Source organism: Streptacidiphilus sp. MAP5-3 (assembly GCF_041262505.1).
In the GTDB taxonomy this organism is placed as follows: Bacteria; Actinomycetota; Actinomycetes; order Streptomycetales; family Streptomycetaceae; genus Streptacidiphilus.
Map to the genome: position 1 here is coordinate 1 of NZ_JBGCCL010000034.1, position 55,099 is coordinate 55,099.

Annotated in this window: 53 protein-coding genes, 3 pseudogenes and 1 riboswitch (1 of these 57 cut by a window edge); of the genes and pseudogenes, 38 read left to right on the plus strand and 18 right to left on the minus strand. The window is 70.7% G+C overall.

The features are described from left to right. Positions 1–184 precede the first annotated feature (184 nt). Complete coding sequence (locus tag ABH928_RS31860) at positions 185–403, minus strand: hypothetical protein (protein WP_370072145.1); 219 nt, start codon at positions 401–403, stop codon at positions 185–187. An 867-nt stretch (positions 404–1,270) separates the two neighbouring features. Here ABH928_RS31860 and ABH928_RS31865 point away from each other — a divergent pair. Further along, a complete protein-coding gene (locus ABH928_RS31865; RefSeq protein WP_370072146.1) occupies positions 1,271–2,254 on the plus strand; it encodes a hypothetical protein in 984 nt (327 codons plus the stop codon). Positions 2,255–2,671: 417 nt separating this feature from the next. Here ABH928_RS31865 and ABH928_RS31870 read toward each other — a convergent pair whose 3' ends face one another. Continuing rightward, positions 2,672–3,208, minus strand: a complete 537-nt coding sequence (locus ABH928_RS31870; protein WP_370072147.1) for a DUF3291 domain-containing protein — start codon at positions 3,206–3,208, stop codon at positions 2,672–2,674. Positions 3,209–3,480: 272 nt separating this feature from the next. Here ABH928_RS31870 and ABH928_RS31875 point away from each other — a divergent pair. Further along, a pseudogene (locus ABH928_RS31875) lies at positions 3,481–3,855 on the plus strand (protein kinase); the annotation flags it as partial. Positions 3,856–3,986: 131 nt separating this feature from the next. On the opposite strand, the gene ABH928_RS31880 reads toward ABH928_RS31875, so the two are convergent. Further along, positions 3,987–4,412 (minus strand): hypothetical protein, encoded by a 426-nt coding sequence (locus ABH928_RS31880; protein WP_370072148.1) that lies wholly within the window; start codon positions 4,410–4,412, stop codon positions 3,987–3,989. Positions 4,413–4,722: 310 nt separating this feature from the next. Then, positions 4,723–5,622 (minus strand): LysR family transcriptional regulator, encoded by a 900-nt coding sequence (locus ABH928_RS31885; RefSeq protein ID WP_370072215.1) that lies wholly within the window; start codon positions 5,620–5,622, stop codon positions 4,723–4,725. A gap of 97 nt (positions 5,623–5,719) precedes the next feature. Here ABH928_RS31885 and ABH928_RS31890 point away from each other — a divergent pair, with 97 nt between their 5' ends. The 3 genes from ABH928_RS31890 (at position 5,720) to ABH928_RS31900 (ending at position 7,575) form a co-directional block, all read left to right on the plus strand. Next, entirely contained in the window at positions 5,720–6,613 is an 894-nt protein-coding gene (locus ABH928_RS31890; protein WP_370072149.1) for a PhzF family phenazine biosynthesis isomerase, read from the plus strand. Positions 6,614–6,947: 334 nt separating this feature from the next. Further along, on the plus strand, positions 6,948–7,154 hold the full coding sequence (locus ABH928_RS31895; protein WP_370072150.1) for a hypothetical protein: 207 nt from the start codon (positions 6,948–6,950) through the stop codon (positions 7,152–7,154). 253 nt (positions 7,155–7,407) lie between these two features. Continuing rightward, positions 7,408–7,575: a hypothetical protein gene (locus ABH928_RS31900; RefSeq protein ID WP_370072151.1), complete on the plus strand. Its 168-nt coding sequence runs from the start codon at positions 7,408–7,410 to the stop codon at positions 7,573–7,575. 158 nt (positions 7,576–7,733) lie between these two features. On the opposite strand, the gene ABH928_RS31905 is transcribed toward ABH928_RS31900, so the two are convergent. After that, on the minus strand, positions 7,734–7,895 hold the full coding sequence (locus tag ABH928_RS31905; RefSeq protein WP_370072152.1) for a hypothetical protein: 162 nt from the start codon (positions 7,893–7,895) through the stop codon (positions 7,734–7,736). A gap of 412 nt (positions 7,896–8,307) precedes the next feature. Between ABH928_RS31905 and ABH928_RS31910 the strand changes: the two genes are divergently transcribed. Together ABH928_RS31910 and ABH928_RS31915 are read left to right on the plus strand one after the other, a co-directional pair. Then, a complete protein-coding gene (locus ABH928_RS31910; protein WP_370072154.1) occupies positions 8,308–8,826 on the plus strand; it encodes a tryptophan 2,3-dioxygenase family protein in 519 nt (172 codons plus the stop codon). Positions 8,827–8,902: 76 nt separating this feature from the next. Further along, positions 8,903–9,139, plus strand: a complete 237-nt coding sequence (locus ABH928_RS31915; RefSeq protein WP_370072155.1) for a hypothetical protein — start codon at positions 8,903–8,905, stop codon at positions 9,137–9,139. A 12-nt stretch (positions 9,140–9,151) separates the two neighbouring features. Here the strand turns inward: ABH928_RS31915 and ABH928_RS31920 are convergent, their stop codons facing one another. After that, positions 9,152–9,349, minus strand: a complete 198-nt coding sequence (locus ABH928_RS31920; RefSeq protein WP_370072157.1) for a hypothetical protein — start codon at positions 9,347–9,349, stop codon at positions 9,152–9,154. A 352-nt stretch (positions 9,350–9,701) separates the two neighbouring features. Continuing rightward, positions 9,702–10,859, minus strand: coding sequence for a serine hydrolase domain-containing protein (locus ABH928_RS31925; RefSeq protein WP_370072158.1), 1,158 nt, complete (start codon positions 10,857–10,859; stop codon positions 9,702–9,704). A gap of 253 nt (positions 10,860–11,112) precedes the next feature. On the opposite strand from ABH928_RS31925, the pseudogene ABH928_RS31930 reads away from it, so the two are divergent. Then, positions 11,113–11,371 (plus strand): annotated as a pseudogene (locus ABH928_RS31930) (Scr1 family TA system antitoxin-like transcriptional regulator); the annotation flags it as partial. A 67-nt stretch (positions 11,372–11,438) separates the two neighbouring features. Here the strand turns inward: ABH928_RS31930 and ABH928_RS31935 are convergent. The 4 genes from ABH928_RS31935 to ABH928_RS31950 form a co-directional block, all read right to left on the minus strand. After that, the gene (locus ABH928_RS31935; protein WP_370072159.1) at positions 11,439–12,026 is read right to left on the minus strand and encodes a hypothetical protein; all 588 of its coding nucleotides are present in this window, start codon (positions 12,024–12,026) and stop codon (positions 11,439–11,441) included. A 51-nt stretch (positions 12,027–12,077) separates the two neighbouring features. Next, complete coding sequence (locus ABH928_RS31940; protein ID WP_370072160.1) at positions 12,078–12,803, minus strand: hypothetical protein; 726 nt, start codon at positions 12,801–12,803, stop codon at positions 12,078–12,080. Beyond that, positions 12,800–13,312 (minus strand): SigE family RNA polymerase sigma factor, encoded by a 513-nt coding sequence (locus ABH928_RS31945; RefSeq protein ID WP_370072216.1) that lies wholly within the window; start codon positions 13,310–13,312, stop codon positions 12,800–12,802. Before ABH928_RS31945 ends, ABH928_RS31940 begins: the two co-directional genes overlap by 4 nt. A gap of 686 nt (positions 13,313–13,998) precedes the next feature. Further along, positions 13,999–14,877, minus strand: coding sequence for an MBL fold metallo-hydrolase (locus ABH928_RS31950; protein WP_370072161.1), 879 nt, complete (start codon positions 14,875–14,877; stop codon positions 13,999–14,001). An 11-nt stretch (positions 14,878–14,888) separates the two neighbouring features. Beyond that, positions 14,889–14,956: riboswitch (guanidine-III (ykkC-III) riboswitch) on the minus strand. Positions 14,957–15,656: 700 nt separating this feature from the next. On the opposite strand from ABH928_RS31950, the gene ABH928_RS31955 reads away from it, so the two are divergent. Continuing rightward, a complete protein-coding gene (locus ABH928_RS31955; protein ID WP_370072162.1) occupies positions 15,657–17,174 on the plus strand; it encodes an ABC transporter substrate-binding protein in 1,518 nt (505 codons plus the stop codon). A gap of 86 nt (positions 17,175–17,260) precedes the next feature. Here ABH928_RS31955 and ABH928_RS31960 read toward each other — a convergent pair. After that, positions 17,261–17,344: pseudogene (locus ABH928_RS31960) on the minus strand (IS630 family transposase); the annotation flags it as partial. Between the two features lie 198 nt (positions 17,345–17,542). Between ABH928_RS31960 and ABH928_RS31965 the strand changes: the two are divergent. The 15 genes from ABH928_RS31965 (at position 17,543) to ABH928_RS32035 (ending at position 32,328) form a co-directional block, all read left to right on the plus strand. Beyond that, on the plus strand, positions 17,543–20,191 hold the full coding sequence (locus ABH928_RS31965; protein WP_370072163.1) for a BTAD domain-containing putative transcriptional regulator: 2,649 nt from the start codon (positions 17,543–17,545) through the stop codon (positions 20,189–20,191). Positions 20,192–20,534: 343 nt separating this feature from the next. Then, the gene (locus ABH928_RS31970) at positions 20,535–21,569 is read left to right on the plus strand and encodes a LuxR C-terminal-related transcriptional regulator (RefSeq protein ID WP_370072164.1); all 1,035 of its coding nucleotides are present in this window, start codon (positions 20,535–20,537) and stop codon (positions 21,567–21,569) included. Next, a complete protein-coding gene (locus ABH928_RS31975; RefSeq protein WP_370072165.1) occupies positions 21,566–22,195 on the plus strand; it encodes a pyridoxamine 5'-phosphate oxidase family protein in 630 nt (209 codons plus the stop codon). The genes ABH928_RS31970 and ABH928_RS31975 overlap by 4 nt, the downstream gene beginning before the upstream one ends. 139 nt (positions 22,196–22,334) lie before the next feature. Further along, positions 22,335–23,207: a diiron oxygenase gene (locus ABH928_RS31980; RefSeq protein ID WP_370072166.1), complete on the plus strand. Its 873-nt coding sequence runs from the start codon at positions 22,335–22,337 to the stop codon at positions 23,205–23,207. Next, positions 23,204–24,037, plus strand: a complete 834-nt coding sequence (locus tag ABH928_RS31985) for a hypothetical protein (protein WP_370072167.1) — start codon at positions 23,204–23,206, stop codon at positions 24,035–24,037. The genes ABH928_RS31980 and ABH928_RS31985 overlap by 4 nt, the downstream gene beginning before the upstream one ends. Next, positions 24,034–24,423, plus strand: coding sequence for a holo-ACP synthase (locus ABH928_RS31990; protein WP_370072168.1), 390 nt, complete (start codon positions 24,034–24,036; stop codon positions 24,421–24,423). The genes ABH928_RS31985 and ABH928_RS31990 overlap by 4 nt, the downstream gene beginning before the upstream one ends. Before the next feature lie 49 nt (positions 24,424–24,472). After that, positions 24,473–24,706 (plus strand): acyl carrier protein, encoded by a 234-nt coding sequence (locus ABH928_RS31995; protein ID WP_196192483.1) that lies wholly within the window; start codon positions 24,473–24,475, stop codon positions 24,704–24,706. An 18-nt stretch (positions 24,707–24,724) separates the two neighbouring features. Beyond that, a complete protein-coding gene (locus tag ABH928_RS32000; protein ID WP_370072170.1) occupies positions 24,725–25,549 on the plus strand; it encodes a class I SAM-dependent methyltransferase in 825 nt (274 codons plus the stop codon). After that, positions 25,549–26,538, plus strand: coding sequence for a 3-oxoacyl-[acyl-carrier-protein] synthase III C-terminal domain-containing protein (locus tag ABH928_RS32005; RefSeq protein WP_370072171.1), 990 nt, complete (start codon positions 25,549–25,551; stop codon positions 26,536–26,538). Before ABH928_RS32000 ends, ABH928_RS32005 begins: the two co-directional genes overlap by 1 nt. Beyond that, entirely contained in the window at positions 26,538–26,804 is a 267-nt protein-coding gene (locus tag ABH928_RS32010) for an acyl carrier protein (protein WP_370072172.1), read from the plus strand. The genes ABH928_RS32005 and ABH928_RS32010 overlap by 1 nt, the downstream gene beginning before the upstream one ends. After that, complete coding sequence (locus tag ABH928_RS32015) at positions 26,801–27,625, plus strand: hypothetical protein (RefSeq protein WP_370072173.1); 825 nt, start codon at positions 26,801–26,803, stop codon at positions 27,623–27,625. Before ABH928_RS32010 ends, ABH928_RS32015 begins: the two co-directional genes overlap by 4 nt. Before the next feature lie 176 nt (positions 27,626–27,801). Beyond that, positions 27,802–29,154, plus strand: a complete 1,353-nt coding sequence (locus ABH928_RS32020; RefSeq protein WP_370072174.1) for a condensation domain-containing protein — start codon at positions 27,802–27,804, stop codon at positions 29,152–29,154. Then, on the plus strand, positions 29,154–30,284 hold the full coding sequence (locus ABH928_RS32025) for a polysaccharide deacetylase family protein (protein WP_370072175.1): 1,131 nt from the start codon (positions 29,154–29,156) through the stop codon (positions 30,282–30,284). The genes ABH928_RS32020 and ABH928_RS32025 overlap by 1 nt, the downstream gene beginning before the upstream one ends. 7 nt (positions 30,285–30,291) lie before the next feature. Beyond that, complete coding sequence (locus ABH928_RS32030; protein ID WP_370072176.1) at positions 30,292–31,605, plus strand: MFS transporter; 1,314 nt, start codon at positions 30,292–30,294, stop codon at positions 31,603–31,605. A 21-nt stretch (positions 31,606–31,626) separates the two neighbouring features. Next, positions 31,627–32,328, plus strand: a complete 702-nt coding sequence (locus ABH928_RS32035; protein ID WP_370072177.1) for a 4'-phosphopantetheinyl transferase superfamily protein — start codon at positions 31,627–31,629, stop codon at positions 32,326–32,328. Here ABH928_RS32035 and ABH928_RS32040 read toward each other — a convergent pair. Then, positions 32,318–33,409: an endonuclease/exonuclease/phosphatase family protein gene (locus tag ABH928_RS32040; RefSeq protein ID WP_370072178.1), complete on the minus strand. Its 1,092-nt coding sequence runs from the start codon at positions 33,407–33,409 to the stop codon at positions 32,318–32,320. The two genes, ABH928_RS32035 and ABH928_RS32040, sit on opposite strands and share 11 nt — an antisense overlap. 86 nt (positions 33,410–33,495) lie before the next feature. Between ABH928_RS32040 and ABH928_RS32045 the strand changes: the two genes are divergently transcribed. From ABH928_RS32045 to ABH928_RS32075, 7 genes are all read left to right on the plus strand, one after another. Further along, positions 33,496–34,194 carry a response regulator transcription factor gene (locus tag ABH928_RS32045; protein ID WP_370072179.1) on the plus strand — a complete coding sequence of 233 codons (699 nt, stop codon included), beginning with the start codon at positions 33,496–33,498 and terminating at the stop codon, positions 34,192–34,194. After that, a complete protein-coding gene (locus ABH928_RS32050) occupies positions 34,187–35,305 on the plus strand; it encodes a sensor histidine kinase (RefSeq protein ID WP_370072180.1) in 1,119 nt (372 codons plus the stop codon). The genes ABH928_RS32045 and ABH928_RS32050 overlap by 8 nt, the downstream gene beginning before the upstream one ends. 114 nt (positions 35,306–35,419) lie before the next feature. Then, the gene (locus ABH928_RS32055) at positions 35,420–36,289 is read left to right on the plus strand and encodes a MurR/RpiR family transcriptional regulator (RefSeq protein WP_370072181.1); all 870 of its coding nucleotides are present in this window, start codon (positions 35,420–35,422) and stop codon (positions 36,287–36,289) included. 224 nt (positions 36,290–36,513) lie between these two features. After that, positions 36,514–37,470: an ABC transporter substrate-binding protein gene (locus ABH928_RS32060; RefSeq protein WP_370072182.1), complete on the plus strand. Its 957-nt coding sequence runs from the start codon at positions 36,514–36,516 to the stop codon at positions 37,468–37,470. Positions 37,471–37,472: 2 nt separating this feature from the next. Then, positions 37,473–38,339, plus strand: a complete 867-nt coding sequence (locus ABH928_RS32065; protein WP_370072183.1) for an amino acid ABC transporter permease — start codon at positions 37,473–37,475, stop codon at positions 38,337–38,339. A 41-nt stretch (positions 38,340–38,380) separates the two neighbouring features. Further along, positions 38,381–39,145: an amino acid ABC transporter ATP-binding protein gene (locus tag ABH928_RS32070; protein WP_370072217.1), complete on the plus strand. Its 765-nt coding sequence runs from the start codon at positions 38,381–38,383 to the stop codon at positions 39,143–39,145. Beyond that, positions 39,142–40,368, plus strand: a complete 1,227-nt coding sequence (locus tag ABH928_RS32075) for a M20 family metallopeptidase (protein WP_370072184.1) — start codon at positions 39,142–39,144, stop codon at positions 40,366–40,368. The genes ABH928_RS32070 and ABH928_RS32075 overlap by 4 nt, the downstream gene beginning before the upstream one ends. A 305-nt stretch (positions 40,369–40,673) precedes the next feature. On the opposite strand, the gene ABH928_RS32080 is transcribed toward ABH928_RS32075, so the two are convergent. The 3 genes from ABH928_RS32080 to ABH928_RS32090 all read right to left on the minus strand — a co-directional run bounded on the left by ABH928_RS32080 (position 40,674) and on the right by ABH928_RS32090 (position 44,268). Continuing rightward, positions 40,674–41,444: a copper homeostasis protein CutC gene (locus tag ABH928_RS32080; protein ID WP_370072185.1), complete on the minus strand. Its 771-nt coding sequence runs from the start codon at positions 41,442–41,444 to the stop codon at positions 40,674–40,676. Continuing rightward, on the minus strand, positions 41,441–42,964 hold the full coding sequence (locus tag ABH928_RS32085) for a M81 family metallopeptidase (protein ID WP_370072186.1): 1,524 nt from the start codon (positions 42,962–42,964) through the stop codon (positions 41,441–41,443). The genes ABH928_RS32080 and ABH928_RS32085 overlap by 4 nt, the downstream gene beginning before the upstream one ends. Before the next feature lie 125 nt (positions 42,965–43,089). Beyond that, positions 43,090–44,268: an ROK family protein gene (locus tag ABH928_RS32090; RefSeq protein WP_370072187.1), complete on the minus strand. Its 1,179-nt coding sequence runs from the start codon at positions 44,266–44,268 to the stop codon at positions 43,090–43,092. 321 nt (positions 44,269–44,589) lie between these two features. Here ABH928_RS32090 and ABH928_RS32095 point away from each other — a divergent pair, with 321 nt between their 5' ends. From ABH928_RS32095 to ABH928_RS32120, 6 genes are all read left to right on the plus strand, one after another. After that, the gene (locus tag ABH928_RS32095) at positions 44,590–46,404 is read left to right on the plus strand and encodes a peptide ABC transporter substrate-binding protein (RefSeq protein ID WP_370072188.1); all 1,815 of its coding nucleotides are present in this window, start codon (positions 44,590–44,592) and stop codon (positions 46,402–46,404) included. Between the two features lie 43 nt (positions 46,405–46,447). Next, on the plus strand, positions 46,448–47,407 hold the full coding sequence (locus tag ABH928_RS32100) for an ABC transporter permease (RefSeq protein WP_370072189.1): 960 nt from the start codon (positions 46,448–46,450) through the stop codon (positions 47,405–47,407). Next, the gene (locus ABH928_RS32105; RefSeq protein WP_370072190.1) at positions 47,404–48,330 is read left to right on the plus strand and encodes an ABC transporter permease; all 927 of its coding nucleotides are present in this window, start codon (positions 47,404–47,406) and stop codon (positions 48,328–48,330) included. The genes ABH928_RS32100 and ABH928_RS32105 overlap by 4 nt, the downstream gene beginning before the upstream one ends. Further along, positions 48,327–50,057 carry a dipeptide ABC transporter ATP-binding protein gene (locus ABH928_RS32110; protein ID WP_370072191.1) on the plus strand — a complete coding sequence of 577 codons (1,731 nt, stop codon included), beginning with the start codon at positions 48,327–48,329 and terminating at the stop codon, positions 50,055–50,057. The genes ABH928_RS32105 and ABH928_RS32110 overlap by 4 nt, the downstream gene beginning before the upstream one ends. Beyond that, entirely contained in the window at positions 50,054–51,016 is a 963-nt protein-coding gene (locus tag ABH928_RS32115) for an ROK family protein (protein ID WP_370072193.1), read from the plus strand. The genes ABH928_RS32110 and ABH928_RS32115 overlap by 4 nt, the downstream gene beginning before the upstream one ends. A gap of 270 nt (positions 51,017–51,286) precedes the next feature. Further along, on the plus strand, positions 51,287–51,475 hold the full coding sequence (locus ABH928_RS32120) for a hypothetical protein (protein ID WP_370072194.1): 189 nt from the start codon (positions 51,287–51,289) through the stop codon (positions 51,473–51,475). A 127-nt stretch (positions 51,476–51,602) separates the two neighbouring features. On the opposite strand, the gene ABH928_RS32125 is transcribed toward ABH928_RS32120, so the two are convergent. Together ABH928_RS32125 and ABH928_RS32130 are read right to left on the minus strand one after the other, a co-directional pair. Continuing rightward, complete coding sequence (locus tag ABH928_RS32125) at positions 51,603–51,767, minus strand: hypothetical protein (RefSeq protein WP_370072195.1); 165 nt, start codon at positions 51,765–51,767, stop codon at positions 51,603–51,605. A gap of 65 nt (positions 51,768–51,832) precedes the next feature. Further along, complete coding sequence (locus ABH928_RS32130; RefSeq protein WP_370072196.1) at positions 51,833–52,906, minus strand: hypothetical protein; 1,074 nt, start codon at positions 52,904–52,906, stop codon at positions 51,833–51,835. Positions 52,907–54,087: 1,181 nt separating this feature from the next. Between ABH928_RS32130 and ABH928_RS32135 the strand changes: the two genes are divergently transcribed. Further along, positions 54,088–55,099 carry the 5' portion of a glycoside hydrolase family 28 protein gene (locus tag ABH928_RS32135; RefSeq protein WP_370072197.1) on the plus strand. Its footprint extends 431 nt past the window's final position, so only the first 1,012 of its 1,443 coding nucleotides appear in the window; the start codon lies at positions 54,088–54,090; its stop codon lies beyond the right edge, outside the window.

The following is a 55,099-nucleotide window of genomic DNA, read 5'->3' on the forward strand; positions in this document are numbered from 1 at the left end:
ATTTGCGTTCGGGCGAGCATAGACGGGTGGCTGAAGGCCCGTCAGTCCTGGCTAGCCACACCACTCCAACGAGACCTGCGGCGTCCAGCCGGCGCGAGGGTGAGCGAATGCGCTTCACGCCCAAACAGCAGCTCGTCCAGAGCGAGCGCCTGCACAGCGCTCCGCGACGGCCGCCAGCTCATGGTCAGGCGGCCTTGGCGTCGATGACCGCCCGCGCATAGTCGTCGATCATCCACTGCTCCTCCGGGACGCCGTACTGCGCGCCCAGGGCATCCAGCTCAAGCCGGCTTCCGGCAGCCCGCTCAACGGCAACCTGACCGTTGGCAGCGTTGTAGACCGTCACGGTGATCCCGTCGCCACGGGATTTGCGGACCCAGAAGTGGAGTACTTCGGTGTCATTCATGGCATCAGCATCACGGGCCACGTTGCCTGCCGCATCCCGAGGCGATCACCCAGGGTGGCAGTCGCACTGGCACTGGCACGGTGCCGGTGAGTTACAGGGCCAACCAGCAAAGCTGACCTGGCCCTGCTACGGTCTGCGCCGCGGCGTCAGCCCGGTGAGACAGAAGGCGGCGGACGGGCGTACCACCACCGCTGGCCGGTGCGGGGGGACGGCGGTGCCCCGGCGTGGGCCGGGGCACCTTCGTGTCTGCCCTCCACCTGTCTGGCGGGCCGGCTCGCCGCGTGCGAAGTCGTCGAGCGTGCGGACACGCGCCGCACCCTGGACGTTATGTGCGTCCGACGGGCAGCGCGCGCCGGGTTGGCCGAGCGGGTGACGGACGGTCAGTGACCGGATCTGCACGCCGAGGTCGATCGTCGGCTGCTGCCGGTGGTAGGCCTCGGGGCGCGATGGGCTCGACTGCCCGGCGGAAGGCGGTCGCCGCGGCGAAACGGTGGTGCTCCTGCGCCACCGCGTGCCTCTCGGCGAGCTGTCGCCGGGAGAGCAGTGCCCAGGCGGCGGCTCGGTTCTGTCCCCGGCCGAGCGTGGCCCGGAGCCCTCGCCCGGCCGGCGTCCTCGCCGTGGTCCGACGGACGAGACCGCGCAAGATGTGCCGCCAGTACGCCACGAATGCCGCCGGATGTGTCGGACCTGTCCGGATCCCCGGGGATTGACCACCGCCTCTTACCGACCTGTCACCATGAAGTGCGGGGACCGTGAGTCTCCTGTGACTAATGTTCAGTGCACGGAGCAGGTCGCCGGGGGAACCAAGGCGCCGCTCCCACTTAACTTTTGCGGCACAGTCCGCATGATCGAGGGGAATCAGTGCCCGTGGGCTCTCGCACCCTTGCCACCGCCGCCTCGGCAGCCCTTCTCACCGTCGGCATAGCCGCGGCGCTTCCCGCCGCTGCCAACGCGGCCGCCCCTGTCGGGCCCACGCTGCCGATCGCCCTGTCCGTCTCCGCAGACGCTCCGAGCAAGGCGCTGCAGCCTGGTGGGCCGACCGAGACCGTGACCATCAAGGCCGCCAACACCACGGCCAAGACCGCTGACATCAACCTCGAGGACGTCAGCATCTGGAGCGGCCCGCTGGCGCTGAAGCCCGGCAGCCTGTCCCTCAAGGCGACGTCCGAGGGCGCGACGCCCGCCAGCGCCTACTCCCCCTCCCAGGGAGCGCCGGACTTCGGCCTCGACGCGACGGTCTTCCCGAAGGGGCACCCGAACGGCGCCTTCACGATCCCGGCCCACACCACCTTCGAGTGGCAGGTCTCCGTCGGCGTCAGCAAGAACTGGCCGGCCAACGACGGCACGGTCGACCTCTGGGTCACCTTCGAGGAGCAGGGCAAGACCCTGCACGGCCACGGCAACTACGGGACCCAGCTCAACGTCGGCAAGGGCACCACCGGCGGCCCGGTCCTGCTCTCGCTGGCCGGTGGCACCAAGGTGGCCCCGGGCCACCCGGCTTGGGAGAAGGTGACCGTCACCAACCAGAGCGGCGCGGCCATCGCCGAGCCGCTGCGCGTCACACCCGACGCCTTCGCCTTCGGACCCGTCAACCAGGTGGACCTCGGGCTCTACGACTGGGTCGGCGCCCACGGCAACGTCAAGGCGCACTGGCAGGACGTCACCCACTCCGGCTTGGTGGTCGCCGGCGGCCTGGCGAACAACGCCTCCGCCTCCACCTGGGTCCAGCTCCGCGTGGTCTCCTACAAGGCGAACGCGGCTTCGGAGGCCGGTGCACTCCTCGTCTCCAGCCCCGACCTCATGCCCACCACGCAGGACCAGGCGCGCGAGAGCCTGACCGTCCTGCGCTGACGTCGACCACGCGGTAGCACGAACCGACGAGAAGCCCGGTCCTGAGGGGCCGGGCTCCTCGTCGAGCCGCCGCTGGGAATTGGGAATGAAGTGCTGCGCGTCGCCGGGGAAGGGTGGCGCACCGACGGCAAACGGGAGATCGAAGAGGTCTTCGCGGTCACAGGGCAGTTGAACCGCATGCGGATCAGCGGCCGAATCCGCGGACGCAGCACAGCGGTTGAGGCCCGAGCCTGGCGGGCCGCAGTTCGGTGCCCGGCCACGGCATCTCACACGTTGCTGTGGTGACTTCGGCGCCGCCGGCCACCGGACCGCGCTGCGTCCTCCTGTGGTCACAGCCGCTCTCCGAGAGCCGATGTCCGGTCAGTGGCAGTGGCGCCCTGGGGGTTGCCGCGTCGCCCGCTTGGAAGACCGGCTCGACTACAGGGATCCTCTGATCCTGGTCGGAGCTCCGTCCGGGGCGAACGAGTCGTGGAAGGTGAAGGCGTGCGGCGCGGAGGCGTGGCCGTGGAGGTGCTCCAGCCTGGAAACCCCGTCCCGCCAGGTGGGTATCACGTCGTCGGAGACCCACCAGCACACGTAATTTGGATGCCCTGTCCTCTCGAACCAGTCGTAACGCCTGTTCAGCGCCTCACGGTGCAGACCGGTGTAGACGGCGTCGAAGGCGGGGCGCAGGTCGGTCCAGAGTGAGAGGGTCGCGGCCAGGGCGGTGGTTTCCACCGTACGGCCCTTGCCGTACCAAGTCGGTACGGCGAACTCTCCCCATGCACCCCAGTCCGCCTCGAAGAGCATGCCCTGGTCACCGTCTGCCGCTTCAGCGCGAGCGAGGTACCCGGGGTGCTGGCTGATCTTCCGGTAGACGGCCTCGCCCGTGTCGTAGAACTCGCGCGTGAGAGGTCCGGGATCGGCGAGCGGTGACTTCAAGACGCCGAATGTGTACAGCGCAAGATGGGACATGCGTCGCTCCCTGGTTGGGGGTGCCTGGTGTGGACCCGGTTCGGCGGCTTACGCACGGGGCGAGGATTCGTGGAGCGTGACCAACTCATCCCGTCGCGGGCGGCTCAGCCTGAAGGAACTCCTGTGCGATCGTGGGCGATCGCCGAAGACCAGGTGAAGGTAGCTGCCTCAGCGAGCCATGTCGAAGTTGCGTTTTCGCTGTCCAAGTGGCCTCTTGCCACCGGCCGTTGCTGGGGCTGGGACTGGGGCAAGATGGTGACAGGCGGGGCAGCCTGCGGGTGCTGGGCTCGGGCCTGGTGGAGGCGCTGGCCGGGATCCACCGGGCGGGCCTGATCCACCGTGACCTCAAGCCCTCCAACATCCTGCTCGCCGCCGACGGCCCGCGAGTCATCGACTTCGGGATCAGCCGGGCCGTCGGCAGCCCCTCACTCACCGCCGAGGGCCAACTCGTGGGCTTTCCGGGCTAAATGTCGCCCGAGCACACCACCGGGTCCGAACTCACCCCGGCCAGCGACGTGTTCGCACTCGGTGCGGTGCTCGCGTACGCCGCGACCGACCGCCCGCCGTACGGCACCGGACGGGTGCACGCGCTGTTGTACCGCACCGCCCACGAGGACCCCGACCTGGTCGGCGTGCCCGACGGCCTGTCCGGTTCCAACTGCCCGCCTGACGCCCGGCTCCGTCGTACCGTCCCGTGAACACGGGACAGTCCTGTCCGTGCCGGGTGCAGATCCACGTCGTCGGGCACGCGGGCGAGGATGCTGCGTCGACGCCACGCTCAGGTCGTGTCGCGCTTCGCTTTTCGCCCAGCCAACGGCAGGAGGGTTTGCTCGTCGCGGCTCTCCGGGGTGAAGGCGTCACGGCGGGCGAGGGTCACCGACAGAGGCAGGCCCAGCCGCTCGGCCGCGCGTCGCCGGACGCGGACCTGCGCTTGGGTCCGGGGCCGGAACGAGGGGAGCCGCGAGCAGCCGCAGCCCGGGCGGTGATCGTAGGTCAGCCCTTCCGCGAGCACCGTCGCAACGACGGACCATGCCTTCGTGTCGCGTCGCCGAGGCGCGGCGAAGTCGTAGCCGGCGAAGACGAGTTGTTCACGACAGCCGGGACAGACGCGCTTCCGGACCGGCCACGTGCTGCCCTTGAAGGCGAGCCGGCACCCGACGCACACATAGTGCCGGAAGGCGCCGTTGAACGCGTGGTAGCACATGGTCCAACAGGCTACGCGTCGTCCGCGGCGGGCCAAAGCGGTTTCGTGGTGCCCGATCTGGGCTGTCAGCCGCCCTGTCGGCCGCTGTAGCGTGTCCGGCTCCGCTCGGTGCCGCCGGGATTGCCGCAGCGGCCCTGGCGGCGACGGGCGGGGCCCGTTACCCGCCACTGTGCTGCTCTGAGGGGGCGCCGATCGGCCGCCCCCTCCGCCTTGGCCTGGACGAGTAGGTCCGAACTGATCAGTGGTCGAGCCCGAGTGACCGGCCGACCGAGCGCGTGGCGGGGCCCGCTGTCCGCCGGCGCGACTGCGCTCATTGCGGGAAGTGGTGCGGCAGCTCCGCGGTGAGCGCGGCCGCGGCAGGGGAGAGCCAGCGTCGGCGGTGGCGGGCCAGTTGGACGGCGACGTCGGGGAACTGCGGCCCGGGCACCTGCGTCAGGCGGCCCCCCTCGAGCGCGTCCGCGACATTGGCGCGGGCCAGCAGGCTGAGGCCGAGGCCCGCGGCCACGCAGGACCTGGCCGCCTCCAGACTGCCGAAGCGCGTGATCCGGGGCGGCGCGTCCTTGGCGGCGGCGAGCAGCCGCTCGATGAAGCGGTCGCTGTACGAGCAGCCCTGCTCGTGCAGGAAGTAGTCCTCGCGGGCCAGGTCCGCCCAGTCGGTGGCGCTCCGGGCGGCGGCGGGGTGCTCTGGGGAGCAGACGAGCACCAGGGGCTCGTGGGCCAGTTGCGTGCACTCGATGTCGCGGAAAGCCGCCTCGTCTTCCAGCAGTAGGGCCAGGTCCAGTTCGCCGGTGCGGAGCGCCGCGACGGCGGTGGCGGTCCCCATGGTGCGCAGGTCCACCTCGACCCCGGGGTGCCTTCGCCGCAGCGCGGCGATGACCCCCGGCAGTCGCGCCGACACCAGCGTCTCCCCGGCCGAGAGCACCACGCGTCCGGTCACCCGACCGTCCGCGCCACCGGCCGAGGCGGCGACCGCCCGCAGCCGGGACTCGGCCTCCAGCACTTCCTCGGCCTGCGCCAGCACCTCGCGTCCGGCGCCGGTGAGCACCACCCCGCGCGGCAGCCGGTCGAACAGGCGCAGGTCGAGCTCCTTCTCCAGCGCCTGTACCTGGGCCGTCACGGTGGACTGGACGAGGTGCAGGCGCTCCGCGGCGGCGGTCAGGTTCTCGGTCCGGGCGACGGTGGCGAAGGTGCGCAGCAGGCGGGTGTCCATGCCGCCGACGATAGCGCCAGCAGCCATCGCTGAAGCCGATGGGATGGATCGGGATCCATCGTTTGTCCGGATGTCTGAGCGGTGCCACGGTAGGGGCATGAGCCTGAAGACACGCCCCGAGATCCTGCGCTACACCGCCTTCACGACCGACCCCGCCGGCGGCAACCCGGCCGGCGTCGTGCTCGACGCGACCAAGATGGACGATGCCGCCATGCTCGCGACCGCCGCCGGAGTCGGCTACTCGGAGACCGCGTTCGTCACCGCAGCGGATCAGGCCGCACGTCGGTTCCGGCTGCGCTACTTCAGCCCGCTTGCGGAGGTCGCCTTCTGCGGTCACGCGACCGTCGCGACCGCGGTGGCGACGGCCGAGCGGATCGGCCCTGGCCCGCTCGTGTTCGACACGCCGGTGGGTGAGATCGCCCTGGACACCTCGGCAGAGCCAGGAGGCCCCGTGACGGCGACCCTCACCAGCGTCCCCACCCGCTCCCGACCGGCGAGCGACGCGGAGGTGGATGCCTCCCTTGCGGCCCTGCACTGGTCCCCGGAGGACCTTGACCCGGCGCTGCCGCCGCACGTCGCTTTCGGCGGAAACGAGCACCTGGTCCTGGCCGCGGCCACCCGCGAGCGTCTCGCGGCCCTCGACTACGACTTCGATGCCCTGGCTGAGGTGATGCACCGTCACGGCTGGACCACGCTCCAACTGGTCTGGCGTGAGGCTCCGGAGCTCTTCCACGCCCGCGATCCCTTCCCGATCGGCGGTGTCGTCGAGGATCCGGCCACCGGCGCCGCGGCCGCCGCCTTCGGCGGCTACCTGCGCACACTGGGCGCCCTCCCGCCCTCCGGTGCCCTCACCATCCGCCAGGGGGAGGATCTCGGCCGCCCCAGCCTGCTCCGGGTCGAGGCCTCCACCACGGACCCGCGCGTGCGAGTGAGCGGGCACGCGGTGGCAATCGAGGGCGCAAGCACCAGCACCGGCAAGGAAGAGGCCTGAGCGAACCGGTGGCGCTGCACGCAACGTTCGCGTGACAGAGGCCGGTTGGGCTTGATCTGGCCGCTGTCATTCCGCGACCGGGTAGAAGGGCCCGCTGCACCACCGTTCTACGAGCACATCGCGGTCGCCGACGCGGTCCGGATCGTCGCCCTCACCGAGCACAACTCCGCCGTCCTGGTGGAGGACGAGTTCTACCTTCCAGGTCGCCGATTGCTCCACGTGCCCGGCGGCGGATCGAGCCGGGGGAGGACCCGCAGGCCGCGCCCATCGCGAGCCTGAGGAAGAGACCGGCCGGCGGGCCGGCGGCCTTGAGCAGCTCGGGGTGGTCTACCCGATGGCGAGCGCCACAGCCGCGACCACCCACTTCTACCTCGCCCGCGACCTGGCAGCTGGCCGGACTACCCGCGACGCTGCGGAGGCATGGATGAGGGTGCGTACCGTCCCGTTGCGCGAGGCGGTGTCGCTGGTGCGCTCCGGGGTCATCAGCGACGCCGGGTCGGTGGCCGCGCTGCTGCTGGCCGACCAGACGACGACTCCTTGACCAGGAGCCGGTGCCCCTCGGCTGACGTGAGCCCGTGGTGCCTTGGTCAACGCGAAGTCCAGCTGCAGTCAGTGGGTGCCCGTAGCGTCGTTCCAGCGCACCCAGCCCGTGCGGGCCACAACCACGCACGACGGTCCGGCGGCTTCGGATGTAAGCGGAGCTGTCGGCCCGACTTCCTACGTCCCTATTTCCGCGGCGTGGGCCGACTGCCACGATGACGAGACCAGTAGCCACACGGGACGGGGGAGCGAACATGCCCAATTGGGGCGGCGGAGGCGCCAATAGCGGCGACGACGCGGACAACAACCCAGAGCCTGACGCCGAGCAGGCCCAGGAGCAGCCAACCGCCGAGGAGCAGGCAGCCGTGGGAGAGCCGGCGCTGGACCGCGGCATCACCGACCCCTCGGAGATCAGCGGCTGAACCGGCAAGCACAGCACGACAGGCCGGGCCGGCTTCGACACACGGCAGCAGGTCCGGCCTGACTCATGCGCCGGTCGCCTCCTTCCGTGAACGGTGACCTGGCCGTCCCGTTCCCGCGATTGACCCGGTAGCGGGGCGCGCTTGCGGGCAGAGGCGACTCAGTGGTCCGGGAGGGTGTACGCGGCGCGGATGCCGCCGTAGACGGGGAGTTCGCCCCTCTCGTCGTTTCCACTCAATGCTGCGAGTTCCCGTCCCGACTTCCCCTGTCTGCGATGGGCTCGGCGGATCCTCTCGGACAGCACCTCACGCGACCTGTTCACCGGCAGTCTCCTTGCCCCGGACCGTGATCAACACGCACAGCGTGACGGCCGAACGGCTGACACCGCCCGGTTACTCCGAAACCACCGTGGTCTTGCGGTCCCGGTGGACGTGGAGGTTGTCCGCGCTGTGCAGCGTCACGTAGTCGCCGTAGTCGCTGTACAGGTCGACGATCCCCAGTCGTCCCCATCGCTGACGAGTTCTCCGCGCCGGCGTAGGGCGCGCAGGTCGGGCGGCGACTTGGGCCAGGCGGAGGTCATCGGGGTCGTTGCTGGCGGTGTCTCAGGTGGCGTGTGCCGGGGTGGTGTTGGGTGGGTGTCGGTACGCCCGCGCACAGCGGCAACGGGATTTGCTGGAGATACGGCACCGCACCTCTGCCCCGTCATCCCGTCATCGCGTATTGAGGACCAGCACATGGACGACAAGGACCCTGCTGACGTCGAGAGCCCATACGCGACTTATCTGCACGTGCCGCAGCTTCTCGCGTTGCAGCACCCGCAGACCCGGGCTTCACGCGGTGCGCAGTGGCGCGATGAGCACCTCTTCATCGTGGTGCATCAGGCATCCGAGCTTCTTCTTGCCCACGCCCTGGTCGAGCTGCGGCAGATCCGACGCCCGTCGGGGAGCACACCCGACGACAGTGTCCAGGTCGCACTCCAGCGGGTGCATGACCTGCTGCGCCAGCTCGAAGGCCTGCTCACGTTGCTCGACACGCTGACCGCGAAGGGTTTTGCCGCCTTCCGCCCGCTGCTCGGTGAGGCCAGCGGCGGACAGTCCGTGCAGTTCGCCGAGCTGTTCCACCACATTGCCCAGCCCGGATGCGGCGCACCCGCACCGCTTGCGGACGCACGAGAGATGAACGCACGAGTGACCGCGTGCGTGAGGCGGCGAAGAGCTGGAAAGAGCGGCACCTGCGGCTGGTGGAACGGATGATCGCAAACCAGCCCGGTACCGACGGCACGGCCGGAGTCGCCTATCTCCGCTCACGCATCCGCACTCCGCAGGCATCGTGAAGGCGCCGACCGGTGGCCTCCATCGCCTGCACATTCTGCACGGAAAGCGGAAAGCGGAAAGCGGAAAGCGGATACGGGTGACCGTGACCGGCTACGGGGATGGGCCCGTCACCGTGCAGGTCGGCCAGGAGGTGCCGGTGGGCCGCGTTGTGCTGCCTCTCCGTCTGCTCCAGGCCGGGGCCGTCGATCACGTCGGGCAGAGCCAGGCACTCGCGCCCGCGGTCGTGACCTGAGTTCTCGGGGGGTCAGTTGCCCCAGCCGGTGTCGCCGTTCGGGTTCGCGTGGGTGAAGCAGAAGACGCACGCCGGCTTGACGTGGCCGGCAACCGTGGTGGCCTCGGCAGGCATTGCCAGGCTGACGGCCGTCGCCGCCGTGCTGCCGGCGATCGCGAGAGCAGCCGCGGTGAGGGCGATGGCGTGTCGGGCCTTTGCGAGCTTCAGCATGGCAGTGTTCTCCCGTAGTCGTGCCCTGGCGAGGGCAGTTGATGGCTGGTGTGACGTTGAACTGCCGCGTGGGCCAGCCCTGCGTGAGGCGGCACGTCCAGCCTGCGTCACGAGCCGGGTGAGGTCACGTTTCCCGTACGTATCCGTACAGCCCGCTCGGCGGATGGGCAGAGAGATTCCCGGCCCCGCGGCAGCGCCCCGCAGGCGCGAAGGTCCAGAACCACGTCAGGCGGATGCCCAGTCGACCCCTGCTCCCCACATGCGCTGTCCCGGTGGCTCACCCCGTGCAACAACGGCGGTCGGACCGCCTGCTCCCGCCTGCCGACACCGTTACCAGTAGCTCGCCTCGCCGTCAGGAGTCCGCGTGCAGGAGAGCGCAGGTGAAGTCCTCCTCGACGGCTCGCATCTTGGCGAACACGGCCGGGCTGCTGGCCGGTGTGATCTGGGCGTTCACGGAGAACGTCATGGAACGGCTGCCGTCCGGTGTGGCGACGGCGAGCTGTGTGTATCCCGGCGTGTTTCCGGTGTGGCCGTAGACCACGCCGCAGCGGGTGGCGTAGCGGAAGATCGCCAGTCCGGCCTCATTGCGTCCGGGCCCGGGCGGCTCGGAGTTCCCGTCGATGAACATCCGCTGCTGCCGACGGACCGACGGCGAGACGAGGTGCCCGGCGGCGTAGGCGGCGACGAAGGTTGCCAGGTCCCGTGGCGTCGACACGACGCCGCCGGAGGCCCAGACGCCGGAGTTGCCGAACAGGGTGCTGACGTCCTCCGGCCCGGTCGCTGTCACCGCGTAGCCGTGCAGGTAGGGCCTCGGCAGGGTGAAGCCGGCCGGCAGGCTGGTGTCGTCGAGCTCGAGCGGTTCGTAGACCAGCTCGTCCAGCAGCGTCTCGTACCGCTGGTGCGTCACGGCCTCGGCCATCAGTGCCACCGCGATGTTGTCGGAGTTCGAGTACGCATAGCGGCTGCCGGGAGTGAAATTCAAAGGCTTGTCGGCGACGAACTGCAGCAGGCGTCGTGAGTCGAACCGGTGGTGCGGATCCTTCCTCAGGATGTTCCCGAATGCTGGCGCCCGGCTGAAGTCCGGCAGCCCGCTGGTGTGTTGCAGCAGCTGGCGCAACGTCACCCTGCCCCAGTCCGCAGGGAGATCCGGCAGGCGCTTGGAGATCGTGTCGTCGAGGCTCAGCAGCCCGCAGCTGACGAGGCGCAGCGCCACCGCGCCGCTGAAGGCCTTCGCGACGCTCGCGATCCTCATGTGGTCGCCCGCCCGGGGCAGCCGCCCGCTCTCCACATCGGAGGTTCCGGTGCGCACGACGATGGTCCGTTCGTCGCTGCGGAGCACGACGATGGCCCCGGGCGGGCCGCCGGCTTCGCGGACCAGCCCGTCCAACAGCCCCTGCAGGCGTCGGTCCTCTCCGGAACCCTCGACGGGGGCGGGCGCGGCCGCCGTCAGGGCAATGGAGAGGGCCGTCATTGCGGCGATCGCGACGGATCGCTTTGCGGTGACCTGCATGGCACTCCTGCCTTCAGGGGGACCCGGCAGCGAGGCGGGCCGGCATGCGGGATTCGGCTCTCAACGTCACCAGGGACGCAGGTGCCAAAACATCTGCGGGTTCGGGTCACCCAAGTGCGGTCCCGCTGGGCAACCGGCCTGATGCTGTGTCTCGTGTCGGCCGCGGCGGGGCTGGCGACGCGATGGGCAGTCAGTCGCCCGTGGTGTCCAGGCGCCCGGCGAGGAAGGCGATGCTCAGACGGACGTGCCCTGCTCCTTCTGGCTGGTGCCCGGCCTGATCCAGACCCGGCGCCTACACCGCCGCCGCCCTCCAAGCGATCCAGCAGCGCCGGGGGCTCGTGGACGACGTCGACCGGCCCGTCGCCGCCCGCATCGGGCGGCGACGCGTCCTCCACGAAGGCGACCGCCGCTTCGCGTTCCTCATGGAGGAGTCCGTCCTGCGTGGCGGCATCGGCGGCCGGGAGGTCATGGCCGGGCAGTTGGGACGCCTCATCGCGATCGGTTCCCCGCCTCCTCGGGCCGGGGAACCTGTCCGACGAAGGAGCCGCTGTCGGTCAGGAGGAACTGGCGCAGTGCCGTTCAGCGGGTGGAGCAGCCGTTCCAGATCGTGGCCATTGGGCTGGGGATCTGGCTGAGGCAGCCGCCGGTGTCGGGGAAGCCGCCGGTGCCGAGGTAGGTCCAGGTGCCGGCGGAGCTCAGGCGGAAGTACTTCCGGGAGCTGCCCTCGTCCTGGAGGGCTACCTGCTCGTTCGTGGTCGCGTCGGCGGTCGGGGTGAACCTTGTCTCCGCGTACATGACGCCTCCGCACCCGCCGTAGAGAAAGCCGCCGGCCCGGGGCTGGATGTGGTCCAGGTGGGCCACCGCCCCGTAGGCCTGGGTGACCGCTGTTTTGACGGCAGCGGTGGCCACCAGGTTCTCGCAGACTGCGGCGGTGGGGGACGGGGTCGCCGTCATGGAGGCGGTCGCGGTCGCAGAGGAGGTTGCGGAGACGGTTGCGGAGGTGGTCGCGGAGGCATGCGCGGACGCGGACGGGCTCGGCGCTGCGGCGACCGCGGAGGTGGTGGCGGAGGCGCCTGCGGCGGGACCGGAAGAACGGCAGGCACTGAGTGCCATCGCGGCGGAGACGGCGAGGGTCGCGGCGGCTGCGCGACGCGTAGCGGGATGCATGATCGGTTTCCTTCGGGACGAGCTGGTGACAGGGCTTCAGCGGCATTGCGACTACATCCCGGGCACCTCCGCTTCGGCCAGGACCATGCCTTGGGCGTCGTAGACGGTGATCTGTATCTCAGAACCGTGTTCCGGGGGTTGCGGCCCCGTGGGCAGCCAGAGGAACCCGGTCGCGTAGCCGGGGTGCCCGGCGAGGGTCACGACGGTGGCGCGGTAGGTCCTGCCGTGGACCGCGACGGTCATCCGGGCCGCGTCGCCCGGGCCGAGGTACAACGGCGCGTAGAGCGTTCCGGAGCTGTCCGCGGCTTCCCGCGCACTCACCGAGCCCTGCGGCTGGTTCCCGTCGGTGATGGTGTTGCAGCTATAGGCGCGGGTCGCGTACGGCCCCAGAGCCTCGCATGCCTCAGCGGCCGTCAGCCGCATCCAGATCTGGTGGCCGAAGTCCAGGTCCCGGTCGGCCGGGACCACCCGCACTGCTGGCCACGGGACCGCCGCGACCGACGCCGACGCCGAGGGGCGGGCCGAAGTCGAGGAAGCCTGCGACACCGCAGACGCGGCGACTACGCGTCCTGCCTGTGCGCCGCCTGAAGTAACGGCCAGCGCCACGCCCACAGCCGCGACTGCGACCGCCGCCGCGAACGCCCTGCGGACCCGCCGCCGCCTGGCTCCGCGCTCGTGGATCGCCGCGGCCGGGCCCGCCCAGTGCGGCGGGCGGTACCCCAGCGCCTCGTCCGCCAGTGCGCGGCGCACCATGTCCTCGTCCTGGTGGATCGTCACTGCTCCTCCATCGATCCCGACGCCGCGTACCCGGCCAGTGCCTGGTGGTTCCGCAGCTTCGCCAGACCTCTACTGGCCTGGCTCTTGACGTTCCCAGTGGTGCAACCCAGGACGTCGGCAACCTGCCGCTCGCTGAGGTCCTCCCAGTAGCGCAACACCACCACCGCCCGTTGCCGCGGCGGCAGTTCATCCAGCGCCCGGAGCAGCGCGGACCGCTGCTCCACCTGCGCCATGGCGGACGGCTGGGCCCGCTCGGGCACCCAGGGCATCAACAACTGCCGGGCGCGGCGCCGGCGCTGTCGACTGAAGCCGTTGTTCACCATGGCTCGGTGCAGGTAGGCGTTCGGTGCGTCCAGCCGCCTGATCCTGGCCCAGTGCGGGTAGACCTTCGCCAGCGTGACCTGCACCAGGTCCTCGGCCTCGTGATGGTCGCCCGTCAGCAGGTACGCGGTACGCGTCAGCCGCTGCCAGTGCGCCGCTACGAAGGCGTCGAAGTCGACCTCAGCCAGCCCCTCCCGCGTTTCGGCACCCCCCACGATCACCGTCACCGCCACCACGGACTGCCCTCCCCGCTCCACGGAGCCGCACCAGCGACGGCCCTCACCCTCCTTCACCACGCGGGGGCTGCAGAAGTTGCACGAGAACCGAAGACAAGCCAGAACATTCAGCACGGGTAGCCGTCGATGTCGGGCCGCTCCATGAGGATGGCAGGTGTTGACGTCTCGTCTGAGCAAGTCTTCGGCTTTGGTGAGCGGCGTTCCGTGGTGAACGGGCCCGATCCGGGCCCGGAACCTCGGAGACACCTGTGGCCCCGCCAGCTCTGAGCGCTCGGCCATGGCTGAGGCGGTCTTGGAGCGCCAGGCCCCGACGTCAGCTTCCGGCGCGAGGTCCTCGCCGGCCCGAAGGCGCCCCCGTGCAGGCGCCCGTCAGCCAGGCAGGGATCGAACTGCGGCGGTCCGGCCTGCGACACAGGGCCTGTCAGGTCGGTCAGCATAGGCGTGCAGCTGCGCCAGAAGATCAGCACGCCTGGCGCGTCCGCCCTTCCTGCGCCGGCCCGCGCCAGTGGGCAACACCGGTGCCCGACCGATGCCCGGTCTCCACAACATCCGGTGCCCACCGTCCTGAACAGTGGTCAGAAGTTCGGGGGTGCCGAGCCAGTGGCGCGTCCGGGCCGGCGGCGCGACGTGGGCCTGGTTCAGTCGTCTGGGCAGATGACGAAGAGCGGGTACGGGAGTCGGCGGGGCTCGTCGCTGACCTCGACGAGCGCGTCGCGGATCTCGTGCAGGTGCCCGGTGGTCATCTGCAGCGGGGGTTCGTGGGGCTGGTAGGTGGTGCGGACCGGATAGTCCACGCCCGCTTCGGTGGTCATCTCGATGTGGCAGCCCAGGACGTGAGTGACGGGTCTGTGTTCGCAGAACTCGATCAGGCGGTCGATGGTCCCGGCGAACGCGGACCAGTCCTGGATGTAGAGGCGGCCGGGGTAGACCGTGTCGCCGGTGAGCAGGACCCCGGTCCACGGGTCGTAGAAGGTGACCGCTGTCTTGTGGTGGCCAGGGGTAGCGAGACACTCGAGCACGCGGCCCCCCAGATCGATCCGCGCCACGGCGGTGGGGTCCTGGGCGAATCCGAAGTACTTCCAGGCCGTGGCAAGGTCTGCGTCGACCACGGTGGTGTCGGGACGGTCGGCGAACTGATTGTCACCCGCGATGTGGTCGCCGTGGGCGTGGGTGTGCAGTACCAGCAGCTGGTAGTCCGGCCGGGGGTTGCGGACGAGCCAGCCGTCGATGAGTTCGTCAACCACTCGACGCAGCGGAAAGAACTCGGTGGACGCGGTGGCTCCGGTGTCGATGAGCACGGCCCGTGTGTTGCCGAACAGCAGGAACAGGAACGGCGCTTCGTAGTGGATGGCCATGTTCTGACGCAGGATGACGGTGTGCTCGTCGTAGGCGTAGACCTGGATGTCCGGGTCGGTGTTGTGCTTGGACGACGGTGAGCCGTGGATCCAGCGGACGTCCAACTCCCGGGGCCTGCGAACCGGGCTGTCGAAATCGATGAAGGATGTCCCTGTGGCCATGACGCCTCCCGAATGCGTCGTCTTTGCAGGCCGGGTACGGCGCACGTCTCGTCCGGGGCTGGCACTTATGAGCCTCCGCCGCGAAGCTACCACGAGATCGATCGACGACTCCGCCGCCCAGCGCTGCTGCAGCGACACCGCCTGGACCGCGCGGCCGGAACTCCCCGTTCACGATGGACCTGGCGGTGGCCCTGGACCGGGCACCGGGTTCACGGGTGCCCAGGCGTGGGCCGACAGGCCTCGGCGAACCCTGGGGCCCACCGGTGGGCACTGCGGGCGACCGGTGGCTCGCCTCCTGACGTCGGCCTACCGGCGCCGCCCTCTTTCGCGGCAGAGCACTCAACGTGGCGGAGCAGGGTCCGTTCAGGGTGTGGCGGCAGGGTTCGTCGGCACACCCTCCACGTAATCCATCCAAAATCCACAGGGTATGCACATATAGCCTGGTCAGGGCGCTGTTCGGTGCGTCATTGAGGGATGCGCGGCTCCACGGTGAGTTTCCGTGTATGTACTAAACGTCATAACAAGATGGGATTTATAGGACCTAGGCGAATATATCGCTCCTGGCGGGGCGTCTCTTTGAGTGAGTGTCAGTCCAGGAGCGGTTGCGTGGCTCGTGCGACCTGCGTGGGAGGCTGCTCACTTCACGATTTTTGGAGATGCGGAACACGATGTCAGCAGCCAAGCGAATGTCAGCAGCGTTCGCCTGCACGGGTTTGATCGCCATGACCGCCGCGTGTGCTCCCTCGGGGCCTACCGGCCAGGTTGCGGGGGCGCCGCCTGTGGTCATCACGGTGGGTTCGGCGAACGCCTACACCACGCTCGACCCGGCGCAGGCCTACGACATCGGCGCGTGGACGCTCTACTCCAACATCTACCAGGGCTTGATGAGCTACCGGCCGGGCTCGGACACCCCGCAGGCGGACGCGGCCCAGTCGTGCGGCTACACCGATCACGCCGACGAGACCTACACGTGCGTTCTGCGCCCGGACATGACGTTCTCCAACGGCGACCCGCTCAACGCCGCGGCAGTCAAGTACTCGATCGACCGCGTCATGGCGATCAATGATCCGAACGGCCCGGTCGCGATCCTGGGCGCCACCATCGCGTCGGTGCAGACGCGGGGGAACGACACGGTTGTCTTCCACCTGAAGTCTCCGGACGCGACCATGCCGGCCAAGCTCAGCTCCGGCGTCGCCTCGATCATCGACCCGAAAACCCTCCCGGCTGCCAAGGAAGCCGCCCTGGACTACACCGGTGTCGTCGGCTCCGGCCGGTACAAGATCGACTCGGTCACCTTCACCGGCTCCGGGGTCGACAAGTCCCCGAGCGAGGTCAAGCTCTCCCTGAACCCGAACTACAAGGGATCCGCCGCGACTCCGCGCAACTCGGGGATCGACCTGCGGTACTACCCGGACCAGGAGGGCACCAAGAAGGCGCTGGACGACGACCAGGTCGACACCGTCATCGCGGACCTCAACGTCTCCGACGTGGTCAGCATGCAGCAGAACCAGCAGCTCGGCACCGGCCTCCAAGTGGACTCCGGCCCGGGCGGCGGCATCCACATGCTGGTGCTCAACACCGCGTCCGGCGTCTTCGCGAAGCAGCCCGTGCGGCGCGCGGTGGCCGAGCTGCTCGACCGCGGCGCGATCGCCGACAAGGCCTTCAGCCACATGGTCTCCCCCGCGTACACCATCGTCCCGAGCAGCATCGCCGACGCGACCAGCAGCTTCTCCGTCTACGGCCAGCGGCCCCTGAGCGCGGACAAGGTCCGCCAGCAGCTCAAGAGCGCCGGGGTGTCGCTCCCGGTGCCCTTCACCTTCTCGTACTACAGCAGGGGCGACCAGGCCATCGCGCAGGAAGCCGCGCTCATCAAGCAGCAACTCGAGGCCGGCGGCATCTTCAAGGTCACCCTGCACGACTACGTGACCCACCCGAAGCTCGCGGCAGCGATCCTGCAAAAGCCCGACTTCGACGCCTACTCGCTGACCTGGTACTCCGACTACCTCGACATCGACGACTACATCGCCCCGCTCGTCGGCCCGCACAACGCCGTCCAAAACGGCTACGCCGCTCCCGCCGCCCTGATCGCCGACGGCCTGGCGCACACCAACCGCGAGGACGCCAAGAGCGACTACGCACAGATCCAGCAAGACATCGCACGGGACGTTCCCGTGGTGCCGCTCTGGCAAAGCAGCCAGTACGCGGCCACCCAGGAAAACGTCGACGGCGTGCCACTCACACTGGACAGCTCCGGCATCCAGCGCTGGTGGCTGATCGGCAAAAGCTCCACCTCCTGACACCCACCACCCGCACCGGATGCGACACAGGGACCGGAGGCTACCGAGAACACCCCTGACGCGCTGCGCGGCACGCTCAGTCCCACGTCGGCCAGGCCGGCCTTCGCCCAGCAGGACCCGCCGGTAGGACGGACGCCCAGCGGGCCGAACTCGTCCATGGCGAAGACCCGCCCGATCGCCGACCAGACCGAGTCGCACCGCCGGTTCTTCGTCGGAATGCGGCGTTTCGCCCCCGGGTGCGGGTCTTCCCTTGGTTCATTGGTCTAGTCCAAAATGATCGTTGACGAAGTCACGGCAAAACCGGCCGCACTCGGCTGCGATGCCGCGGGCGGTCATGACGGGTCACGGACACCGGACGAGGGGATGCCATGTCGGAGTGGGCCGGGGGGCTTCCCCGGGGAGGTGGTGCAGCCGAGTCCGGCGAGTTCGGGACGACGCTCCAGTTGTTTCGCAGACGGGCGGGGCTGAGTCAGGAGGTGGCCGCGTCGCGGGCCGGGATCAGCACCAGGGCGCTGCGTGACATCGAGCGAGGCCGGGTCCAGCGCCCCCAGACGCGCACCCTGCAGCGCCTGGCCGAGGCGCTGCAGCTGACTCGCGGAGAGCGGGCGGACCTGCTGGCGGTCGGCCGCACCGCGCCGCCTCGCGGCGTCAGTCGGCCGCGCCTGCTGATTCTCGGCCCGCTCTCCCTCCAGCGGGGTGACGGCTCCGTGTCTGTCACCAGTCCGATGCTGCGCCGCCTGCTCGGCCTGCTGGTGCTCAAGTACCCCGAGTCGTCCACCCAGCAGGAGATCACGGACGTCCTATGGCTGTCCGGGCCGCCCAGTTCCCATCAGAGCCTGATCCACACCTATGTCAGCCAGCTCCGCCAGCTGCTGGAACCGGGCGATCTGCCGACGGTCCCGCCGCCGACGGTCGCCCGTACGCCCACCGGCTACGTGCTGAAGGCGTCCCGAGGCCAGATCGACCTGGGCCACTTCGACGAGCAGCTGACCCAGGCGAAGCGGTTGCGCCGCGTGCCGGACCCCGGGGCCGCGTACGCGGCGCTGACGCAGGCCCTGCAGTGGTGGCGGGGTCCGGTGCTGGCGGATGCGGACCCGGTGCTGCGTCAGCATCCGGCGGCAGTGGCGGCCAACGAGCGGCGCGTCGAGGCGGCGCTGCTGCACGCCGACACGGCGCTGCTGCTGCGCCGGCACGAGGAGGCCGTCCCGGTGCTGCGGGACCTGGTCAACACCGAGCCGCTGCACGAGGGTCTGCACGCCCGGCTGATCCTGTCCCTGGCCAGTTGCGGGGAGCAGGCCGCCGCGCTCCAGGTGTTCAGCCGCCTGCGTGACCGGCTCGACGAGGAGCTGGGGATCGCGCCCAGCGCGGAGCTCCGCGACGCCCACATGCGGGTGCTGCGTCAGCAACTGCCCACCGCGCAGCGCCTCGACGCCCCCGCTCCTGCCGACCGCGCGGTGCCCGCCGGCCCGCCCCCGGCCCAACTGCCCGCCAGGACCGGCTCCTACGTCGGGCGGGGACGGCAGATGCGGGAGCTGGACGACCTCGTCTCGCCCGACCCGGCGCGGCGCTCACAGCTGGTGGTCGTGGTCGGGCCGCCCGGGGTGGGCAAGACCGCTCTCGCCAAGCACTGGGCGCACACGCGGCGGGAGCACTTCGGGGACGGGCAGTTGTTCGTCGACCTGCGCGGCCACTCACCGCTTCCGACGCTGCGCCCGAGCGATGTGCTGGCTCAGTTCCTCCGGGCCCTGGGTACCCCGGCCGACCAGGTGCCCGCCGACGAGGACGAGGCCGCGGCGCTCTACCGCACGCTGCTCGCCGGCAGGCAGATGCTGATCATGCTGGACAACGCACGGGATGCCGAGCAGGTCAGACCGTTGATCCCGGGCGCGCAGGGCTGCGTGGTGATGATCACCAGCCGCAGCCAGCTCGCGGGGCTGGTGGCGAGCGACGGTGCCCGACGCCTCGCCCTGGACGTGCTCGACCCGGACGAGGCCTGCCAGTTGCTCAGCAGCATCGTCGGCGCGTGCCGGGTCTCGGCCGAGCAGGAGGCGGCCCGCCGGCTCGTGCAGGTGTGCGGCGGTCTGCCGTTGGCCATCCGGATCGCCGGCGCCAACGTGGTGGCCCGCAACGCCGGGATAGCCGACTACGGTGCCGAACTGGCGGGCAGTGACGTGCTCAGCCGGCTGTGCGTCGAAGGGGATCGGCGCTCGACCGTGCGGGCCGCCTTCGACCTCTCCTACCGCGCGCTCCCGGTAGCGGGCCAGCGGATGTTCCGGTTGCTCAGCCTGATGCCCGGCCAGGACGTCACGGTGCCCGGCGCGGCGGCGCTGGTGGACTCGACCTCGGCCGGAACAGCCGGACTCCTGGTGAGCCTGACCGATGCGCACCTGGTGCAGGAACGGGTGCCCGGCCGGTTCGGGCTGCACGATCTGCTGCGCTCCTACGCCCGCGAACTGGTCGGCAGGGACGAGGCGCACGCCGCCCAGCAGCGGCTCTACGACTGGTACCTCTACCACACCGACGCCGCGGTCCGGCTGCTCTACCCGTCGGAGCCTGCCTCGGACCGGTCCGAGGCAGGCTCCGCGCCGTCGGCCGCGCTGGTCTTCTCGGGCCACGGTCAGGCCGCACAGTGGCTGGCCGCGGAGCGGGAGAACCTGTCCAGCGCGGTCCTCCAGGCGTCCGGCGCCGGTTTCCCCGGCGTCGCCTGGCGGTTGGCGGAGAGCCTGCACAGTCATCTGTCGGCGGGGAAGTACACGGGCGACTGCCTCAAGGTCGCGACCGCCGGCCTGTTCGCCGCGGTCGCCGACGGCCGGCTGCGGGCCCAGGCCGCGGCCCAACTTCGGCGTGCCGAATGCCGTTCGGCGATGGCGCACGACGCGCAGGCCCTGGAGCTGCTGGGCAGCGCGCTGGAGCTGGCACGGCAGGCCGACTGGAGCGACGGGCAGGAACTGGCGCTGCGTCGCCTCACCGCCGCGCACCGGGAGGACGGCACCGTGGTCCTTCCCTCGGCCCCGTGATCCCCCGGTCCGCCGGGCGGCGGAAGGGCAACTGTTGCGGCAGGTACCGCAGTTCTGCCGGTGCCCCGCCGACCGGTCCGGGGCGGTCGGCGGAACTGCTGGTCAGGGGAGGCATGTTGGCTGTGATCGGCTCAACTCCGGGCTTGCGGTCCTCTGGTCCGACTGTAGGAGCCTCGGCAGGCCCGCTGCGTACCGTGATCACCAGAGTTTGATTCCGCGCTGATTCATGAGGTGACACGTTGCGACAGCTCATCGCGCCCCTGACAGCCGCCCGTGCGGGGCGGCTCGGGCTCCTTCCCTGCGGCCGAGTCGGCATCATCCACGCGATCAGAAGGAGATGACGATGGAACTCTCCCCAGAGGCCCTGCGTCAGGACGTCCAGCGGGTCGCCGAGGTGGACGAATTCATGATCGCGTTCTACGAACACGCCCTCGGACTACCCGACTTCACTCCCTCCGGCATCGCCGAGGCGCTCGGCGTCGCACAGCAGCGTGCCGACCGGGCGGTCGCCACGCTGCGCGATCTGCGCCTGGTCAGGTCGGCCGAGCCCGGCACGGACCGACTGGTCGCGGTCAGCCCGGAGGCCGCCCAGATGGAGCTGCTGATCCCGCTGGAGCGGGAGATCCTCGACAGACGTCGCCGACTGGCGGGCTTCAGGGGGACGTTCAGCTCCTTCGTGGCGGCATTCGAGAAGCAGAAGCAGGCCGGCACCCGCGCGAAGTCGGTGGTGATCACCGACGACCCGGAGGAGATCGAACTGCGGCTGCTGGAGGCCGCGCAGGGCTGCACCACCGAGGTCCTGGTGATGCAGCCCTGCGTGGCCCAGGAGACCCCCGAGCTGCGGCTGGCCCGCCCGCTGGTGCTGGAAGCCGTGCGCCGGGGCGCGCAGGGACGGGTCCTCTACCCCCACACCGCCCGCGGCGACTCCGACACCCGCGCGCACATCGGCGAACTCCTGCCTGCGGGTGGGCAGGTGCGCACCACCAACGAGGTGCGCGACCGCTTCCTGGTCTTCGACCGGAGGACGGCCTTCATCCCGGCCGGTGACGGTGACGAGATCGCCGTCGTCTACGAGGGCGCGGTCGCGGCCTTCCTGGCCGGACAGCACGCCAGGGCCTGGGAATCCGCGTTCACCGTCGACTCCGGGGCGGCCGGCTACGCCGGGACGCTGGAGGATCTGAAGGCGACCCTGCTCGACCTGCTGGCCTCCGGGGCCAAGGACGAGGTGATCGCGCGCCGGGTGGGCATGTCCGACCGCACGCTCCGCCGTCATGTGGCCTCGATCATGGAGGACCTGTCGGCCACAAGCCGGTTCCAGGCCGGCGTGCTGGCCGCCAGGACCGGCCTGGTGGACGCGGTTCTGAGGAGCGTCGCATGAGCCGCTACGACCGACTCGCGTACACGTCCTCGGTGCGTAGGGTCCAGCAGGAGATGGGCAGCGCCACGGCGGCCGACCGTCGTCTGCGGGGCGCGGGCGGCGACGAGGCCGAGCCGCTCACCGGCGCTGCGGCCGAGTTCATCCGCGGTCTCGACGGCTTCCTGTTCGCCAGCGTGGGCGAGACCGGTTGGCCGTACATCCAGTTCCGAGGCGGCCCGCCGGGGTTCGTCCACGTCCTGGACGCGCACACGCTCGGTTATCTGGATGTCCGGGGCAACCGGCAGTACATCACCACGGGCAACGTGCGCGGCGACGACCGGGTCGCGCTGTTCTTCCTCGACCACGCCCGCCAGGCCCGGCTCAAGCTGTTCGGTCACGCCACCGCCGTGCCGGTCGGCGAGGACCCCGTGCTCGCCGAGCGCCTCGGTTCGCCGCGCACCGACGGGACGGTCGAACAACTCGTCACCATCCGGGTGGAGGCCTTCGCCTGGAACTGCCAGAACCACATCACCCGCCGTTTCAGCGAGCACGAACTCTCCGGCGCCCTGGCCCCGGTCCACGAGCGCCTCGCGCGGCTGGAGCAGGAGAACGCCGCGCTGCGCGCGGAGCTCAGCGCCCGGAACTGACGGCCCGGAACTTACGGCCCGGAACTGACCGTCCGCTGGCCGAATTCGGCAGCCGGAACCGGACATTGAGAAAGGTTCAGACCAATCCGTAGGGTGGAGGCACACCACAGAGCCCCGAGGCGAACGGAGTCCTCGCCCCATGGTCAGCGATGTGATCGACCGGAACAGCCGGTTCCAGGAAATCATGGACCGCCTCACCGCCAAGTCGATCGACGACTACTACAACCCCTACCGCCTTTTCGCGTGGCCGGATCGGCTCCCCGAGGACATCTGGTGGATGAGCCCCGAACTCACCACCACCTACGGCACGGAACTCGCCGGGACGCTTTCCCCGGAACAGCTCCGCACCCTGTCCAGGTACGAAAGCATCAATTTCTACAGCCTGAATGTGCACGGCATCCGGGAACTGCTGACCGAGGTGGTCAACCGGATCCACACGGCCGGTTTCGAGAAGCCCTCGGAGTTCTTCCACCATTTCATCGGTGAGGAGAACGAGCACATGTGGTTCTTCGCGGAGTTCTGCCTCCGCTACGGCGGAAAGATCTACCGCCAGCCGGCCGGCGGCGCGGAGGCCGTGGGCCACTCCGCCAAGACGGAGAGCCTGCTGGTCTTCGCCCGCATCCTGATCTTCGAGGAGCTGGTGGACCACTTCAACGCGACGATGGCCACCGACGAACGGCTGCACGAGACGATCCGGGCGATCAACCGGATCCACCACCAGGACGAGTCCCGGCACATCGCCTTCGGGCGTGAGCTGGTCGACCTGCTCTACCAGGACCTCAAGCAGACCGCGTCCGAGCAGGAGCTCACCGAGATCTCGAACTACCTGCGGCGCTATCTCACCCACAGCTTCGACTCGCTGTACCACCCGCAGGTCTACCGCGACGCCGGGCTGGACAGGCCGCACGAGGTGCGCTGGCTGCTGCTGGAGTCGCCCGCCCGTGCCGAGGCCGAGCGGCGGACCCTCCGCAAGACCACCAGATACCTGGAGAGGACGGGACTCATCCGATGAACCGCCTGACCGGGAGCGACGGCGCGCCCGCGCTCGCCATCCTCGGGCCGGAGGCCACCCGGCTGATCAAGGAACTCGACCGGGTCTTCACGGGCTGGGGCCTGGCGGCCGGAGCGGACGAGATCAGCCCGCCGCCGCTCTACCCGGTGACCGACCTGGAGAAGTTCGACGTCTACACCAACTTCCCCCAACTGGCCTGGGTCGCCGGTTCCCTGGACCTGACCCGGGAGCAGCACAAGCCCACCGGAGGCCGCTTCGCCCCCGAGGCGCTGCGCGAGGCCCGGTACGGGCTGCCGCACGCCACCTGCTACGGCGCGTACCTGTACCACGAGGGCGGGCAGGTCGCCGACGACACCCTGGTGACCCTGGTCAACCGCTGCTTCCGCAACGAGGACCACTACAGCGGGCTGCGCCGGCTGGCCAGCTTCCAGATGCGGGAGATCGTCGCGCTCGGCAGCTACGAGCACACCCAGCAGGCCCTGCACGGGTTCACCGAGCGGATCCTCGCCTTCGCCGCCGCGCTCGACCTCGACCTCGGCAAGGCCCCGGCCGGCGACCCGTTCTTCCGCAACGACGGCGCCCGCGCGCTGATGCAGAAGCTCAACCCGGTCAAGCACGAGTTCCAGTACGGGGACCTCGCGATCGCCTCAGTCAACACCCACCGGAACTTCTTCGGCGAGCGCTGCGACATCAAGCTGGCCTCCGGCGAGCACGCCTACACCTCCTGCACCGCCTTCGGGCTGGAGCGCTGGGTCGCGGTACTGACCGAGCACTTCGACGGAGACCTGAGCGCCGCCGTCGACGCGGTCCGCGCGGCCGACCGCGGGTGAGCCTGCCCCGCATCGGCGTCGACCTGGTGCCGCTCGCCCGGGTCGGCGAACTGCTCGGCCCCGGGAGCCGACCGCTGCTGGGCCGCATGCTCTCCGAGCACGAGCTGCGGATCTCCGTCACCCCCGACGGCGCTCCCGACCGGGCCGGGCTGGCCGGTCGGCTGGCCGCCAAGGAGGCGGTCTTCAAGCTGTTCGGCGCCGCCGGACAGCCGGTTCCCTGGCAGGGGATCGAGATCCTGCGCGGCCCGGGCGGCCGACCCGAGGTCCGGTTGGCCGGCCGCGCCGCCCAACTGGCCGCCCGGGCCGGGCTCGGCCCGATCGACATCAGCATCAGCCACGACGACGGCTTCGCGATCGCCGTCGCAGCCGCGGTCGCCGTCCCCTGACGCTCCCGCACCGCCCGTGACCGTCCAACCCGTCCCGAAGGGATCAGCCATGAGCTCCGCCGGTATCGACAAGGTCCGCGACTGGATCCTCGGCCGTCACCCAGGCCGCACCGAACTCGCCCTCGACGTCAACATCATCGAGAGCCGCCTGGTCGACTCGCTCGCCTTCGTCGAGCTGGTCTACACGATCGAGGACGCGGCCGGAATCGAGATCGACTTCGACGCCATCGACATCGAGGACTTCCAGTCGCTGGCCACCATCCAGAAGGCGTTCTTCGCCTGAGCCCGAGGAGGGTTCCCCATGCACGCTGTCTCCTACACGGCCCAGTGGATGGCCGCTGCCCGCGCCCAGGAGTCGGAGCGCGAGGACGCGCTCTTCGTCGACCGGCTGGCCCGGGACCTCGCCGCCCCCAAGGGCTTCGAGCTGATCGAGCGTTACGCGGGCGGCGGCCTGCTGCCCTTCATCTCGATCAGGACCAAGTACCTCGACGACGCGATCACGACCGTGCTCGCCGAAGGCGACATCCAACAGGTCGTACTGATCGCCGCCGGAATGGACGCCCGCGCCTTCCGGCTGGACTGGCCCGACGGTGTCGAGGTCTACGAGGTCGACCACGGGCCGCTCATCGCCGAGAAGCGCCGCCGCCTCGACGCCCTCGGCGCCGAGCCGCGCACCGACCGGCGAGAGGTCTCCGCCGACCTCACCGGCGACTGGCTGCCCGCCCTGGAGGCGGCGGGCTTCGACCGCACCCGCCCCACGCTGTGGGTCGCCGAGGCGCTGACATTCTTCCTCACCGAGGAGCAGGCAGCCGGCCTGCTCCGACTGCTGGCCTCCGCGTCCGCCCCGGGCAGCCAGCTGGCCTTCGACATCCTCGGCCGCGCGCTGCTGCGCAGCCCGTTCTCCAAGCCGTTCCTGGACACCCTCGCCGCCGACGGCACCCCGTGGATCTTCGGCAGCGACGAGCCGGAGGAGTTCGTCGCGGCGAACCTGTGGAAGGTGGTGGACCTGCACGAGCCCGGCCAGCCCGGAGCCGGACAGGGCCGCTGGCCGTACGACGTCCAGCCGAGGACCCGCCGCGGCGCCAACCGGCTGTGGCTGATCCGCGCACAGATCGCGTCGGCCTGATGAGCCATCCGACCACGGACCGCCCGACCCCGGTCCGCCCGATCACCCTGGAACGGATCGAGTCCTACCTGCCCGAGCGCAGCGTACGGATCGAGGAACTGGGTGAGCGGCTCGGCCTGCGCCGGGCCCAACTCGGCGTGTTCCGCAAGTTCTACGGGCTGGACAGGCTCCGCTTCGACCCCGATCTCCCGCTGCTCGACCTGCTGCGGCCGGCCGCGCGCAGCGCCCTGTCCGCCCTGCCGGAGGGCGGCCAGGTGGACTTCCTGGCCTACGCCCACACCACGCAGGCGGTGGCCCCGGCCGACGTGGACATCGCCCAGCTGGTCCGCGACGAACTCGGCCTCGTGGACACCGAGGCGTTCGGCCTCAGCCACCAGGCCTGCGTCAGCAGCCTCGGCGCCATCGAGGTACTGGGCGAACTGCTGCGCGCGGAGGGCGGCGAGGGCGCGTACGCCCTGATGGTCACCGGCGAGCAGGCGTACGCGCCGATCGTCCAGCACATCCCCAACACCGCGATCATGGCGGACGCCGCGGCCTCCTGCCTGATCACCCTGGACGGCGACGGCGACGTGGTCCGGTCCTTCGCGATCCGGACCCTGGGCGAGTACGCCCAGTGGCTGGAGCTGACCCCCGAGCAGAACACCGAGTTCGGGGAGCAGTACGGCGGCAGGATCGCGGAGGTCATCCACCAGGCCCTGGCGGACGCCGGGTTGACGCTCGACGAGATCGACCTGGTGATCCCGCACAACGTCAACATGCTGGCCTGGCGGCAGACCATCAAGGAGCTGGGGGTGGCGCCGGAGAAGGTGTTCCTGGACAACGTGCCGCGCTTCAGCCACACCTTCGCCTCCGACGTCTTCGTCAACTACACCACGCTGCGGGACACCGGCCGCCTGGTCGACGGCAGGCACTACCTGCTGGTCTCCGTCGGCCTGGGTGCCACCTTCGGCGCGATGGTGATCACGCACCGCACGGCGGGTGATCACTGATGGACCGTCAGGAGATCCTCGCCGTCATCGAGAAGGCACTCAGCGAGGTTCTGGAGCGGCCGGTCACCGGACTCACCGAGGAGACCGCGCTCTTCGACGAGCTACAGCTGCAGTCCTTCCACGTGCTGGGCCTGCTGATGACCGTCGAGGAGGCGACCGGGATCGCGGTGGACCCGGAGGAGCTCGACGTCGACGACCTGCGGACCGTGCGGTCCTTCACCGACTACGTCGAGGCCGCACTCCGCCAAGGAGAGGGGACGTCATGACCGGCCTTGCCCTGCGGGCCGCCGCAGCGGTGCGCTCGCCGAAGGGCCGCGCCCCGGGCGACCTCCCGGCGACCGTGCTCGACTACTTCCGCGACCTGCTCGCCCCCTTCGACCGGAAGCCGGACGAGGAGGCGCTCGGCCGCGGTGCGCAGGTCCATCACCGAGACCTCGCGGACCTGCTCGCCGCGGACGACGGCGTCAGCCGGAGCCGGCCGGAGCTGCTCATCGTCGCCCACGCCCTTCCCGACGTGGCGCCGTTCACCGCTGTCGCCCCGTACCTGACCGATCGCCTCGGCGGTCGGGCGACCAACTTCGCCATCGGCCAGCAGGGCCTGGCCGCGCCCTTCACGGCGCTGCGGATCGCGTCGGCCTACCAGCGGGCGGGGCGGGCCGCGGAGGTGGTGCTGGCGGTGCTGGAGCAGACGACCCTGCCGACAGCCTTCCCGCTGGTCCCGCAGACCCCGCTCATCGACTCCGCCGCGGCGCTGGTCCTCGGGTCCGCCCCGAGCCCGGTCGGCCCGCGGTTCGTCCGGGCGACCTCCGCCGCCACGGCTGCGGAGGTCCTCGCGGTGGACGCCCTCGGCCAGGACGTCGAGGCGGACGGCACGCTGCTGGTGCTCGGCCCCTGGGTCACCGGGGCCGTCCCTCGGCGCACCGAGGTGCACCGGGTGGAGCCGGGCAGCTACTGCACCAGCCTCTGGCTCACGCTGGCCGACCACTGGCAGGAGTGGCAGCAGGCCTACCGGCGGATCGTGCTCTGCGACACCGACCCGCGCTCCGGCCGCAGCCATGCGGCGCTCTTCGCCGACGACGAGGGGTGACTCCTCACCGCGGGGCTGGTCGAGCCCGTTCGCCCGGACCGGCCGTCGCGAACGGGCTCGACCACCCGCACCGGCCCGGACAGGGGCCAGACCGTCGGCCGCGTTCGGCGCGGCTGCGACAGACAGGACGAGGCAACCGAAGGGACGGTTGGAAGACGATGACAACGGTCAACGAGTTGACGATCAGACTGGACTCCGCGCGGGCCGGGACCGGACCGGCCACCTGGGGACAGCGCGCGATCTGGGGAGTCGTCACCCACCTGGGCGACGACGCCCCCAGGTACAACCTGCCGGTCGACCTCCCCCTCACCCCGCCCCGCCCCGTGGCCCGCGTCCTCGCGGACCTGACGCAGCTGCTCCGGCTCCACGACAGCCTGCACACCAGATTGCTGGCGGTCGGTCGGAACGGGCTGGAGCAGGTGGTGGACGGCGTCGGCGAGCTCGCGGTGGAGATCAGGCAGTGCGCCGAGGCGGACGCCCCGGCGGTAGGCGCCGGACTGCTCCAGGAGCTGGCCGGGCGCTCCTTCGACACCGCGCGCGAGTGGGGACTGAGGGTCGGCCTCGTCGCGTGCGAGGGTGCGGTTCACCGGTTGGTGCTGGTCGGTGCGCACACCGCGACGGACTACTGGGGGCTGGGCCGCCTGCTCCGCGACCTGGAGTCGGTCCAGGCGGGCGAGACCGCCGAGTCGCTGCGCCAGGCACGCCCCGCCCAACAGCCTCTGGAGGCCGCGGAGTTCCAGGCATCGCCGCTCGGCCGTCGCCGGGACGAGGCGGCCCGCCGCCACTGGCGTGAGCAACTGACCGCCGGCCCCCGGCGGCTGTTCCAGACCCCCGCAGCACCGGAACTCGCGGACGACCCGGACCGGATGTTCCCCAACGCGGTGCTGCGCTCGCCCGCGCTGGCGGTCGCGGTCGGACGGGTCGCGACGGAGCTGGAGGTGAGCGACGCCGCAGTGCTGCTCGGAGCCGCCTCGCATCAGCTGGCACGTCAGTCGGGGAGCAGCGAGGTGCTGTGGCAGGTGGTGGTGGGCAACCGCTTCCAGCCGACCGCCGCCGCCTCGGTCAGCACGGTGGCGCAGGAGGCCCTGTTCCGGCTCACGGACGCGGACCGGGACTTCGCGGACGCGGTGCGGCGGACGCGGTCGGCGGCGTTCCACGCGTTCCGTCACGCCGCCTACGACAAATGGGCGCTGGACCGCGAGATCGCGGCGCTGGTCGAGAAGGAGGAGGCGGCCGACCACTCGTACTGGTGGAACGACACCCGGGACCCGGCCGTCGGGCCCTTCGACACCGTCGAACGCCCGCGGGCGGCGCTCAGCGAGCTGATCGGCCGGACCGAGCTGAGCTGGCCGACCGAGTTCCTGCCCCGGGTCAACGTCTCGACGGCGGTGGATGTGCTGACGGCGCCGGGAGCTCTGGATCTCGCCATGACCGCCGACCCGGCAGTCCTCGACCGCGGCGGGATGGAGCAGTTCCTGCGCGGAGTCGAACGGCTGGTCGTGGCCGCGGCGATCGCCCTGGGGGACTGATGACCACGCGCTACGCGGGAATCGCCTGGACGGGCGCGGGCTACCGGGTCGCGGTCCTGGACGGCGCGGGGTGCCGGGTCACCGGAGCGAGGAGTTGGGGTGCCGCCCAGGTCGCCGAACTCATCGCCTGGCTGAGGGGTTTGGACGGCGGGAGCACACCGGCGGTGGTGCTGGACAGCACCAACGGCCTGCTCGACGGGCCGATGACGGCAGCCGGTCTGGAGGTGTACCGCGCGGACCCGTGGGTGCTGCCGCCGCGGCCGGGGTTCGGCTCCGTCCCGGCCGAGCGGCTGGCCGAGCAGGCCCGGACCGCGCCCGGCACGCTGGCCCGGGTGACCGCCGAAGGCGGCACGCTGACGGGCCGCGCCGAGGAGTTCTTCGAAGGCGTGCGGCGCGGCGAACCGACGGTGGCGGCGCTGGTGGCGGCTGGAGGCTGCTTCGAGCACGGCCGCCGTGACGTCCCACGGGTCGCCCTCACCTTCGACGACGGCCCCGACCCGGCGCTCACCCGGCAGGTGCTGGAGATCCTGGACCGCTACGGAGCCCGGGCGACGTTCTTCAGCGTCGGCCACCACGTCGCGGCGCTGCCCGACGAGGTGCGCAGGATCGCCGACGCCGGACACGAACTGGGGAACCACTCCTGGTCGCATCCCTATCTGCCTGACCTGACGCCCAGTCAACTCCGCGAGCAGCTCGACCGGACGACGGAGGCGGTGGCCCGGGTCACCGGTCAGGCTCCGACGCGCTTCCGTCCGCCGTACGGCGCGCTCACACCCGAGGTGCTGGCCGCCCTCGACGGGTATCCGACCACCCTGACGCTGTGGGACGTGGACTCCCGCGACTGGACGAGGCCGGGGCCGGAGCAGATCGCCGCGACCGTCCTGGAGGCCGCCGGGCCGGGCTCGGTGGTGCTCATGCACGAGGGCGCCGGGGACCGGGGTCAGACCGTGCGGGCCCTTCCCTCGATCGTCGAGGGCCTGCTCGAACGCGGCCTGGAACTGGTCACCGTGGGAGAACTGCCCGCGCTCGCACCCGCATCCGCACCTGCTCCCGCACCTGCCCCCGCATCCGCTTCGGCAGCGGGCAGCCACTCCACCGTCGACGACCACACGCTACGACTGATGGGTTGAAACAGTCATGGAAGAAAGCCTGACCGACGTCACCGCGGCGGCGACATCCGCGCGGACACAGGACCCGCCCACCGAGACTCCGCCTGCCCAGGACCTGCCCGCCGAGACCGCGTCGAGTCAGGGACCGGCGATCTGGTCCCGCAACTTCCGGTTCTACTTCACCGCCCGCAGTGCGGGCCTGCTCAGTTGGGCCATGCTGCCGGTCGCGGTCTCGGCCGGTCTGCTCAGCGGCGGGTACGGTCTGGGCACCGCGGGCTACGCCATGGCCTTCCTGGTGGGCCCGTTCGCCGGCCTGGTGCTGTTCGGCGGAGTGCTCGCCGACCGGTTCACCGCCCGTCGGCTGATGATCGCCGCCGACCTGGCGAACCTCACCGCCCACACCCTGCTGGCCGTCCTGTTCATCCACGGCATCAGCCATCTCTGGCAGCTGTACGCGCTGTTGGTGGTGGCCGGGACCGCCAACGCCATGTTCCAGCCGGGCGCCTCGTCGACCGTCCCGCTGGTGGCCAGGGACGTCCAGGGAGCCAACGGGGTGCTGCGGACCTCCGAGGCGCTCACGGGGCTGGGCGGGCCGGCGCTGGCCGGCGCCCTGGTCGGACTGGGAGCCACCGGCTTCGTGATGGTGATCTCCGCCGTTGCCTACGGAACCAGCGCCACCTGCCTGCTCGCGCTGCGGCTGGGAGCGGTGCCCGCCCCGCCCGCCGGGGAGAGCCTGTGGCGCAACCTGGCCATCGGGTGGCACGAGTTCCGTGGCCGCAGCTGGCTCTGGGGCGTGGTGGTGATCTGGATGTTCTATGCGGTGCTCTCCTGGGGACCCCAGCTGTCGGTGGCCGCCAGCGTCATCGTGCCCGAGCACGGTGCGACCGCCTTCGGGCTGATCAACTGCGCGCTGGGCGCGGGCACCGTGATCGGCGGCCTGCTGGCGATCCGCTACAAGCCCCAACGTCCCCTGGCCGCCGGAGCGGTGGCGATGCTGGCCTACCCGCTCTACCCGCTCGGCATCGTGCTCGGCTGGCCGGCCTGGCTGCTTGCCGCCGCGCAGGTCGCGGTCGGGGCCGGGATCGGCGTCTGGGGCGTCATGTGGGCGACCAGCGTGCAGACCCAGGTGCCGGGCGAGGTGCTCAACCGCGTGCACGCCTACGAGGTCGCGGGTTCCGTCGGGATGTACCCGATCGGCAGTGCGCTGGCCGGCCCGGCCGTCGGGGCGTTCGGCACCGACCGGGTGCTCATGGTCGGCGTCGTCGTCGCTCTGCTCACGGCCGTCGCCCTCCTCGCCTCCCGGCCGATCCGCACCCTGGGCCGGTCGCCGAGCGCCGCCTGACGGTGCGGAACGGAGTCGTCGATGCAGCGGGGCACACGGCTGTCGCTGTGCACGGCCGCCGATGGCGTGCACTACCTGGTCGGCCGCACCGAGGAGGTCCTGGACGCACTGCCGGTCGCGCGGAGGGACCACGAAGCCGCTTCGGCGCGGCCGCCTTGGCGCGCGGTGGAGTACGCCGCCTCCCGGACCTTGTTGCGGACCCTGCTGCGGGAGGTCGGTGCCGACCTCCAGGGCGGGCCGATCGTCGCCCGCCCGAGTGGTCAGCCGTACCTGCCGGACCGCCCCGATCTGGGCGTGAGTCTGTCGCACTGCTCGGGTTGGGTCGCCGCAGCCGTCGGCAGTGACCGCGACGTGGGCGTCGACGTGCAGACCCCGTCCAGCGTCGGCGACCGAATGCTGCGGCTCTGCTGCTCGCCCGGCGACGCAGCGGACCTCGCCGCCATGCCCGAGGAGCGGCGCCGACGTGAGTTCGCCTGGATCTTCAGTGTGCAGGAGGCGTGCGTCAAGGCCGTGGGCCAGGGGTTCTCCGGCCGCCCCTGGAACGTGCCGGTGGCTCTCGGACAGCAGGCAGGCGAATGGGGGCTGGTCCGCTGGTGCGCCCCTGGGGGGCGGCACCCGCTACCGGTCGGCCTCGCCTGGACGGAGGTGCCGGTTCGGGACAGCGACCTTTCTGACGGAGCGTGTGGCGGTGGGTTCGGCGTCCGGGAGCTGTTCACCAGCTGAGGCGCGCCGCGATCGGTAGGTGGTCGCTGGTCGTGGCCGGCAGTACCCACGAGCTGTCCGGTGTCATGCCACGCACCAGGATCTGGTCGATCCGCACCATCGGGAACGACGCCGGCCAGGTGAAGCCGAAGCCGTCCCCGGCCACCACCTGGGCCGAGTGCAGCTGTGAGGTGATTCCGCTGAGCTCGCGGTCGTCCGTGGTGCCGTTCAGATCGCCCAACAGCACCACCCGCTGACTTTTGTCGGCCGCGATGGCCTTGCCGAGCGCCTGCACGCCGATGTCCCGCGAGGCGGTCCAGAAACCGGTCCGGGGAGTCACCCGCACGGACCCCAGGTGTGCCACATAGACCGTCAGCGGCCCGTGGGCGGTGGTGACCGTGGTGCGCAGCGCCCGGTTCGCGGGCAGTTTGTCGGCGGCCGGCTTTCGGGCCGCCAGCGGTCCGTAGTCGATGATGTCGATGGGCTGGGTGCCCGACAGCGGCAGCTTGCTCCACAGGCCGACCGTGCCCTGCACCGTGTGGTAGGGATAGGCCGCCGCCAGCTGCTGCTCGTACCTACCAGTGGCCTGCGGGGTCAGCTCCACCAGGGCCAGCAGCGTGGCGCCGGAGGCGGCCAGGTCGCGGGCGGTGCCGGCCGGGTCGGGGTTGCCGGCGTTGACGTTCTGTTCGGCGACGGTGAGGTCGCCGCCCGCACGGGACTTGTCGCCGAGCAGGCCGCCGAAGAGGTTCACCCACGCCACGACCGGCAGCAGCAGCGCGACCAGCGTGGCGGGGGAGCGGCGCCACAGCGCACCGACCAGCAGCACAGGGACGAACAACCCGAACCACGGCAGGAGACACTCCACCAGGCTGCCGAGATTCCCGAACCCGCTCGGGATCCGCGCGTTCAGCACCAGGAGCAGGCCAAGCAGCAGCGCCAGCACGGTGAGTACGGGGCCGCGCCGCCAGGTGTCCGGCCTGGCGCCGGAGCGGATCACGGAGCGGATCACCCGTCGGAGGCCCGCGCGCCGGGTCCTGGCGACCTCGCCGCCGTCGAGTGGAGGGTCGTTCGTTGCCGGCGTTGAGGGCGGGGTGCGGTTCATGCCGAGAGTCAACGCGGCGGGGCGTTGTGGCTGCGTATGGGAATTTCGATACGCGGGGCATATACCTGCGCTCGTAGCATCGGGTCATGCGCGTGTTGATCGTCGAGGACGAACCCTTTCTGGCGGAAGCCGTCCGCGACGGCCTGCGCCTGGAGGCGATCGCGGCGGACGTCGCGGGAGACGGCGACACGGCTCTGGAGATGCTGGGCGTCAACAGCTACGACATCGCGGTCCTCGACCGTGACATCCCCGGGCCGTCCGGGGACGAGATCGCCCGCCGCGTCGTCGCCTCCGGCAGCGGCATGCCGATCCTGATGCTCACCGCGGCGGACCGCCTCGACGACAAGGCCTCCGGTTTCGAACTCGGCGCCGACGACTACCTCACCAAGCCGTTCGAACTCCAGGAGCTCGTGCTCCGGCTGCGCGCCCTCGACCGCAGGCGTGCCCACAGCAGGCCGCCGGTGCGGGAGATCGCCGGCCTGCGTCTGGATCCGTTCCGCCGCGAGGTCTACCGGGACGGCCGCTACGTCGCGCTCACCCGCAAGCAGTTCGCCGTGCTAGAAGTCCTCGTCGGCGCTGAGGGCGGCGTCGTCAGCGCCGAGGAGCTCCTGGAACGCGCGTGGGACGCGAACACCGACCCCTTCACCAACGCCGTGCGAATCACCGTGTCCGCTCTGCGCAAGCGGCTCGGCGAACCGTGGGTCGTCGCCACCGTGCCCGGCACCGGCTACCGCATCGACGCGCCGGCGCGGCCCGGCGGGGTCGGGGGAGGAGAGCGTGGATAGGGCGCCGGGACCGAGCGTCCGCCTGCGACTCACCTTCAGCTACACCGGATTCCTGCTGCTGGCCGGGGTGCTGCTGCTCGCGTCGGTGTGGGTGTTCCTGCTGCGCTACGTCCCCCAGCGGGCGCTCATCGTTCCCGGCTCGACCGGCGGCACTTCGACCCGGGGCGTCTTTCCGGTCCGGTCCGAGCTCCTGCATGTCTTCGCGCCGAGGGCGGCAGCCGTGATGGCCTTCCTGCTGGTGCTCGGCCTGGTGGGCGGGTGGTTCCTCGCCGGCCGGATGCTCGCCCCCGTCACCCGCATCACCGCCGCCACCCGGCTGGCCGCGACCGGATCGCTCTCCCACCGCATCCGGCTGCCCGGACGCAACGACGAGTTCCGCGAACTCGCCGACGCGTTCGACACGATGCTGACCCGGCTGGAGGCTCACGTCGCCGAGCAGCGTCGCTTCGCCGCCAACGCCTCGCACGAGCTGCGCACCCCGCTGGCGACCTCGAAGGCACTCCTGGACGTGGCCCGTACCGACCCGGACCTCGACACGGGCGAACTCGTGGCCCGCCTCCAGGTTGTCAACACCCGTGCGATCGACCTCACCGAGGCGCTGCTGCTGCTGAGCCGCGCCGAGCAGCGGTCCTTCGCCCGAGAGCCCGTCGACCTGTCCCTGCTGGCGGAGGAAGCCAGTGAGACGCTCCTGCCCCTCGCCGAGAAGCGCGGGGTCACCATCGAGACCAGCGGCGACATCACCCCCACCAGCGGATCGCCCGCGCTGCTCCTGCAGCTGACCGTCAACCTCCTGCACAACGCGATCGTGCACAACCTTCCGGCGGGCGGCAGCGTGTGGGTGACCACCGGCGTCCACGCCGACCGGGTCGAGCTCACCGTCGAGAACACCGGTGAACACATCACCGCGGAGCAGGCCGAGGCCTTCACCGAGCCGTTCCAGCGCGGCACCGAGCGCGTCCACACCGACCACGCCGGGGTCGGCCTCGGCCTGGCCATCGTCCGGACCATCACCCATGCGCACGACGGGACCCTCACCCTCACCCCGCGTCCTGCGGGCGGGCTGCGGATCACCGTGGAACTGCCGGCAGCGGACACGCGGTCCGCACCGTAGGTGCTCGGCGTCCGCCCGTGCGGAGTGTGTCCGGCACGCCGACGAAGGGCGCCGCGGCGTTCCAGCCAGGCCTCCCGGCGGCTAGGATGAAACGTCTTTTTCAGGAGGTGGCTCGTGCGACCAGCGCCCGGGGGTGTCGGCGAGGCCGTGCGGCTTCGGCTGGGGGAGTTCAGTCCGGCGGAGCGGAAGGTCGCGCGGGTGCTGCTCGCCGCGTATCCGGTGGCCGGGTTCGAGACGGTGGCCAGGCTGGCCGAGCGGGCCGGCGTGAGCGCGCCCACGGTGGTGCGGTTCGCGCAGCGGCTCGGGTTCCGGGGTTATCCGGAGTTCCAGCAGGCGCTGCGGGACGAGTTGGAGGAGCGCGAGGCCTCGCCGCTCAGCATGTACGGGTCGGCGGAGTTCGCCGAACAGGCCGAGGCCGAGGGCGGGTTGCTGACCCACAGCGGGCGGGTGTTCAGCAACTCGGTCGCGGAGACCTTCCGGATGCTTCCGCAGGACGAGATCGACCGTGCGATCGCGCTGGTGGCCGACCCGGGCCGCCGGATCACGGTGGTGGGCGGGCGGTTCACCAGCACGCTGGCGTCCTATCTCTGCCTCCACCTGGTGCAGATGCGGGCGGACTGCCGCGTGCTGCCCGAGGCGCCGGTCCAGCGCGTGGCCATGGTGGCCGAGCTGGGCCGTCGGGATGTCGTCGTGGCGCTGGACATCCGGCGCTACGAGGTCGCCACGCTCCAACTGGCCCGGGCCGCGCATGCGCGCGGAGCCGCCGTCGTCCTGGTGACCGACACCTGGCTGTCCCCGGTCGCCGAGGTCGCGCAGGTGGTGCTGCCGACGGTGGTGGCCTCGCCCTCGCCGTACGACACGCTGGTGCCGGCCATGGCGGTGCTGGAAACCGTCGTCGCAGGTGTGCTCGCCACGCTCGGTGAGGCGGCGACCGCTCGGATGGCGGCGGGCGAGCAGGCAACACAGGAGCTGTCGCTGTCCTGAACCGACCCCGGACGATGTGCCCGGACACCCGTGTGCCCGGCCAACGTGTCCACGTGCAATCGAAGCCCTCCCGGCGCCCACCGCGGCGCCAGGAGGGCTTCGGCGCGTCCAGGGCCGCATCAGTTATCGAACTGAAACAGCTATTACATCTTCCGCAGAGCTGCCGCCATCTGTAATTTGTTTCTCCATCGCCGCCTCTCCCTCGCGGCTGCAAGGAGACACCCATGTCCACAATCTCCCCGCCCGGTCGGGCCGGCGCCCTCGCGGCCGTGGTCGGCTGCGCGCTGCTCGCCACCTCCTGCGGATCCACCAGCCAGTCCGCCGGCTCCACAGGCTCGACCGATGCGACCGTCGCGGGCGTCCGCATCACGGTCGACCGGCCCCTCCACGACGCGCTCCCGGGCGCGATCAAGTCCTCCGGCGTCGTGCGGGTCGCCTCCGACGTGCCGTACGCGCCGTTCGAGATGTACGCGAGTGCGGGCAGCACGCAGATCACGGGCATCGACTACGACCTGGGCCAGGCCCTGGGCGCCGAGCTCGGGGTGCGCTTCACGTTCACTCCGGTGAAGTTCGAGGGCATCATCGCCGCCATCGACGCCGGCCAGTACGACGTGGCGATGTCCGACATGGGCGACCGCAAGGCCCGCGAGCAGCAGCTCGACTTCGTCGACTACACCCAGGACGGCACCGCCATCCTGGTGGCCAGGGGCAACCCGTCCCACATCACCACCTTCACCGACCTGTGCGGCAAGGCGGTGTCGACCGAGGCCGGTACCAACACGGAGAAGTTCGTCGAGGACACCGGCCAGCGCCTGTGCACCGCCGCCGGCAAGCCGCCGATCAGCCTGCAGACCTACCCCAAGGACTCCGACGGCCAGCTCGCGATCAAGGCCGGCAAGGTGGTCGCGCATGTCCTGGACGCGGCAGCCGCCGGCTACGCCGCTGCGACCGCCGACCAGGGCGCCTCCTTCGAGGTGGTCAAGGACCCCACGGCGCCCGATGGTTACAACTCCACGCCGAACGGCATCGCGGTGGCCAGGTCCGAACCCCAGCTGGCCGACGCCATCCAGAAGGCGCTCCAGCAGCTCATCGACGACGGCACCTACGGCCGGATCCTCGCCGCGTACGGGGAGTCCTCGATCGCGGTCGCCAAGGCCGAGCGCGACGCGGCGGTGAGCTGACCATGGCCTCTTCCACCCTCCCGCTCCGCGACCGTGCCCCGTCCGAGGCGTCGGAGTCCGTCGTCCCCCTGCGCCACTACGGCCGCCACGCCGGTGGCGCGGTCGCCCTGGTGTGCCTGGGCGGCGTGCTCTGGTCGTTCGGCAAGAACCCCAATCTCGACTGGCCCACCATCGGCGCCTACCTGTTCAAGGACCTCACGTTGCAGGGCCTGTGGACTACGGTGTGGCTGACCGTGGTCGCGATGGCGATCGGGCTGGCCGGCGGCGTCCTGGTCGCGGTGATGCGGCTGTCCGGCAATCCGGTGCTGCGCGGGGTCTCCTCGCTCTACGTCTGGGTCTTCCGGGGCACCCCGCTGCTCGTCCAGATCATCTTCTGGGGATTCCTCGGCGCGTTCTACAAGAACACGATGATCGGCATCCCCTTCACCCACATCACCTTCTACTCCACCCCGACCAGCACCCTGGTGGACGCGACCACCGCGGCCCTGCTCGCCCTGGGGCTCAACGAGATCGCCTACGCCTCGGAGATCATCCGGGCCGGAATCCAGGCCGTCGACCGGGGCCAGACCGAGGCTGCCCAGGCCCTCGGCATGACACCGGTGCTGACGATGCGTCGGATCGTGCTGCCGCAGGCGATGCGCTCCATCATCCCGCCGCTCGGCAACGAGGTCGTCACCATGCTCAAGTCCACAGCGCTGGTCTCCGTGATCGCCGGCCACGACCTGCTGTCCAACCTCCAGGACGTGTACGCCCAGAACTACAAGGTGATCCCGCTGCTGGTGGTCGCCAGCCTCTGGTACCTGGTGCTCAGCAGCCTGCTGAGCCTGCCTCAGTCCTGGCTGGAGCGCCGCTTCGGAGGTGCCCGATGAGCGCGGTGAGTTCGAGTAGCGCGGTGAGCGAGATGAGCGAGATGGGCGAGCCGATGGTGGTCGCCGAGGGCGTCCACAAGCGATACGGGTCCGTGGAGGTTCTGCGCGGCGTCGACCTGACCGTCCGGCGCGGCGAGGTCTGCTGTCTGCTCGGCCCGTCGGGCTCGGGCAAGTCCACCTTCCTGCGCTGCGTCAACCGCCTGGAGCGGGCGGACGGCGGCTCGATCAGCGTCGACGGGGAACCGGTCGGCTTCCGCCGCCGCCATGGCCGGCGCCACGAGCTGCGGGAGAAGGAGGTGGCTGCCGCCCGCCGCGACATCGGGATGGTCTTCCAGCGGTTCAACCTCTTCCCGCACCTCACCGCCGCCGAGAACATCATGGAGGCGCCCGTGCGCGTCAAGGGCGTCGGCAGGGACGAGGCGCGGCAGCGGGCCGCGAGGTTGCTCGACCGGGTCGGCCTGGCCGACAAGGCCGACAGCCGCCCCGCCCAGCTGTCCGGCGGCCAGCAGCAACGCGTGGCCATCGCGCGGGCGTTGGCGATGGATCCCAAACTGATGCTGTTCGACGAGCCGACCTCGGCGCTCGACCCCGAGCTGGTCGGCGAGGTGCTCGACGTGATGCGCGGACTCGCCGAGGACGGCATGACGATGATCGTGGTCACCCACGAGATCGGCTTCGCCCGCGAGGTCGCCGACACCACCGTGTTCCTGGACGGCGGGGTGGTCGTCGAATCCGGCCCGCCGGCCGAGGTGTTGACCGCGCCCCGGCAGGAGCGCACCCGCGCGTTCCTGGCGAAGGTCCTGTGAGCACCCCCGCGCACCCCGGGTGCGCCACCGACCTGCCCAGCACCACTGGCCTTTCGGCCACCGAGCAGCTCGAGCGGCATGTCCAGGCCCGCTATGACGGCTTCCTGGCCGACCTGGCCCGCCTGGTTTCCGTGGACTGCGGCAGTTGGAACGCCGAGGGCGTCAACCAGGTCGCCGACTTCTGCGCCGACCGGCTCGCCTCGCTCGGCTTCACCGTCACCCGCACGCCCGCCCGGGCCGACGACGGCCGCCCCCTCGGCGACATCGTGGTGGCCCGGCGCCGCGGCGACCTCCCGCACGGCCGCCGGATTCTGCTCCTCGCCCATATGGACACCGTCTACGACGACGGCACGGCAGCCTCCCGTCCGCTGCGGATCGAGGACGGCATCGCCTACGGCCCCGGCGTCACGGACGACAAGGGGGGCCTGCTCGCCGGCGTCACGGCCGCCGCGGCCATCACCGACAGCGGCCGACACCCGTATGCCGAGCTGGTGTTCCTGCTCACTCCGGACGAGGAGATCAGCTCGGACGCCAGTCGTCCTGCCATCGAGCAACTCGCTGCCGAGGCCGACTACGCGCTCTGCCTGGAGGCCGCCCGGGAGAACGGTGACCTGGTCTGGGCCCGCAAGGGGATCGCCGACCTGCACCTCACCGTCAGCGGCCGGGCCGCGCACTCCGGCGTCGAGCCCGAGCGCGGCGCCAACGCGGCGCTGGCCGCCGCCCACCTGGTCGTCGCGCTCCAGGGGCTCAACGGGCGGTGGCCCGGCGTCACCGTCAACGTCGGTGTGGTGCACGCCGGTTCACGCACCAATGTGGTCTGCGCCGAAGCCCGGCTGGAGCTGGAGGTCCGCGCCGCCACCACCGACGAGATGGACGCCGCCCTGGCCGCCGTCGAGGCTCTCGCCGCGCGCCCGGTCGTCCCCGGCACCTCGGTGTCGGTCCACCGTCCGGCCGCCTGGCCGCCGATGGCGCCCAGGGACGAGGCCGCGGGCATGCTCGCCCAGGCCCGGGAGATCGCCACCGAGCTCGGCTTCGAGGTCACCGCGGTCGCCACCGGCGGGGCGGCGGACGCCAACCTCGCCTCCTCCCACGTGCCCGTCCTGGACGGCCTCGGCCCGATCGGCGGCGGGGACCACAGCCCCGCCGAGTGGCTCGACCTGACCAGCGTCGTCCCCCGCACAACCCTGCTCGCGGCGCTGATCACCCGCCTGGGAGCCGGCTGACCGCTCGGCTCCACTGAGCCGACGGCCATCGCCGTCGGCTCAGTGGAGCGCGGGGTGTCTCTGGACGGTGGCCGGGCGGATCAAGGGCATCGGGTTTGTGTGCTCGCCGGAGGCACCGGTGAGGTTGGCCGACAGCTGCCTGTCCCATGAGTCCCGAGATTGTTAACGAATTAATATCCAGGGTCAACGGTAGGCGCAAGGCAGGGGAGTTGGCGACGTGTCACACGACCAGGTCGGGTGCTCCGCTCCGCGGTCGCCCCCTTCTGCCAGTTCGCGGAAGAGGCTTGTGGTCCCGGGCGCCGGGATCAGAGCCGCACGGCGTCGACTTCGGCGCGGGCGGCGGCGGTGATGCCCCGATCCGTGACGAAGTGGGTGTCGGCCTCGGCGGTCGAGCCCGTTGCCCCCAGCGGGATCCACGTCCCAGCGCGCCGCGCCCGGACGGGGCTCTTGGCGGACAGGTGGACGGCGGCGACGCCGGTGGCGGCGAGCAGCGAGATGTCGGTGGGGCGAACCCCCGCGCCGGCCATCACCTGGACGCCGGGGGCGGCTGCGACCATCTCGGCGATGACCGCTGCTCCCTGCGCGGCGCTGGCCGCGCCGCCCGAGGTGAGGATGCGGGTCAGACCGAGGGCAGGCGCGAGTGCCGCGGTGGCGACGGGATCACAGGCGTGGTCGACAGCTCGATGCAGGGTGATCTCGACCGGCCGGCCGACTGCTGCCTCGGCTGTGCGGCCGGCGTCGACCAGGCGGCGCATCGCGTCCAGGTCCAGTACGCCGTTCGCCGTCAGCGCGCCGACGACGACGCCCTGCGCGCCCGAGGTGACGACGGACCGTACCTCGGCGGCCATCAGCGCGATCTCGTCGGTGTCGTAGCAGAAGTCGCCCGGACGGCAGCGGACCAGGGCCTGGACCGGGAGACCGACGGCCGCCGCCGCCTCGACGAGCGCCGCCGACGGGGTGACTCCGCCGAGTTCGAGCGCCGAGCACAGTTCCACCCGGTCGGCTCCCGCGTCCCGCGCGGTTCGGGCCCCCGCAGGGCTGGTCACGGCGATCTCCAGAGCGAGCGCGCGGCTCACTCGTCGTCCCCGGTGAGCGGCTGGTCCGACGGCGCGATGATCCGGGCGGTCAGGTCCGGGTCGGCCATCTCGGGGTCGAACGGGAACATCGGGCGGCGGATGCGATGGTGCCCGAGCCGGACCAGCTCCTGGTCGACGCCACCGGGGGTGAGTGCCAGACGCCAGTCCGCGGACATGTCGAACAGCTCGGGCTCGAGGTATCCGATCTTGACGATGACGATCTCGGCGGACCTCGGGTCGAGTGCGAGCTCGATGAAGTCCCGCTCCAGGTGGTAGGGCTTGCGCAACTTGGTCAGGATCACGTGGACCCGGCCGACCCGCAGCACGACCTCCGTCTCGGCGTCGCGGTCGCCGTGCTTGACGGCGTGCACCGCACCAGTCATGGTGATCGGCCCGGCATGCCGGTCGTCGACCTCCGCGCCCGCGGTGACCGTGACGGTCGCGCCCACGCCCGCCTCCGCGGCGGTGGCCACGGCGTCGGGTCCGGGCACGGAGGCGTAGATCACGGCCGGGCCGTCGGTGTCCTTGAACTCGGGCCGGGCCAGCACGCGTTCGAGGCCCCAGGTGACGTCGCCCGCGCCGCCTGCTGTCGGGTTGTCGCCGCTGTCGCTGATGAAGAACGGTCGGGCGCCGGAGGCGAGAGCCTGGTCCAGGCAGCCGTCGAGCGTGCCGGTCGGGGCGACGAAGGCGAAGCCGCGCCGCGCCTGCCAGAATCCCTGGGCCAGCCGCTCCGCTCCGGCAGTGACGGCGTCGCGGTCGGGGCCGGTGACGACGACGGTTGCGCGGTTGCGCGGTTCGTCAGCCCAGGCGTAGCCGACCCAGATCGCGGCGTCGAGCACACCGTCCACGGCCTCGACCTCGTCCACGGCGGCGTAGACGCTCTTGGCGGGCTCGATCCGGGTGGAGGTCTGCTCGCCGGCCAGGAGCACCGGCACCGGGACCCAGGCCTTGACCGGACGGGGCGCGCCGGAGTTCAGCAGGTCGACCAGGTTGCGGGCGGCCCGCTCCTTGGTCTCCATGTGGTCCTCGTGCGGGGCCATCCGATAGCAGGTCATCAGGTCGCTCATGTGCGCGAGTTCGCGCGAGACGTTGCCGTGCAGGTCCATGGAGGTCGACACGATGACGTCTGGGCCGACGGTCTCGCGGATCCGGGCCAGCAGCAGGGCCTCGGCGTCGTCGACGCCCTCGACGCTCATCGCGCCGTGGATGTCGTACCAGAGACCGTCCAGGCGTGGCATGGCGCCGAGGCTCTCGAGCAGCTCGTCGGACAGTGCGGCGAACGCCTCGGCGGTGACCATGCCCCCGGGAAGGGACTTGCCGATCAGCGCGCCCCTCCACTCGGCGGAGTCGTGCAGCGGCTGGTCGGGGGCGAGGAACGGATAGCGGGTCAGAACGTCGTCGCCGCGCTGCGGGTGGAAGGCCGGGGCGTGGGTGCGGGCCGGGGAGAAGGTGGACGACTCGATGCCGAGCCCGGCGATGGCGATGACGGGATGCTCGACGGGCGTGCGGGGTTGGGACATGGTTCCTCGCGGGGTGGGTACACGTGCGGCGGTTGGCCGGGGGCGGTCGTGCTGGAGACCGGTGGAGAAAGTCGGTCAGGAGCGGAAGAAAATGGTGCCGGTCCGGAGGCCGGTGCGGACAGGCCCTAGGCGACGGTGTCGAGCGCGCGGGCCAGGGTGCGTTGAAGCGCGAACTGGCCGACGCCGACGAGCCCGGCGTCCGCACCGAGGCTCGCGCGCTCGATGGTGAGGTGCTCGGTGGCCAGCGGATGGCAGCCCTCGTAGAGCTGGCTGCGTACGGCCGCGACCAGGGGTTCGAGCGTGGACAGGATGCCGCCGAGGTAGACGGCATCTGGGTTGAAGAAGTTGACGTTGGCGGAGAGCACCTGGCCCAGGTACTTGCCGGCCTGCCGTACGGCGCGGGTCGCCTCCGGGTCGCCGTCGGACACCAGTTGGACGACATCCTCGAGTGAGCTCACCTGTGCGCCGCGCTCGCGCAGGATGCGGACCAGCGCCGCGCCGGAGGCGATGGTCTCCAGGCAGCCGGTGTTGCCACAGGAGCAGGGCCGATCCCCGGCGGCGTCGACCCGGACGTGGGTGATGTCGCCCGCGGCGCCGGTCGCGCCGCGGTAGAGCCGGCCGTCGGCGATGATCCCGACCCCGATGGCGGAGCCGACCTTCACCATGATCGACTGGCGGCGCTCGACCGGTCGGACGGTGTGCTCGCCGAAGGCCATGCAGTTGGCGTCGTTGTCGACCGCCGCAGGCACCCCGAACCGCTCCTCCAGCCAGGCGCCGACCGGGAACCGGTTCCATCCCGGCATGCGCGAGGGGAGCGTCACTGTGCCCTTCTCCACGTCCACCGGCCCGGGGAGGGACAGTCCGACCGCGCTCAGCCGCTCGCCGGCGCGCCGTGCGGCGACGCCCTCCAAGGCCTGGGCGAGCAGCGGCAGCGTGGCCTCGGGGCCGTCCTCGATCGTGAACGGGATGGTCGAGACGTCGGAAAGTCCGCCCCCGGGCAGGACGACGCCGATGTGTGCATGTCTGCCGCCCAGGTCCGCTGCGAGCGCGAACTCGGCGGTGCCGCCCAGCCGGAGCACCTTGCGCGGGCGTCCGCCAGTGGACGAGCGAGTGCCCTGCTCGGTGACCAGCCCGCGGTCGACGAGTTGGCTGACCGTCAGCGAGATCGTCGACGGGGCGGCACCCAGCAGCTCCGCGAGCTCGGTGCGCGAGGTCGCCTGCCCTGAGGCGATCAGTTCGAGGATGCGTGCGACCAGGGAGGCCCCTCGGGGGCTGCTCCGCTGACTGGCACTTATGTCAGGCATGGGCCGACTAACTCCAGGATCGGAAGGAAGGGTCCTGAGCCTACGCCCCCCCGAGTGTCGGTGGTAGTGCTGTCGGCAGGTCTGGGGGCCGCCTTTTGCCAAGCCCTCCGATTTCCTTGATCAACTATATCAGTGCAGGTCAGAGTGAATTGATGGAGCGGCTTGGCTTTTGCCAGAATGGAAGAAATCGATTTGTTACGCAACTTTGTTTGTTTTTTCGGGGTGGTGCGCCGTTGACTGTCCCCGCCAGCGCCGCTCCCGGGAAGCCTCCCGCTCTCTGGCCGGGACGCGACGGTCGGGTCGTTCATCCTGAGGAGAGTCATGTCCCTTGCTCGCACCGCGGCAGGCCGCCGCTGGGCCCTCGCGGCGGTCGTCGCCGTCGCCGCCGGCACGCTGCTCACAGGCTGCGCCGGAGGCAGCGGAAACTCGTCGTCCTCCGAGTCGTCCGACTCCGTCAACTACGCGCTCCCCGCGAACTTCACGCCGAACTGGATCCTGCCGATCGGCACCGCGGCCCACCTCAACACCAACAACATCTCCATCGCCGCGACGCTGTGGGAGCCGCTGGTCGCCTACGACGGTTCCACTGGCACTATCGGCTGGAACAAGGCCGCGTCGATCGCCAGCGCCGCCGACTTCGCCCCGGACGGCAAGAGCGTCACGATCACTCTGGGCAACCGTCTCTGGAGCGACGGAACGCCGATCACCTCGCGCGATGTCGAGTTCTGGTTCGACCTGATCAAGGCGAACAAGGCGCAGTGGGCCAACTACAACGCGGGAAAGGCTCCCGACAACTGGACCGGGTTCAAGACGATCGACGCCCAGCACTTCACCATCACCTTCGACAAGGCGTACAACCCGCAGTGGATGCTCGCAAACGAGCTCAGCATGATCACGCCGCTGCCGCAGCACGCGTGGGACAGGACCAGCGCGTCCGCCCCCGTGTCCGACGCCGACCGGACGCCCGCGGGCGCCCAGCAGGTCTGGAACTACCTCAACACCGCTGCGAAGAACATCTCCGCCTACGCCACGGACCCGCTGTGGAAGACCGTCAGCGGCCCCTACACGATCGACACCTACTCCACGTCCGGCAAGGTCGTCCTCACCGCCAACCCGAAGTACGACGGCGGGGAGAAGGCCGGCATCAAGACGGTGAACCTGCTGCCGTTCACCACCACGTCCGCGGAGGAGAACGCGCTGCGCGCGGGGCAGGTCGACTACGGCTACATCGACTCCACCGATCTCGACCAGCAGTCGTCGTTCACCAACCTCGGCTACACGGTGAAGCCGTGGACCGGCTGGGCGATCACCTACATGCCGTACAACTTCAACAACCCGACCATGGGCCCGGTCTTCAAGCAGCTGTACGCCCGACAGGCGATCCAGACCTCGATCGACCAGGACAGTCTGGCGAAGGTCGTCTTCAACGGCACCGCCGTGCCCGGTTACGGACCGATCCCGCAGGCACAGTCCTCCGACTTCCTCTCGCCGGTGCAGAAGTCCAACCCCTATCCCTTCTCCACCACCAAGGCCAAGGCCCTGCTCGCCGCCCACGGCTGGACCGAGCAGAACGGCATCATGGTCTGCACCGACCCGGGCAGCTCCGCCACCCAGTGCGGCGCGGGCGTAGCGCAGGGCACCAAGTTCCAGATGCAGGTGCTGTCGCAGTCCGGGTCGACCGTCACCGACAACATGATGAGCGCGATCCAGTCCTCGCTGGCCGAGTCCGGCATCGGGCTCAGCATCAAGACCGCGCCCGTCAACTCGGTGCTGTCGCAGACCCCGCAGTGCACCTCGGGCCAGTCGATCTGCACCTGGCAGCTGTCCTTCTTCGGCACCGCCGGCAGTTGGTACTTCCCGGCCTTCCCGACCGGTGACTCCCTGTTCCAGAGCCAGGGCGGCTCCAACTTCGGCAGCTACTCCAACCCCGCGCTGGACAAGCTGATCACCGCCTCGACCACGTCGAACTCCACCCAGGCCGTGCAGGACTACAGCGCGGCGGCGGCCGACGACCTGCCCGTGATCTGGCTTCCGGAGCCCGACTACCAGATCTCGGTCATCAGGAACGGCCTCGGCGGCTTCGCCCAGGACTCGCTCGCCGACTTCCACCCCGCTCAGTGGAAGTGGACCAAGTGAACCGCCGGCCGCGCGTCACCGAACCGAACCCATCGGAAAGCACATGACCAGCCTCCTGTACCTGACCAGGCGAGTCCTTCAGGCCGTGGCGGTGATCCTCGTCGTCACCGTGGTCGTCTTCTGCCTGCTGCACGCCCTGCCCGGCGGTCCCGCACGCGGGATCCTCGGGCCGCAGGCCACCGCCCAGCAGATCGCCGAGTTCAACCGCGCCCAGGGCCTCGACCGGCCTCTGCCCGTGCAGTACCTCTACTATCTGCGGACCCTGCTCCACGGCGATCTCGGCACCTCCTACACGCTCAACGAGCCCGTCTCGCAGCTCATCGCCCAGCGCCTGCCCAAGACGCTGGTGCTCACCGTCCTGTCCGCGGTGGTCGGGCTCGTCATCGCGGTCCCGCTGGGCATGTGGCAGGCCGTCCGGCGTAACAAGCCGGTCGACTACGCCGTCACCGCGCTGAGCTTCGTCGCCTACGCGACCCCCGTGTACTTCCTCGGCATCATCCTGGTGCTGGTGTTCAGTCAGATCCTGCCCTGGTTCCCGCCGCAGGCGCCGCAGGGGGACACCGTCGCCCAGGTCCTGTCCGACCCGGCGGGCCTGGTCCTGCCGGTGACCGCAGGAGCAGCGTCCATGATCGCGGTGTTCAGCCGCTACATGCGGGCCGCGACGCTGGAGAACCTCTCCGAGGACTACGTCCGCACCGCGCGGGCCGGCGGGACTCGGCAACACGCGATCCTGTGGCGGCACGTGTTCCGCAACTCGCTGACCCCGGTGATCGCGATGCTGGGCTACTACGTACCGGTGCTCTTCGGCGGTGCGCTCGTGGTCGAGCAGCTCTTCAACTACCCCGGTATGGGCCTGCTGTTCTGGAGCGCCGCCCAGTCGTCCGACTACCCGGTCCTGCTCGGCTGCGTCCTCGTCATCTCGGTCGCCACTGTGGTGGGCACGCTGCTCGCCGACATCGTTCAGCGGATCGTCGACCCACGAGTGAAGGCAGGTCGCTCATGAGCGCCGAGTTGAGGCCCGACCAGGCGCCCGGAACCCCTGCGTCCGCCACCCCGCCGGACCCCCGGCCCGAACCTGAGGCAGCGACCGGATTCCGTCTCGCCGCCGGCCGCTTCACCCGCAACCGCCTCGCTGTCGCGGGGCTGGTCGTGGTGGTGCTGTTCGTACTGTTCTGCTTCGTCGGGCCGTACCTTTACCACACCGACCAGGTCCACACCACGCTGACGCAGGTGAACCTGTCGCCCAGTGCGAAGCACCTTCTCGGCACCGACGCCGTCGGCCATGACGAGCTCGGACGCCTGATGTACGGCGGCAAGGTGTCCTTGCTCGTCGGCCTGGCAGCCGGTGTGCTGGCGACGGTCATCGGCACGGTCTGGGGAGCGGCTGCCGGCTACGCCGGCGGTTGGGTCGACGCGGTGATGATGCGCGTGGTCGACGCCGGGATCGCCATCCCGGCGCTGTTCATTCTGCTCGTCATCTCGGCCATCACCACCCCGGGCGTGTTCGGACTCATCGTCATCCTGGGCCTGGTGTCCTGGCTCGTGCCGTCCCGTCTGATCCGGGCCGAGACGCTCACGCTGAAGAACCGTGACTACGTGCTGACGCTGCGCGCGATCGGCGGCTCGCACACGCGTGCCATCACTCGGCACGTCCTGCCGAACTCGATCTCGACGATCGTCGTCGCCGCGACGTTCCAGGTCGCCGACGCGATCCTGCTCGTCGCCTACGTGTCGTACCTCGGCCTCGGCGTGCAGCCGCCGGCCACTGATTGGGGTGGAATGCTCTCCGCCGGTCTCACCGCCGCCTACTCCGGACGCTGGTGGTTGATTCTGCCTCCGGGCCTCGCCGTGATCCTCGTCGTGTGCGCGTTCAATGCCATCGGCGACGGCCTGCGCGATGCCTTCGACGTGAGGGGGCGCGGATGACCGCCGCAGACCGCTTCGCCGCGGACTCCTCGGCTGCGGCCGAGCAGCGGATGCTCGAACTCGACGACCTCGGCGTCACCTTCACCACGGAGACCGGCGAGGTGAACGCCGTGCGCGGCGTGTCACTGCACGTCCGCCCCGGCGAGACGCTCGCCCTGGTCGGCGAGTCCGGCTCCGGCAAGTCCACGGTCGCGTTCGCCGCGATGGGCCTGTTGCCGGGCAATGCCCGGGCCACCGGCCGCGCGTCGATCCGCGGGACCGACGTGGTCTCCGCGCCCGAAAGCGAGCTCGCGGGCCTGCGCGGGCGCACCGTGTCGATGGTCTTCCAGGAGCCCGCGACCGCGCTCGACCCGCTCACCCGGATCGGCGCGCAGATCGCCGAGGTGATCCGCAACCACCGGGACCTGAGCGCCAAGGAAGCTGCGGCTGAAGCCGTCGAACTGCTGCGCCGGGTCGGCATCCCCGAGCCGGAGCAACGGGCCACCGCGTTCCCGTTCCAGCTGTCCGGCGGACAGCGACAGCGCGTCGTCATCGCCATGGCTATCGCCAACTCGCCCAGCCTGCTGATCGCGGACGAACCCACCACCGCGCTCGACGTCAGCGTCCAGGCAGAGATCCTCGACCTGCTGCGCGGCCTCACGGCCGAGGCCGGGACCGGAGTGCTGCTGGTCACCCACAACATGGGCGTCGTCGCGGACTTCGCCGACCGGGTCGCCGTCATGCTGCACGGGGAGATCGTCGAGACCGGGTCGGTCGAGGAGGTGCTGCTGCACCCGACGCACGACTACACCAAGCGGCTGCTCGCCGCCGTTCCGAGGCTCGCCGTCGCCGAGACCGACCCGGCACCCGTGCACACCGGCGCGCCTGCGGAGGCGCCTGCGATCGGCGAGCCGGTGGTGGAACTACGTGACATCTCCGTGCGGTTCGGCCGCGGCCGCAATGGGGTACGTGCCCTCGACGGCGTCTCGCTCTCGGTCCGCCCCGGCGAGACGGTGGGCCTGGTCGGCGAGTCCGGCTCCGGCAAGTCGACGGCGGCCCGCGTGGCGCTCGGGCTGATCCGGCCCACCTCCGGCAGCGTGTCGCTGTTCGGCTCCGACCTCGGCCGGATGCGCTCGCGTGCCCGCCGGTCGCTGCGCTCCGGTATCGGCGTGGTGTTGCAGGATCCGGTGGCCTCGCTCGACGCGCGGATGAGTGTCGCCGAGTGCATCGCCGAACCGCTACGGGTGCACCGACGGGCCATGTCGGCACAAGAACGCCGCGCACGAGTCGCGGACGTCCTCGAACGCGTACGACTCCCACGTACCCTGGCCAACCGCGCGCCGCGCGAACTGTCCGGCGGTCAGCGTCAACGCGTCAGCCTCGCCCGCGCGTTGGTGCTCGAACCCCGGCTGCTCGTCGCCGACGAGCCGACCAGCGCGCTCGACGTCAGCGTGCAGCAGTCGGTGCTGGAGGTGATCTCCGAGCTCCAGGCCGAGTTGGGTTTCGCCTGTCTATTCGTCTCGCACGACCTCGCCGTGGTGCAGCAGTTCGCGCAGCGCGTGGTGGTGATGCGCGCAGGGCGTATCGAGGAGCAGGGCCCCACCGCGTCCACGTTGCTGTACCCGGAGACCGAGTACACGCGCCGGCTGCTCGCGGCTGTTCCCATGCCGGACCCGGTGCTGCAACGGCAACGACGGGAACACCGTCTCGCCGGGCAGACCATGGGCGGATCGGAGGTGCCCGCGTGACCCGTGACGGGACGCCCGGCCAGGAGCACGACGAGACCCCGCGCGTCTTCGCGGGCGCCGACATCGGCGGCACCACGACACAGGTGGTGCTGTGCGGCCACGACCTGGCCGTGCTCGGCCGCACCGAGGTCCCCACGCCCGCAGCGCAGGGCGGCGAAGCGATGCTGCGCGTCGTGCTCGACGCGGTCGCCGACCTGCGCGCGCGAGTGCCGTCGCGCCTGCTCGCGGTCGGCGTGGGTGCGGCGGGCGTGGTCGACGCGCGGGCCGGACGGGTCCTGGTCGCCAGCGACTCGTTCTCGGGCTGGGCCGGGACGGAGGTGACCGCCACGCTCGGGTCCGCCCTGGGCGTGCCGGCCTTCCTCGACAACGACGTCAACGCCTTCCTGCACGGCGAGGTCGCGAGGGGCGCGGTAGCGGGCGAGCCGAACGTGCTCGGGATGACGCTCGGCACCGGCGTCGGCGGCGCCTTGTGGATGAACGGAGCGCTGGTCGACGGTCCGCACGGGGCCGCCGGCGAGATCGGCCACATCCCGGGGTTCGGCGACCTCGTGTGCTCCTGCGGGGGCCGCGGCCACCTGGAGACACTGGCCTCTGGCCGCTCCATCGGCGCCCGCTACCGCGAGCGGACCGGGCGACACCTCACTGCGAAGGAGGTTGCCGCAGCGGCGCATGAGGGCGACCCGGACGCCCGGGCGGTGTTCGACATCGCGGGGTGGGCGATCGCCCGTGCCATCCTGATCACTGCGGGGGTGGTCGACATCACCACGGTGGTGATCGGTGGCGGCGTCAGCCGGGCCTGGGAGCTGCTGGAGCCACCGATCCTCAGGGCGCTCGGTGACGAGCCGCCGGTCAGTGGCCACGCGATCCGTCTGTCCCGGACCCGGCTCGGCGGCGACGCCGTCGCGGTCGGTGCGGCCTCTCTCGCGCGCACGGAGATCATCGCGGCGGCCGGTGGGTAGCCCGCGTCTGACGGAGTCGCCGTCGATCTCCATCTAAGGGCGAGCACGCGCCACTGTCAGCGTCGCGCTCTACCGTCCGAGCTTGCCGAGAGCCACAACCACAGCGCGACAGGCCGACGCACCCAGGGACAGGGCGGGCCCGACCTGTACCCTCCCAGGGGTGGCGTGAAGTGCTAACGTCCGGTCAACATCGTTGCCCGGCACGACCGGACGGCGCACGCCGATGCGCAAGTCCAACGCGTCCACCGGGCCGCATACGAGGGGGACGGCATGAAGAAGCTCGCACGAATAGCGTCGCTGGCGGTGACGCTGAGCATTGCAGCGGTCATCGGGTCCGGAGTAGCCCAGGCCGATACCGGCTCCCGCGCGTACGACCACGTGGCCGTCGGTGCAGTCAACAGCGGCGTGTCACCGTCCGTTGCCGTCCGCGTCAACGACACGAACCCGTGGGGCAGCTGATAGTCAGGGCCGTTGAGGAGTTGACGACGGAGGTCGGCGAACTCGGAACGCCGAGTAAGTGACCTGGGTACAGCGCGATGGCCGGGCCAGCTCCGAGACACGGGAGCAGGTCCGGCCTTGTGCTGGCTCACATGGCGGGGTGAAAGAGGTGCAGGCCGCCGTTGACGACGCGCACCTCTCGCTCGGCCTCGGTGTGGAGCCAAGTGATAAGGGCTGCCAGCCCCACGCCGTCGATCGCCACTTCGAGTCTGCCGGCGTTGTCGACCGGCTGGGGGTCGGGCCTGACTGACACCTGACCATGTCCTGTGGGCTCTGCTCGTGCTGACGAGCGAAGAGGTCCAGTGCCGACGGACGGTCTCAGGGCAGGGTGGTGGTGTCGATCTCCTGGATCTGTTTCGAGTCGTGGTCCGAGACGAGCAGGGCTTCCCCGTCGGGGCTGAGGGCGAACTCGCGGGGGAATGAGCCCGTGGGGATGCGTCCGAGGGCGGCCGGCTTCCCGGCGAGGGCGGCCTGGCTGTCCACGACCGTCAGGCCGGTGACGGCACCGGCGGTGTGGAACCGGTCGGAGTCCGCCGTGACGACGAGCCTGCCCCCGTGAACCAGGGCGAGGCCGACGGGGGCGGTGCCGACCTGGACGGAGGCGAGCAGGGCGTGGTGCGGATCGGTGGTGAGCCTGCCGACGTCGAAGGCGAGCAAGGCGTTGCTGCCCCGTGCGGTGACCCAGAGGGTGCGGCCGTCCGGTGCGGAGAGGACCCGTACCGGCTGGCAGCCGGCGGCGATGCTGGTCAGCAGGGCCTTGACGGGAGCGGACTCCAGGGTGGCGAGGTCGATGACGCTCAGTTCGCCTTGAGCGGAGTCCGCCGGCCCTTTCTGGCCCGGCGTGACCTCGCTGGTGGCGTACAGCCGCTGTCCGTCGGGTGAGAGTGCGCTGCCGACCACCGCGTCGCCCAGCGGAAGGCGGCCGATGTACGAGTTCCGTTCGAACCTGGAGCGAACCGCTGTGCGCAGATCGAAGACCTCGATGTCGCCGCGATGGTCGGTCCCGGCGTCTCCGTACTCCTGGCTGACGAAGGCGTAGCGGTCGTCGGGTGAGACGGTGACCTCGATCGCGCTGGTGCCGGCCGTCCCGGTGAGCGTGCCCAGTACGGCTCCCGCGGCTCCGGCTGCTGCCTTGGCCGCGTCCACCACGATTGCTCCGCGGTCCGCGGCGATGAGCAGTTCGCTTCCGTCATGGGTGAGCGTGATTCCGGTGGCGCCTTCCTTGCCCAGGCTCGCGGCCGGAAGCGGGATCGTGCGCACGAGCCGGGGCGTGCCCCCGTCGGTGGACAGTACTCCCAGTCCCGAATGCAACACGGTGAAGGCGAGGTTGCCCTTCGAGGCGTAGACCAGGCCGAACGGTTGTGCCGGGACGGTCAGACTCACCGTCTGCACGCCGCTGAGCTGCCTCTCCGCCGGGGCGGGCCCGGACTGGCACGTGGGTGGTGACTCCGGCTGCGATGCCAGCGCGGCCACTGGCGTTGTCAGCGGTGCGGCACCGCCCCGCTGACACGCCGAGCCGACCAGGCCCACAGCCAGTGTCAGTAGAAGCGAAGACAACCGCCGTCCCGCGAGATTCATTCTTCTCCTTCCGCCGTATCCTGAGGCGCAGCGATCGTGCCGCAGGTTCTTGTGGATTCCTGGTGAGTGCGGCTGCCTTCAGGCAAGACAAGAACGACCGGCCGCTCCTCCTGAAAGCGCGCCGCAGCTGCTGCCGGCGTCCTCATCCTGGCGGGTGCCGCGTTCGCCCGCCCCGCCGGGTACCACACGATCAACCTCGATGCCTTCAGTGGTGATTCGACTGTGGGTGGCCATGCCTGGTTGAGCGTCACCCGGGTCGCCGTCGACGCCCAGACCCGCCACTCCGATGTGGTCCTGACGGGCAGCCCCTGCGATGGCGTGCGCGGCCCGACGGTTCGGCTCAGCACGCGTTCGAGGCCCCCGGTGACGTCGCCCGCGCCCGCGGTCGGGTTGTCGCCGCCGTCGCTGATGAAGAACGGACGGGCGCCGGAAGCAGGGGCCGGTCCAGGCAGCCGTCGATGGTGCCGGTCGGGGCGAGTCCTGGTGGGCTGTCAGCTGGGTCCGGCTGGCGGTGCGAGTGGACCGGGCCTGTTCGGCGATGCGTTGGGCGAGCGGCCTGTCGGGGGAGTCTGGCGATCGTGTGCCTGGACCGGGCCGGCGCTCGGCCAGCACCAGGTTGGGCCCCTGCGGCTTGCGCACGGCCGCGAGGTTCGGCTGCGCACACCTGATCACGCCGGCGGTGTTGCCGGACGGCCTTGCGATGCGCATCGTCATATATGAAGCGATGTCGACTCGGCGCGCTCGTGTACGAGGGGTTCTGTCATGAGCCTGTATTTACCTAGGTGAAGGGCGTTGACCGGTCCAGGTGGACATCTTAGGATCATGGTCAGTCATATATGAGATTTCGTCAGCGCGTTGCCTCAAGACCCGAGATCCAGGGCAGACGGTCGGGCTTCGTAATGCCTGCAGCCCAAGGTATCGGTCGACCAGGGGCTCGCCGCTGCCCGTCGTACCGGCGCCACCGTCCATGAGCCCACCCGTCTCAAGGAGCCGTGATGCACCTCCGTCGAACCGCCGGCCTGGCCGCAGCAGGCCTGCTGACCCTGCTCGGACTGGCCACTCCCGCCCACGCTGCGGGGGTCCCGCCGACCGCGGCCGGTGACAGCCGCAGTGTCAGCCAGCCTGTACTGCCGCCGATCTGCACCACCCTGAGTGCGCAGCTCGCCCCGACGAACCGGCAGTTCAGCTCGGCCGACGAGCAGAACCCGCCCGACACCGCGCGCATTCAGACAGCACTCAACTCCTGCAAGGTCAGCGGTAGTTCCACCGCCGCGGTGGAGCTGACGGGCAGCGGGGCGGACAACGCGTTCCTCTCCGGCCCGCTGACCGTCGGACCCGGTGTCGTCCTGCTGATCAACAGCGGCACCACCCTGTACGCGTCGCTCAACCCGGCCGACTACCAGGTCTCCGGCGGGGCCACCTGCGGGTCGCTGTCCAGCTCCAGCAGCACCGGCTGCCAGGCGCTGATCACCGTCGACGGCGCGGGCGCGGGCGTCATGGGGATCCGCTCCGCCAGCGGCGCCCAGGGCATGATCGACGGCCGCGGCGACCTGGACATGTACGGCACCAGCACAAGCTGGTGGCAGCTCTCGGCCAACGCCAAGTCCGCGGGGGACAAGCAGAACAACCCGCGCATGATCGAGGTCAGCAACACGAGCAACGTCACGGTGTACGACCTGGACATCGTCAACGCCCCGCTGTTCCACATCTACGCCGAGGGCGTCAACGGCCTGACCGTCTGGGGCGTGCGGATCAAGACCCCGGCCACCGCACGCAACACCGACGGCATCGACCCCGACTCCAGCACCAACGTCACGATCAACCAGTCGTACATCCAGGACGGCGACGACGGAGTCGCGATCAAGACCAACAGCGCGGCCGCCGCGAACATCACCGTGGAGAACAGCAACTTCTACGGAACCCACGGCATGTCGATCGGCAGTGAGACCAACTACGGCATCACCAACGTCCTGTTCCAGAACAACACCGTCAACGGCTCGGACACGT

What these genes read in the sequence shown, in the direction of transcription:
- ABH928_RS32045 (WP_370072179.1), top strand. Translation starts at nt 33,496, where the DNA reads ATGCGCGTGTTGATCGTCGAGGACGAACCCTTTCTGGCGGAAGCCGTC.
- ABH928_RS32070 (WP_370072217.1), top strand. Translation starts at nt 38,381, where the DNA reads ATGGGCGAGCCGATGGTGGTCGCCGAGGGCGTCCACAAGCGATACGGG.
- ABH928_RS31965 (WP_370072163.1), top strand. Translation starts at nt 17,543, where the DNA reads ATGTCGGAGTGGGCCGGGGGGCTTCCCCGGGGAGGTGGTGCAGCCGAG.
- ABH928_RS32060 (WP_370072182.1), top strand. Translation starts at nt 36,514, where the DNA reads ATGTCCACAATCTCCCCGCCCGGTCGGGCCGGCGCCCTCGCGGCCGTG.
- ABH928_RS31970 (WP_370072164.1), top strand. Translation starts at nt 20,535, where the DNA reads ATGGAACTCTCCCCAGAGGCCCTGCGTCAGGACGTCCAGCGGGTCGCC.
- ABH928_RS31900 (WP_370072151.1), top strand. Translation starts at nt 7,408, where the DNA reads ATGCCCAATTGGGGCGGCGGAGGCGCCAATAGCGGCGACGACGCGGAC.
- ABH928_RS32095 (WP_370072188.1), top strand. Translation starts at nt 44,590, where the DNA reads ATGTCCCTTGCTCGCACCGCGGCAGGCCGCCGCTGGGCCCTCGCGGCG.
- ABH928_RS31995 (WP_196192483.1), top strand. Translation starts at nt 24,473, where the DNA reads ATGAGCTCCGCCGGTATCGACAAGGTCCGCGACTGGATCCTCGGCCGT.
- ABH928_RS31880 (WP_370072148.1), bottom strand. Translation starts at nt 4,412, where the DNA reads ATGTGCTACCACGCGTTCAACGGCGCCTTCCGGCACTATGTGTGCGTC.
- ABH928_RS31910 (WP_370072154.1), top strand. Translation starts at nt 8,308, where the DNA reads ATGGACGACAAGGACCCTGCTGACGTCGAGAGCCCATACGCGACTTAT.
- ABH928_RS31885 (WP_370072215.1), bottom strand. Translation starts at nt 5,622, where the DNA reads ATGGACACCCGCCTGCTGCGCACCTTCGCCACCGTCGCCCGGACCGAG.
- ABH928_RS31975 (WP_370072165.1), top strand. Translation starts at nt 21,566, where the DNA reads ATGAGCCGCTACGACCGACTCGCGTACACGTCCTCGGTGCGTAGGGTC.
- ABH928_RS32065 (WP_370072183.1), top strand. Translation starts at nt 37,473, where the DNA reads ATGGCCTCTTCCACCCTCCCGCTCCGCGACCGTGCCCCGTCCGAGGCG.
- ABH928_RS31935 (WP_370072159.1), bottom strand. Translation starts at nt 12,026, where the DNA reads ATGCATCCCGCTACGCGTCGCGCAGCCGCCGCGACCCTCGCCGTCTCC.
- ABH928_RS32035 (WP_370072177.1), top strand. Translation starts at nt 31,627, where the DNA reads ATGCAGCGGGGCACACGGCTGTCGCTGTGCACGGCCGCCGATGGCGTG.
- ABH928_RS32005 (WP_370072171.1), top strand. Translation starts at nt 25,549, where the DNA reads ATGAGCCATCCGACCACGGACCGCCCGACCCCGGTCCGCCCGATCACC.
- ABH928_RS31985 (WP_370072167.1), top strand. Translation starts at nt 23,204, where the DNA reads ATGAACCGCCTGACCGGGAGCGACGGCGCGCCCGCGCTCGCCATCCTC.
- ABH928_RS31870 (WP_370072147.1), bottom strand. Translation starts at nt 3,208, where the DNA reads ATGTCCCATCTTGCGCTGTACACATTCGGCGTCTTGAAGTCACCGCTC.
- ABH928_RS31890 (WP_370072149.1), top strand. Translation starts at nt 5,720, where the DNA reads ATGAGCCTGAAGACACGCCCCGAGATCCTGCGCTACACCGCCTTCACG.
- ABH928_RS32030 (WP_370072176.1), top strand. Translation starts at nt 30,292, where the DNA reads ATGGAAGAAAGCCTGACCGACGTCACCGCGGCGGCGACATCCGCGCGG.
- ABH928_RS31980 (WP_370072166.1), top strand. Translation starts at nt 22,335, where the DNA reads ATGGTCAGCGATGTGATCGACCGGAACAGCCGGTTCCAGGAAATCATG.
- ABH928_RS32105 (WP_370072190.1), top strand. Translation starts at nt 47,404, where the DNA reads ATGAGCGCCGAGTTGAGGCCCGACCAGGCGCCCGGAACCCCTGCGTCC.
- ABH928_RS31895 (WP_370072150.1), top strand. Translation starts at nt 6,948, where the DNA reads ATGGCGAGCGCCACAGCCGCGACCACCCACTTCTACCTCGCCCGCGAC.
- ABH928_RS32110 (WP_370072191.1), top strand. Translation starts at nt 48,327, where the DNA reads ATGACCGCCGCAGACCGCTTCGCCGCGGACTCCTCGGCTGCGGCCGAG.
- ABH928_RS32025 (WP_370072175.1), top strand. Translation starts at nt 29,154, where the DNA reads ATGACCACGCGCTACGCGGGAATCGCCTGGACGGGCGCGGGCTACCGG.
- ABH928_RS32100 (WP_370072189.1), top strand. Translation starts at nt 46,448, where the DNA reads ATGACCAGCCTCCTGTACCTGACCAGGCGAGTCCTTCAGGCCGTGGCG.
- ABH928_RS32120 (WP_370072194.1), top strand. Translation starts at nt 51,287, where the DNA reads ATGAAGAAGCTCGCACGAATAGCGTCGCTGGCGGTGACGCTGAGCATT.
- ABH928_RS31860 (WP_370072145.1), bottom strand. Translation starts at nt 403, where the DNA reads ATGAATGACACCGAAGTACTCCACTTCTGGGTCCGCAAATCCCGTGGC.
- ABH928_RS31925 (WP_370072158.1), bottom strand. Translation starts at nt 10,859, where the DNA reads ATGCAGGTCACCGCAAAGCGATCCGTCGCGATCGCCGCAATGACGGCC.
- ABH928_RS31950 (WP_370072161.1), bottom strand. Translation starts at nt 14,877, where the DNA reads ATGGCCACAGGGACATCCTTCATCGATTTCGACAGCCCGGTTCGCAGG.
- ABH928_RS32000 (WP_370072170.1), top strand. Translation starts at nt 24,725, where the DNA reads ATGCACGCTGTCTCCTACACGGCCCAGTGGATGGCCGCTGCCCGCGCC.
- ABH928_RS32085 (WP_370072186.1), bottom strand. Translation starts at nt 42,964, where the DNA reads ATGTCCCAACCCCGCACGCCCGTCGAGCATCCCGTCATCGCCATCGCC.
- ABH928_RS32015 (WP_370072173.1), top strand. Translation starts at nt 26,801, where the DNA reads ATGACCGGCCTTGCCCTGCGGGCCGCCGCAGCGGTGCGCTCGCCGAAG.
- ABH928_RS31920 (WP_370072157.1), bottom strand. Translation starts at nt 9,349, where the DNA reads ATGCTGAAGCTCGCAAAGGCCCGACACGCCATCGCCCTCACCGCGGCT.
- ABH928_RS32090 (WP_370072187.1), bottom strand. Translation starts at nt 44,268, where the DNA reads ATGCCTGACATAAGTGCCAGTCAGCGGAGCAGCCCCCGAGGGGCCTCC.
- ABH928_RS32010 (WP_370072172.1), top strand. Translation starts at nt 26,538, where the DNA reads ATGGACCGTCAGGAGATCCTCGCCGTCATCGAGAAGGCACTCAGCGAG.
- ABH928_RS32040 (WP_370072178.1), bottom strand. Translation starts at nt 33,409, where the DNA reads ATGAACCGCACCCCGCCCTCAACGCCGGCAACGAACGACCCTCCACTC.